Annotated in this window: 54 protein-coding genes; 23 read left to right on the forward strand and 31 right to left on the reverse strand. The window is 50.5% G+C overall.

The features are described from left to right. Positions 1–147: 147 nt before the first annotated feature. The 6 genes from AC23NW_RS15560 to AC23NW_RS15585 all read right to left on the reverse strand — a co-directional run bounded on the left by AC23NW_RS15560 (position 148) and on the right by AC23NW_RS15585 (position 1,743). Positions 148–333, reverse strand: a complete 186-nt coding sequence (locus AC23NW_RS15560) for a hypothetical protein (RefSeq protein WP_487450558.1) — start codon at positions 331–333, stop codon at positions 148–150. 1 nt (position 334) lies between these two features. Then, entirely contained in the window at positions 335–469 is a 135-nt protein-coding gene (locus AC23NW_RS15565; RefSeq protein ID WP_487450559.1) for a hypothetical protein, read from the reverse strand. Positions 470–649: 180 nt separating this feature from the next. Continuing rightward, complete coding sequence (locus AC23NW_RS15570) at positions 650–946, reverse strand: hypothetical protein (protein WP_487450560.1); 297 nt, start codon at positions 944–946, stop codon at positions 650–652. 14 nt (positions 947–960) lie between these two features. Next, positions 961–1,194, reverse strand: a complete 234-nt coding sequence (locus AC23NW_RS15575; protein WP_487450561.1) for a hypothetical protein — start codon at positions 1,192–1,194, stop codon at positions 961–963. 2 nt (positions 1,195–1,196) lie between these two features. Next, a complete protein-coding gene (locus AC23NW_RS15580; protein ID WP_487450562.1) occupies positions 1,197–1,415 on the reverse strand; it encodes a hypothetical protein in 219 nt (72 codons plus the stop codon). A gap of 4 nt (positions 1,416–1,419) precedes the next feature. After that, a complete protein-coding gene (locus AC23NW_RS15585; protein WP_487450563.1) occupies positions 1,420–1,743 on the reverse strand; it encodes a hypothetical protein in 324 nt (107 codons plus the stop codon). Positions 1,744–2,073: 330 nt separating this feature from the next. Here AC23NW_RS15585 and AC23NW_RS15590 point away from each other — a divergent pair, with 330 nt between their 5' ends. Continuing rightward, entirely contained in the window at positions 2,074–2,610 is a 537-nt protein-coding gene (locus AC23NW_RS15590) for a DUF4468 domain-containing protein (RefSeq protein ID WP_487450564.1), read from the forward strand. Positions 2,611–2,652: 42 nt separating this feature from the next. Here AC23NW_RS15590 and AC23NW_RS15595 read toward each other — a convergent pair whose 3' ends face one another. From AC23NW_RS15595 to AC23NW_RS15610, 4 genes are all read right to left on the reverse strand, one after another. Continuing rightward, entirely contained in the window at positions 2,653–2,931 is a 279-nt protein-coding gene (locus AC23NW_RS15595; RefSeq protein ID WP_487450565.1) for a hypothetical protein, read from the reverse strand. Positions 2,932–3,214: 283 nt separating this feature from the next. Then, a complete protein-coding gene (locus tag AC23NW_RS15600) occupies positions 3,215–3,949 on the reverse strand; it encodes a hypothetical protein (protein WP_487450566.1) in 735 nt (244 codons plus the stop codon). Then, a complete protein-coding gene (locus AC23NW_RS15605) occupies positions 3,921–4,718 on the reverse strand; it encodes a hypothetical protein (protein WP_487450567.1) in 798 nt (265 codons plus the stop codon). The genes AC23NW_RS15600 and AC23NW_RS15605 overlap by 29 nt, the downstream gene beginning before the upstream one ends. 147 nt (positions 4,719–4,865) lie before the next feature. After that, on the reverse strand, positions 4,866–5,144 hold the full coding sequence (locus tag AC23NW_RS15610; protein ID WP_487450568.1) for a hypothetical protein: 279 nt from the start codon (positions 5,142–5,144) through the stop codon (positions 4,866–4,868). A gap of 108 nt (positions 5,145–5,252) precedes the next feature. Here AC23NW_RS15610 and AC23NW_RS15615 point away from each other — a divergent pair, with 108 nt between their 5' ends. The 5 genes from AC23NW_RS15615 to AC23NW_RS15635 all read left to right on the forward strand — a co-directional run bounded on the left by AC23NW_RS15615 (position 5,253) and on the right by AC23NW_RS15635 (position 9,397). Next, positions 5,253–5,747 (forward strand): hypothetical protein, encoded by a 495-nt coding sequence (locus AC23NW_RS15615; RefSeq protein WP_487450569.1) that lies wholly within the window; start codon positions 5,253–5,255, stop codon positions 5,745–5,747. Between the two features lie 247 nt (positions 5,748–5,994). Further along, a complete protein-coding gene (locus tag AC23NW_RS15620) occupies positions 5,995–6,414 on the forward strand; it encodes a CBS domain-containing protein (RefSeq protein ID WP_293844023.1) in 420 nt (139 codons plus the stop codon). 156 nt (positions 6,415–6,570) lie between these two features. Beyond that, positions 6,571–7,509: a hypothetical protein gene (locus AC23NW_RS15625; RefSeq protein ID WP_487450570.1), complete on the forward strand. Its 939-nt coding sequence runs from the start codon at positions 6,571–6,573 to the stop codon at positions 7,507–7,509. A 147-nt stretch (positions 7,510–7,656) separates the two neighbouring features. After that, positions 7,657–8,214 (forward strand): RNA polymerase sigma factor, encoded by a 558-nt coding sequence (locus AC23NW_RS15630; protein WP_487450571.1) that lies wholly within the window; start codon positions 7,657–7,659, stop codon positions 8,212–8,214. An 88-nt stretch (positions 8,215–8,302) separates the two neighbouring features. Beyond that, complete coding sequence (locus AC23NW_RS15635) at positions 8,303–9,397, forward strand: SDR family NAD(P)-dependent oxidoreductase (protein ID WP_487450572.1); 1,095 nt, start codon at positions 8,303–8,305, stop codon at positions 9,395–9,397. A gap of 122 nt (positions 9,398–9,519) precedes the next feature. On the opposite strand, the gene AC23NW_RS15640 is transcribed toward AC23NW_RS15635, so the two are convergent. Then, entirely contained in the window at positions 9,520–9,819 is a 300-nt protein-coding gene (locus tag AC23NW_RS15640) for a DUF3817 domain-containing protein (protein ID WP_293844034.1), read from the reverse strand. A gap of 128 nt (positions 9,820–9,947) precedes the next feature. Here AC23NW_RS15640 and AC23NW_RS15645 point away from each other — a divergent pair, with 128 nt between their 5' ends. Further along, positions 9,948–10,808 carry a pirin family protein gene (locus AC23NW_RS15645; RefSeq protein WP_487450573.1) on the forward strand — a complete coding sequence of 287 codons (861 nt, stop codon included), beginning with the start codon at positions 9,948–9,950 and terminating at the stop codon, positions 10,806–10,808. Between the two features lie 148 nt (positions 10,809–10,956). Here the strand turns inward: AC23NW_RS15645 and AC23NW_RS15650 are convergent, their stop codons facing one another. Continuing rightward, positions 10,957–12,783 (reverse strand): M61 family metallopeptidase, encoded by a 1,827-nt coding sequence (locus AC23NW_RS15650; RefSeq protein ID WP_487450574.1) that lies wholly within the window; start codon positions 12,781–12,783, stop codon positions 10,957–10,959. A 121-nt stretch (positions 12,784–12,904) separates the two neighbouring features. Between AC23NW_RS15650 and AC23NW_RS15655 the strand changes: the two genes are divergently transcribed. Together AC23NW_RS15655 and AC23NW_RS15660 are read left to right on the forward strand one after the other, a co-directional pair. Continuing rightward, complete coding sequence (locus AC23NW_RS15655) at positions 12,905–13,657, forward strand: 5'-nucleotidase C-terminal domain-containing protein (RefSeq protein ID WP_487450575.1); 753 nt, start codon at positions 12,905–12,907, stop codon at positions 13,655–13,657. Continuing rightward, the gene (locus AC23NW_RS15660) at positions 13,635–14,552 is read left to right on the forward strand and encodes a bifunctional metallophosphatase/5'-nucleotidase (protein ID WP_487450576.1); all 918 of its coding nucleotides are present in this window, start codon (positions 13,635–13,637) and stop codon (positions 14,550–14,552) included. The genes AC23NW_RS15655 and AC23NW_RS15660 overlap by 23 nt, the downstream gene beginning before the upstream one ends. An 85-nt stretch (positions 14,553–14,637) precedes the next feature. Here AC23NW_RS15660 and AC23NW_RS15665 read toward each other — a convergent pair whose 3' ends face one another. The 4 genes from AC23NW_RS15665 to AC23NW_RS15680 form a co-directional block, all read right to left on the reverse strand. Further along, entirely contained in the window at positions 14,638–15,534 is an 897-nt protein-coding gene (locus AC23NW_RS15665) for a mechanosensitive ion channel family protein (protein WP_487450577.1), read from the reverse strand. A gap of 76 nt (positions 15,535–15,610) precedes the next feature. Beyond that, the gene (locus tag AC23NW_RS15670; RefSeq protein ID WP_487450578.1) at positions 15,611–15,811 is read right to left on the reverse strand and encodes a hypothetical protein; all 201 of its coding nucleotides are present in this window, start codon (positions 15,809–15,811) and stop codon (positions 15,611–15,613) included. Between the two features lie 6 nt (positions 15,812–15,817). Continuing rightward, positions 15,818–16,423: an RNA polymerase sigma factor gene (locus tag AC23NW_RS15675; protein WP_487450579.1), complete on the reverse strand. Its 606-nt coding sequence runs from the start codon at positions 16,421–16,423 to the stop codon at positions 15,818–15,820. 293 nt (positions 16,424–16,716) lie between these two features. After that, a complete protein-coding gene (locus AC23NW_RS15680; protein ID WP_487450580.1) occupies positions 16,717–17,523 on the reverse strand; it encodes a polysaccharide deacetylase family protein in 807 nt (268 codons plus the stop codon). 179 nt (positions 17,524–17,702) lie between these two features. On the opposite strand from AC23NW_RS15680, the gene AC23NW_RS15685 reads away from it, so the two are divergent. After that, a complete protein-coding gene (locus tag AC23NW_RS15685) occupies positions 17,703–19,139 on the forward strand; it encodes a glycoside hydrolase family 125 protein (RefSeq protein WP_487450581.1) in 1,437 nt (478 codons plus the stop codon). Positions 19,140–19,223: 84 nt separating this feature from the next. On the opposite strand, the gene AC23NW_RS15690 is transcribed toward AC23NW_RS15685, so the two are convergent. From AC23NW_RS15690 to AC23NW_RS15710, 5 genes are all read right to left on the reverse strand, one after another. Continuing rightward, positions 19,224–20,465, reverse strand: a complete 1,242-nt coding sequence (locus AC23NW_RS15690; protein ID WP_487450582.1) for an MFS transporter — start codon at positions 20,463–20,465, stop codon at positions 19,224–19,226. A gap of 102 nt (positions 20,466–20,567) precedes the next feature. After that, the gene (locus AC23NW_RS15695; protein WP_487450583.1) at positions 20,568–21,872 is read right to left on the reverse strand and encodes a Gfo/Idh/MocA family oxidoreductase; all 1,305 of its coding nucleotides are present in this window, start codon (positions 21,870–21,872) and stop codon (positions 20,568–20,570) included. Between the two features lie 92 nt (positions 21,873–21,964). Further along, entirely contained in the window at positions 21,965–22,735 is a 771-nt protein-coding gene (locus tag AC23NW_RS15700; RefSeq protein ID WP_487450584.1) for a 3-ketoacyl-ACP reductase, read from the reverse strand. Positions 22,736–22,741: 6 nt separating this feature from the next. Beyond that, positions 22,742–24,187: an oxidoreductase gene (locus AC23NW_RS15705; protein ID WP_487450585.1), complete on the reverse strand. Its 1,446-nt coding sequence runs from the start codon at positions 24,185–24,187 to the stop codon at positions 22,742–22,744. Further along, complete coding sequence (locus AC23NW_RS15710) at positions 24,184–25,572, reverse strand: glycosyl hydrolase (protein ID WP_487450586.1); 1,389 nt, start codon at positions 25,570–25,572, stop codon at positions 24,184–24,186. Before AC23NW_RS15710 ends, AC23NW_RS15705 begins: the two co-directional genes overlap by 4 nt. Positions 25,573–25,726: 154 nt before the next feature. Between AC23NW_RS15710 and AC23NW_RS15715 the strand changes: the two genes are divergently transcribed. Next, on the forward strand, positions 25,727–26,299 hold the full coding sequence (locus AC23NW_RS15715; protein ID WP_487450587.1) for a DUF2911 domain-containing protein: 573 nt from the start codon (positions 25,727–25,729) through the stop codon (positions 26,297–26,299). A gap of 96 nt (positions 26,300–26,395) precedes the next feature. On the opposite strand, the gene AC23NW_RS15720 is transcribed toward AC23NW_RS15715, so the two are convergent. From AC23NW_RS15720 to AC23NW_RS15735, 4 genes are all read right to left on the reverse strand, one after another. Then, positions 26,396–28,309, reverse strand: coding sequence for a YgiQ family radical SAM protein (locus AC23NW_RS15720; protein ID WP_487450588.1), 1,914 nt, complete (start codon positions 28,307–28,309; stop codon positions 26,396–26,398). Positions 28,310–28,486: 177 nt separating this feature from the next. Beyond that, positions 28,487–29,173 carry a pirin family protein gene (locus tag AC23NW_RS15725; RefSeq protein ID WP_487450589.1) on the reverse strand — a complete coding sequence of 229 codons (687 nt, stop codon included), beginning with the start codon at positions 29,171–29,173 and terminating at the stop codon, positions 28,487–28,489. Between the two features lie 11 nt (positions 29,174–29,184). Continuing rightward, the gene (locus tag AC23NW_RS15730) at positions 29,185–29,910 is read right to left on the reverse strand and encodes a dioxygenase family protein (protein ID WP_487450590.1); all 726 of its coding nucleotides are present in this window, start codon (positions 29,908–29,910) and stop codon (positions 29,185–29,187) included. Between the two features lie 111 nt (positions 29,911–30,021). Beyond that, entirely contained in the window at positions 30,022–30,969 is a 948-nt protein-coding gene (locus tag AC23NW_RS15735) for a formylglycine-generating enzyme family protein (RefSeq protein ID WP_487450591.1), read from the reverse strand. Between the two features lie 182 nt (positions 30,970–31,151). Here AC23NW_RS15735 and AC23NW_RS15740 point away from each other — a divergent pair, with 182 nt between their 5' ends. Then, entirely contained in the window at positions 31,152–32,819 is a 1,668-nt protein-coding gene (locus AC23NW_RS15740) for a DUF1800 domain-containing protein (RefSeq protein ID WP_487450592.1), read from the forward strand. A gap of 14 nt (positions 32,820–32,833) precedes the next feature. Next, a complete protein-coding gene (locus AC23NW_RS15745) occupies positions 32,834–34,339 on the forward strand; it encodes a DUF1501 domain-containing protein (RefSeq protein ID WP_487450593.1) in 1,506 nt (501 codons plus the stop codon). A 76-nt stretch (positions 34,340–34,415) separates the two neighbouring features. Here the strand turns inward: AC23NW_RS15745 and AC23NW_RS15750 are convergent, their stop codons facing one another. Together AC23NW_RS15750 and AC23NW_RS15755 are read right to left on the reverse strand one after the other, a co-directional pair. Further along, a complete protein-coding gene (locus AC23NW_RS15750; protein ID WP_293840113.1) occupies positions 34,416–34,601 on the reverse strand; it encodes a CsbD family protein in 186 nt (61 codons plus the stop codon). 340 nt (positions 34,602–34,941) lie between these two features. Then, complete coding sequence (locus AC23NW_RS15755) at positions 34,942–35,616, reverse strand: ABC transporter ATP-binding protein (RefSeq protein ID WP_293840116.1); 675 nt, start codon at positions 35,614–35,616, stop codon at positions 34,942–34,944. 147 nt (positions 35,617–35,763) lie between these two features. Between AC23NW_RS15755 and sucC the strand changes: the two genes are divergently transcribed. Then, complete coding sequence (gene sucC / locus AC23NW_RS15760; protein WP_487450594.1) at positions 35,764–36,981, forward strand: ADP-forming succinate--CoA ligase subunit beta; 1,218 nt, start codon at positions 35,764–35,766, stop codon at positions 36,979–36,981. A 181-nt stretch (positions 36,982–37,162) separates the two neighbouring features. Here the strand turns inward: sucC and AC23NW_RS15765 are convergent, their stop codons facing one another. Continuing rightward, on the reverse strand, positions 37,163–37,981 hold the full coding sequence (locus AC23NW_RS15765; protein ID WP_487450595.1) for a M48 family metallopeptidase: 819 nt from the start codon (positions 37,979–37,981) through the stop codon (positions 37,163–37,165). Positions 37,982–38,159: 178 nt separating this feature from the next. On the opposite strand from AC23NW_RS15765, the gene AC23NW_RS15770 reads away from it, so the two are divergent. The 8 genes from AC23NW_RS15770 (at position 38,160) to AC23NW_RS15805 (ending at position 44,876) form a co-directional block, all read left to right on the forward strand. After that, positions 38,160–38,771, forward strand: coding sequence for a fumarylacetoacetate hydrolase family protein (locus tag AC23NW_RS15770; RefSeq protein WP_487450596.1), 612 nt, complete (start codon positions 38,160–38,162; stop codon positions 38,769–38,771). A gap of 50 nt (positions 38,772–38,821) precedes the next feature. Further along, positions 38,822–40,885: a M23 family metallopeptidase gene (locus AC23NW_RS15775; protein WP_487450597.1), complete on the forward strand. Its 2,064-nt coding sequence runs from the start codon at positions 38,822–38,824 to the stop codon at positions 40,883–40,885. Between the two features lie 24 nt (positions 40,886–40,909). Further along, a complete protein-coding gene (gene bcp / locus AC23NW_RS15780; RefSeq protein ID WP_487450598.1) occupies positions 40,910–41,359 on the forward strand; it encodes a thioredoxin-dependent thiol peroxidase in 450 nt (149 codons plus the stop codon). Between the two features lie 48 nt (positions 41,360–41,407). Next, on the forward strand, positions 41,408–42,265 hold the full coding sequence (locus tag AC23NW_RS15785) for a transketolase (RefSeq protein ID WP_487450599.1): 858 nt from the start codon (positions 41,408–41,410) through the stop codon (positions 42,263–42,265). Positions 42,266–42,267: 2 nt separating this feature from the next. Further along, entirely contained in the window at positions 42,268–43,227 is a 960-nt protein-coding gene (locus AC23NW_RS15790) for a transketolase family protein (protein ID WP_487450600.1), read from the forward strand. 130 nt (positions 43,228–43,357) lie between these two features. Continuing rightward, positions 43,358–43,918, forward strand: coding sequence for an RNA polymerase sigma factor (locus AC23NW_RS15795; protein WP_071501616.1), 561 nt, complete (start codon positions 43,358–43,360; stop codon positions 43,916–43,918). Between the two features lie 38 nt (positions 43,919–43,956). Next, positions 43,957–44,439: a hypothetical protein gene (locus AC23NW_RS15800; RefSeq protein WP_293845708.1), complete on the forward strand. Its 483-nt coding sequence runs from the start codon at positions 43,957–43,959 to the stop codon at positions 44,437–44,439. Between the two features lie 20 nt (positions 44,440–44,459). Continuing rightward, positions 44,460–44,876 (forward strand): hypothetical protein, encoded by a 417-nt coding sequence (locus AC23NW_RS15805; RefSeq protein ID WP_293845711.1) that lies wholly within the window; start codon positions 44,460–44,462, stop codon positions 44,874–44,876. A gap of 54 nt (positions 44,877–44,930) precedes the next feature. On the opposite strand, the gene AC23NW_RS15810 is transcribed toward AC23NW_RS15805, so the two are convergent. From AC23NW_RS15810 to trpF, 3 genes are all read right to left on the reverse strand, one after another. Further along, entirely contained in the window at positions 44,931–45,920 is a 990-nt protein-coding gene (locus AC23NW_RS15810) for a toast rack family protein (protein WP_487450601.1), read from the reverse strand. 3 nt (positions 45,921–45,923) lie between these two features. Further along, positions 45,924–46,424 carry a PspC domain-containing protein gene (locus tag AC23NW_RS15815; RefSeq protein ID WP_487450602.1) on the reverse strand — a complete coding sequence of 167 codons (501 nt, stop codon included), beginning with the start codon at positions 46,422–46,424 and terminating at the stop codon, positions 45,924–45,926. 161 nt (positions 46,425–46,585) lie between these two features. Next, a complete protein-coding gene (trpF, locus tag AC23NW_RS15820; protein WP_487450603.1) occupies positions 46,586–47,209 on the reverse strand; it encodes a phosphoribosylanthranilate isomerase in 624 nt (207 codons plus the stop codon). 167 nt (positions 47,210–47,376) lie between these two features. On the opposite strand from trpF, the gene AC23NW_RS15825 reads away from it, so the two are divergent. Then, positions 47,377–47,865: a 7TMR-DISMED2 domain-containing protein gene (locus AC23NW_RS15825; RefSeq protein ID WP_487450604.1), complete on the forward strand. Its 489-nt coding sequence runs from the start codon at positions 47,377–47,379 to the stop codon at positions 47,863–47,865. Positions 47,866–47,906: the final 41 nt, after the last annotated feature.

The following is a 47,906-nucleotide window of genomic DNA, read 5'->3' on the forward strand; positions in this document are numbered from 1 at the left end:
CGACACTGTCTAAGATGTTGATTGTAACACGGCTTACACCTCCCGTGGTGTTTGCGAAACTCGCTTACGGGCTTATCGATACCACAAGCGGAACAGGTCTTTGATGTGGCGTTACTGTTATCCATATACGTTGGGTAAATCAGAGCGCTAAAGAATTAAATCGTTTCCTCCTCCTCCAAGCTTTCGCCACACGAGTATGATTCCGGTCAGCAGGACGGCAGCAAACAAACCGTCATTCGGGTTAACCGCTGGCAGCGGTAGCCAGGCAGATAGGGGGATGATCAGGCAGACGGTAACGACGATTACCAGTAAGATTATGGCTTTGGCTTTCATGTTACTGGTAGCGTTCGCGCTGGATTGCCTTGTACTCCCGGTTAAATTCGTAATCCTGTCGGGCCATGCGTTTTGCGGCTTTAATCTCCGCTTTCCGGGCCTGGCTGATTTTGCTGTATTTGGCGAGCATTTTCATTTTGATATAGGGATGATCGGAAAAAGATTTTAAACTCGTCAGCACTAAAATAAACGCTGTTTATGGCGCTGTTTTTAGTGCTGACTTGCAGACACAATTAACGCACACAGGGAGAAGACTAGATTTTACTGATAACCGTAAAAATGTAAGTCCAGAAAAGAGCGCTACAAAGGGCGAAGGCTAGGAGGCCAGCTCGCTTAACGTTACGGGGCAGGTGTCGCATAAGGCAGCCGTATTTTTGTCATGTGTTGTATCGGGTGCGATGTCGTACCAGCCGGGGCCGGATTGCGTGCCGCATTCTGTCGTGTGCGTTGCGATCAGCCAGCCATCGGGGATGCTCCGGGCAATGGCATAATGAAACGTTTCTGAGAATGCCCGGCGGAGGTTATACCCGAAAACCCTGTAAGCCTTACCGGCAATTCCGTAATCAGGTAAACCACAAATTCCGCTCCGTTCGGTGTTTATGTACACTCTCATAGGTCGGGAGTGTGTTAGTTCGTCCGGCCGGGGTTGCGGTGGCAGATTGTCCGCCACACAAAAGCCGGAATGCCTGTCGGGGTCTTGAGTTGTTCTCCCTTTTTGTTCCGGAGCGGCGTTAACAGAACCTGATACCAGTATTCCCAGGCGCGTTTGCCTCTGTCGTTGTGCTGAGGCCGGTTATTCTTCTTACCGGTGCCCTTTTTCCATCGGAGGGGAGACCGGCGGCTAATGGTAGTGTTTAACATGATTACTTTAGTTTGGGATCATAGCCGGGGTCAGTGCTGACCACCGATGTAAGTTTTAATCTGAGGTATTCGCCGTTCGATGCCCTGTAGTTGTTGAACCACGCGGCTATTTCGATCTTTTTGCCATCCTCAGTTACTACTTGCCCCTTAAAATCGGGGCTGTTGGGCTTCGTTTTTTCGACCGGATGAAGCGCCCCGGTGCCGGGTTTTATCTCTGCCATAGGTTTAAAAATTGGGGACTGGTTGAATCGACGGTGCCTCATCGAGCTTCTTTGCTTTTTCAGCCTCTTCGTCGCTAATCTTTACTGCTTCGTACCCTAGCAGGTAATAACTTACGTCAATCAGGCCAGCAATTAGCTTATCTGTTGTGACTTGTACGGGAGCGTCGTCAAAGAAAAAGTAAACACCTCCATTATTATCAGTTCCCCAGACACATATATCGTCTCCTACGTCTGTGCCTAGCAGTTCACTGGCCTTTTTTGCAAGCGCCCTGCCTAATTCACTGTCTGAAATTTCGCATTGTAATAATGCGGTGGCTTGAATCAGCATGGTATAAAGGTTTTGAGGTTAGTGTGGCCGCAGGGGTCGAACCTGTATCTCTGCTATCAGGGACTTTATCAAAACGGTTAATTAGTGTTTTCTCCTGACTCAGTGTATTACCCTTATACGAGCGCCACGGGCGGGGGTAGGGCTGGCTATTTCATAAAACCTCCTTTCGTTTCTAAAAAGATTACGATGTAAATATCACAACAAATGTTGTCAATAAAAAACATTTGAATCAAAATATTTTTACAAATGTATTGTTTTGGGTGCAAATGTTTTCGATGTTGCCGGTTTCCGCTATTGTGTATACTTTGGTACGATAAAATAAACACACTTATGAAGACACGATTATTTATTGTATTGCTCGCCATTTGCTGTTATAGCTGTACCTCAACAATGTATTACACGCCAAAGGTGAAAGATGGGAAGCTAGAGGGTATTTTGCCTTTGGTTGATGGCAAGGTTAGCTATGTGATTAGTCAGCGCATGGAGGGTAATAAAGAGCAGATTTTCCGGCAGGTAAGAAGATGGGGTGCTTTGCATGTGGAAAATCCTACCGGAGTGATAGCTATGGGGGATACAAAATTGTATGATTTTATAGGTTCTTATTATTTCCCCGGCGGACGCTATAAGGATAGTGACAGAAATATTTATTTTACCTCAAGCGTGAATAGTGCTGCTATTGTTGAGTGTAACGATAATGGGTATAGGCTGACACTTGGAAACTTCGTTTTAGGTGGAAAGGACCGGCCAATAGAGGGTGTTTTCGTAGGGACGAAAGCTGAGTATATTGGTAGATTAAAACAGCTTGAAGAGGATGTTTTTCGGGCGGTTGACTCTCTGGCAAAATTTGTAACAGATGGTTTGAAATGATTCAACAAAGCCCGGCATCGAACCGGGCTTTGTTGTTTAGGATTAATTGCTTTCAACGAAATGTATATCACGGATACTAGCCAACTCAATTGCGAGATATATTTGTTTTTCGCTGTCTTCTGGTTGGATTGTGAGCCAAAGGTAAATACCCTCCCTTTTTAGTGCTAGTACGGTAGCTGTTCGTGGTGGCCCGGTTGTTCTTGATATATCCATTGTTTCAAATGGTGGCATATTTGCATTGCATCCAAACAAAATCTTCTTGCCTATAAGTAGGTCAGAGAAAATCTGTTCGATGCTAATTGGGGTTATTTTATTTTGCATAGTTAGTTAATAATTACGGGCTAGATACCCATTGTCAATTAAAGTTACAAACTGTCTGTCGCATAAGCTCGGTCTCTGTACTTATTTCCGTATTCGTCGGAGCAAAAGACGGGCGGAAAGTTACCAGCGTCTAGTTCAGCGTATGAGCCATACCACCCCGAATTTTCATCCCAATTGAACGGCTTACCGCAGCAATCACAGAGATATTCGCATTGCTGGATTGTAAGCTTTGCGGGGGTGGTTGGCTTCTCTTCAAAGTCGATAGCGTATTGCATAATCCGTTCTATTCTTCGGGTTCTGATAGGTATTCGTTAGGCTCTATTTCAATACTGATGAGGTCTCCGATTAACCGGTTAAGGGCAATGTTTTTGGCCTGAATGCGGATGTACTGAACGGAATCAGGGGTACTGCCTCCGTTGGCCAGCGCGGCTATCAGTTCCCGAAACGGCTTTTTCTCGTTCCGGCTGAGGTTAGAAGCGCTGGCCCGCTCCGCTGCTTTTTTCGTTGCCTCCTGTATAGCCTCCTGCCAGATTTCTATTTTCTGATCATGGGTGAACGGGATAAGCTTCTTACCGTCTAGCCAGTCATACAAACCGTTACCGATGTCCTGGTATACCTTGCCCTCCTGTACTGTTTTGTAGGCACTTAGAAAAGTGTCGTACATGATCTGGAAAATCTCTGTCTCTGTGAGTTCCGGCTTTTCGTAGCTATCGGCGTGCTTTTGCTCAAGTGCCTGGCGGAACGAGACCGATTTGGTTTTGTACTGCCTGTATGCTTTCCAGACCCGGCCAAACTGTAACGGAGTAAGGGAGGGTATCAGCTCCTCTATTTCGGTTTCCCCCATTATAGCCAGTTCGTAGGCTAATTTGATTTCCTCCAAAGGGGTATTCGGGTATTTGTTAATAAGCCAGTTGGCCAGTACCAGGTACTCCGCTTTAACTTTTGCGGCGTTAGCCTCTGAGACGGAAACGCCCAACATCCGGCCGATTTCATTCAAGAGTAATGAAATTTGTTGCATCGTGGCTTTCGCTGGTGACAACTGGCCCGACTCCGTTAAGCTCATTAATTGCGTCGTCGTAGTTGAAAACGAAAGGCTTTTTGACTGTTGAGGCAGTGTTAGGGCGGTAGTTTGCTGAGGTTGCATTGGTTGGGGTGTTTTGGGTCAGGTTATCACGCAGCCAGTTCCGGCATGCCGCTTGCCAATCCTTCATTGGGTTCTTTCCGACTTTCCATCCTTTGGAGGTGTAGAAATCAAACATCCGTTCGGCCTGATCGGCTCCGGCCCCACGGCTGGCCATGTACGCGGTCACATCCGCAAGGGCCGGTAGTTTCATTTTACCGTTGACAGTTTTTACAGGCGGATAAGCAGGGGCGGGGGTAGGGGGTGGGGTTCCTGGGCTTGCGTCAGCAACTACCCCATTTTTTTTTGAATCAGACAAATCCGGTGTGTGTGTTTCGTGTGCGTCAGCACACACATAATTACTCTCCTCTTTATTTAATTTTTTATTTATATATAGTGGGGTGTCAAGTTTCTTTACAGGGTGCTGTAAAGTTTCTTGACAGGTATCTGTAAAGTTTTTTGACGGGGTGTCAAGTTTCTTTACAGGGTGTTGCCTGTCAAGTTTATTTACACCCTGTAAAGTTTCTTGACAGGTGGTTTTTGCGTCATACCAAACTACAGTTGTGCGGAGGTGGTCTAATTCGTTTCGCTCTACAATACCGGATTTTTCAAGTTTTTGGATAATGGTTATTACCGATTGCCTTGATAGGCTGGTTTCGTCTGCCATCTGGGCACGAGAGAGGGTACACCAACCTTGATAAGTATTCCTCGGGTTGCTGGCGGCAAAGAATATCAGTTCGGCAACGCAATAGTCATTGCAGCTAAGGCCGAATCGCTTCCTTACCGGATGGAGGATAGTAGTGTATTGCATGGGCTACTGTAACAAATGTTTGATACGAGAGGAGGTTATTACTTTTTTCTTGTGGCGTGTATCAAGTAGTTCAGTGATGGCATCCCAGATACGTTCGTTATAAAAATGGCCTGTTGCGACACCTCTTATATACTCCTGACTAAAGTTTAATCCCCAGTTTTTCAGGATTTCGGCTACCTCGGCGGTGTATCGCGTCCCTTCAAGTTTACCGTATAATAACTCGCAGTCACTTTTTGAGTACGAACCACTGAAATTTTGCCGTGAAAGATTGGCGTTTCTCATGTGTTTGTTTACGTTTGCAAAGCGTTTGTGGTACGTTTGTTTTGTTACGATAGCAAACTTATACAAACGTTGTGAAACTAACAACAATTGTAAGCAAACTTTGTAGATATGTTGAACCTAATTGAGGAAGCCCGAAAAGCGGCGGCGGCGATTGTCGAAAGAGACAAGCCCAAAAAGGTAGCTGAGATAATCGGTGTGTCTGACCAAGCTGTTAAGAATTCTATTAATGGCCGTAACAACCTTACCTTGACTATCTTCATGGGTCTGGTGGAGCATTATCCTGAGTTTAATCTGTCTGAACAATTCGGATGGTGTAAAGAGCCGAAAGAAAACGCGGTCGATCCGATTGAGTTAGTGAAACTAAATGAGGAGCTTAAATACCTCCGTGATAAGGTTGCATCCCTTGAGGAGGATAAAAAGAATTTAACTGCTGAGATGCAATTCAAAAATGAGCAGTTGAGGGCATTTTGGATGGGAGGTATGATGACTCCCGGGGGTGCCGGAAAAAAGTTAACAACGGGTAATCAAGCCACGACGAACGGAGGGGGAAAGATTATAGACCTTTATCCTTTCGAACGTCGGTTATCCGTTGGCCTGAAATAATCAGGCAGTGGCTCAAAAGGGCTGTTTTAGGGAGGAAAATCTACGTTTTTGTACTGTTGATACAAAATATGTGCTTAACTAACTGAAAATCAGCAATAGTTAAACTTGACATAAATCGGGCGAAAATTTAAGAAAATGATAATAACAGCTGAACCTGTTTGATGAGGAACAGCGTACGCAGTGAGGGACGTCATCAGATTCCGGACAGGCATTGCGGACCTTTGAACCAAACAAAACCGCTTAGCTTATGAAACGCAGAGAACCTGTATCAAATATCATGACCGGCCCGGTCCTGACTGTCAATGTCAACGACGACCTGCATCAGGTAATTGACCTCATCAACCATCATAAAATCCGGCACGTACCGGTGGTAAATGCCGGCGAAATCGTGGGCATGATCAGTCAGACTGACATTAACCGGCTGACGTTCAGTTCGCTGTTTGATGGTCAGGACGATGCCGATGAGGCAGTATTGCAGATGCTGACCATCGCGCAGGTAATGACCCATAAACCACGGACTATTCCGGCAACGATGACTATCCGTGAGGTAGCAGAGGTATTTACGCAGGAAGAGTTTCATGCCTTACCCGTCGTTAACGAAGATAATACGCTGACAGGCATCGTTACGACTACGGACGTTATCAATTATTTGCTCGATCAGTACTGAGCTGAGTCACTGATACTACTTTTCCGCCTGCCGTACAGACTTACCTGCTTTAAAAAGAGGCAGGTAAGTCTGTATTGAACGATAGTGAATCTCAACCTGAAAATTGATTTATTTGAACGAATAATTATATTTAATCGCGTTCTGCCTTCTTCATATATGCAGAATCAACCGGTCACCGTTCAGCGCATCAGCGATATCCTCATTACCGGCGCTTCCGGTGAGGTGACAGGCTTTAACCCGTCTTTATCCATTAGCGGATTGACGCAGGCAGACTGGAAAGCAATCTCAAAAAGTATGCGGCCGGTACTTTCGGAAGCGTTTATTCAGCAATTCGCCGCCCACCTCGACTGGAACCTGATTTCCCGTTATCAGCCGCTGCGCCCGGAATGGGTGGAGGCTAATAAATACCGGTTGAACTGGCACCTGCTCACTGTTTACCAGCGTATCCCAAAAGACTGGATGTGGGCATTCCGCGAGCACATTGACTGGGAAGTGGTGTCGAAAGGCGAAGAATACGGATATTACCTTAACGAAGCGTTCGTCGCAAAGTATAGCAACTACCTGCACTGGGGGCTGGTGTCGTCGCGGGTCGGGTTGCCCGAGCATACGATTGCCCGCTTCCGGAACCGTGTCGACTGGGAGGCAATCTGCCAGTTCCAGACACTATCGGAGAAATTTATGGCCCGTCATGCTAACCGTGTTGACTGGCGGACGGTGTCAATGCACCAGACCTTATCGGAGGCCTTTATCGGGCAATTTGCTGACCGTGTTGACTGGCGGGCGATTTCGATGCATCAGACCTTATCGGAGGCCTTTATTGAACAGTATGCCGACCGTGTTGACTGGAGCTGCATTTCGGCAGGACAGCAACTGTCCGAAGCCTTTATTACCCGTTTTGCCGATCGGGTCGACTGGCAGGAAATATCGTATTATCAGAAACTGTCAGCGGGATTTATTGAACAGTACGCCGCTCAGCTGAACTGGTACACGGTATCGGTCCGGCAACGGGTAACGCCGGTGCTGATTGCAGGCCATGAAGAAGCCATCCGCAAAGGGCGGACAGAGTATCATGCACGATACGGAATCTATCAATAAGTAAGCGTAATGGTTATTATTGGTTAAGGCTATCTGCGTTATCCTTTCAAAAAAGTTTACAATATGAGAATCTAAGGATTATAAGTTAACGTATATGGGGAAGAAGTAATTTGTACGACTCAACTGCAAACTCAACCCACAGGGCTCATGGAGCATTATTTACCCCATTCACTCACCGATGAAGATGTTGTAAAATTATATTGTCTGACCACAGACCCGCAGTATTACACCATACTCTATAACCGGTACGCCCGCAAGGTCTATCATAAATGCCTGGCAATTACCCGTGATGAAGAATTAGCCCGTGATTATACCCAGGACATCTTTCTGCGTCTGCTGACAAAACTTGAGAAGTACGAAGGCCGGTCTATGTTTTCAACGTGGCTCTATACGCTTACCCGTAATTACTGTGTTACCCAGATCCGGTCAGTACGAACGCGTCCGGAAGAACTGACGGCCGAGTATTACGGCTTACTGATTGTGGAAGATCAGGAAACCAACGATTACCGGTTAGGAGTATTACAGCAGGCAATAGCGACCCTCACCATGCAGGAAATCGAAATTTTGCGGATGAAATACTTTGATGATCTGGAAATGACGCAGATCAGTAAAGAGCTGCGGCTGAACGTGAGTGCGGTTAAAATGCGCCTGAAGCGTAGCCGTGATAAATTACGGATGCGGATGGAACGGTTGAGTACCTTCTAGTAAGTCACCGTAAAATTAAAGCAGAAACTTTGTGTAAACATCTGCACGGGTATTCCGTTGTTTTAGTGAAGACAAAACTTACAACGTTATGAATACTAGTGCAGGAAAAACCGCTCTGATTACGGGCGCATCCAGCGGAATCGGGCTGGAATTAGCTAAATTGTTTGCCAAAGACGGCTATAATCTGGTGTTAGTTGCCCGCAGCGACGATAAACTGCAACAATTGGCCGATGGCTTTAAGGATGATTACGGCATTGAAACGACGGTGATCGGGAAAGACCTTTCAGAAGAAGATGCGGCACAGGATGTATACAATCAGGTGCAGGATAAAGGGCTGACAATTAATGTCCTGGTTAACGATGCGGGGGTAGGTACCTATGGTAAGTTTGCCGGCGAAACCGACTGGGAGCGCGAAAAGGCATTGATTCACCTTAATGTACTGACTACAACCCAGATGACCAAGCTCTTCCTGAAAGACATGGTAGAGCGGAACGAAGGCAAAATCCTGAACCTCGCTTCACTGGTGTCGGTAACGCCGTTTCCGCTGATGGCGGTTTATGCGGCTACGAAAGCCTACGTCTATAACTTCACCCAGTCGCTGGTAAATGAGCTGAAAGATACGAAGGTGACGGTTACGGCGCTGTTGCCTAATGCAACCAATACTGATTTCTTCAATAAAGCCGGCGCAACCAACATCCGTGCAACAGATCAGGTCGATGATCCGGCTATGGTTGCCAAAGACGGCTACAAAGCACTGATGGCCGGCGAGAGCAAGGTAGTGCCGGGCGGACTGGTGAATAAAATGTATGAAGTGATGGCCTATGTAGCGCCTCAGGAAGCCGTTGCTGCCATGATGCGGTATAACAACGAGCCTAAGGCAGAGCCAAAAGAACAGCCGAAAGAAGAAAACGCAGAAAAATCGTCTAATTCATCGGCGTTGGCATGGGGCCTCGGTATTGCCGCTGTTGCTGTGGCTGGCGTGGCCCTGGCGGTGGCCTACAGCAATTCGGGCGTTGTTGACAAATGGCGCTACAAATACAAGCTTGGTAAGCTGAAATGGAAAGCAAACCGCAACTATAATAATGTGTCTGATGAAGCCGGTGATCTGGTATCAGAAGCCTCGAAAGTTGTCAGTAACGGCCTGGACAATCTCCGCCAGACTGTTGCCCGTGCAGTAAACTAAGTGATAAAGAGTCAATAAAAAATCCCTGTCAGTGTCACAGCACCGGCAGGGATTTTTTATTGATCATCGTCTAAGCCATCACCCGCACTTTCACTCTTTGACCGCGAAAGCGGGCCACTCTTTCACTCTTTATTAAAGAGCTTTACTTCTGCCCAGAACGTACCGAACGGAATAATAGACGCCAGCAGGGCAAGGATTGTTTTACGGGCACTCCAGCGGTATTCAATTTTGGCCTGAATAACCAGAAAGACATACCCGACAAACAGCAGGCCGTGCAGCATGCCGATAATCCGGTTTGGTTCGGGCATACCATAGCCGTACTTGAGCGGCATGCCGATCGCCAGCAGGGCAATAAAGGAGAGACCCTCCAGAAACGCCAGAATGCGTAACTGGCCGATGGTCGTTTTAATGAGATTTATCATGGAGAAGTACAAATAACCAATTGAACAAAACTACCGGCAAAGATACGGACAAAGTGAGTGCGCCGATACAAAAACAAGAGAACCCTTGGCCGGTAAGTTGCGTTAAAAAGGAAAATTGTACACAAACCATGGCACAACGCACTAGTCAACAACTCATACAACCACGGGCCCAGCGCATCGGTCCGCTCGTTATGCACCAGCCCTTACCGGCAGCCGGGATTCAGCAAATCGACCCGTTTCTGTTACTGCACCATCACGGCCCGCAGGAATTTCCGGCCAATAACAGCGGATTACCGTTTGGGCCACACCCACACCGTGGTTTTGAGACGGTTACGTTTATTTATGAAGGGGACGTACAGCACCGCGACAGCAGTGGTTTTTCAAGCACGATTGAACAGGGTGGCGTGCAGTGGATGACGACCGGCAGCGGGCTGGTACATTCTGAAAGCTCCTCGGCCCGTTTCCGGCAGCACGGTGGCCCCGTGGAGCTGATTCAGTTATGGACAAACCTGCCATCACGGCTGAAAATGGTAAAGCCCAATTACATCGGCTTACAGCAGGAGCAGATTCCGGTGGTTCCGGTTGCAGACGGCAAAGGCCGGCTGGCAGTTGTGTCGGGCACTTTCGCCGGAACCACGGGTCCCGTCAATCCGGTTTATGATGTTGAATTAGCTAACCTGACGCTGGAAGCCGGTGGCACTTACACACTGATTGTACCTGCCGAACGCAACGTATTGTTTTACCAGCTGAATGGCAAAAGCAGGGTAAACGGAACGGAGACAGAGGGACGCGGGCTGCTCGTATTTGCCAACGATGGCGACGAAATCGTCATTAACGCAAGTGAAACGACCCGTATTTTGCTGGGGTCAGCCATGCCGATTAACGAACCGGTGGTGTCGCACGGGCCGTTTGTGATGAACACATCTGACGAAATCCGGCAAGCCATATACGATTACCAAACCGGTAAAATGGGGGTTCTGGCTGAATAGTACGTTCAGGAATGCTTACCTCAAGCTGCTTCTTAAACTGATTATAAACCACATAGCCACATAGTAAAACAAAGATGTGTAATTCTTAGGTGCCCTATGTGCCTATGTGGTAAATCAATCGCTTATCGGGTTCAGCTTCTACTATGTTTCAGCGCTTTACCTGCGGGCCAACCCATTTCGTTCGGGCCGATACGTCGGCCGCTGAGGGGGAAATGTCTGTTTTCTCCGTTACCACCACTTCCTGATTCGGGTTTTCTTCGGTCAGGATCGTTGTCGTCTGGGCCTGGCCACGGTGCAGGTATTGAACGGTCAGCTTATCGCCCGGTTTTTGCTCAGCCAGCAGCTTCCGGAGCGCATCGGTCGTTGTTATGGGCTGGCTGTTAACGCTCAGAATCACATCGTCTACATCCAGTCCGGCTTTATAGAGAGGCGTATTTTTTACGGTATTAGCCGGAATGATCAGCCCTTTGTCGGTGTCCGTAAACCGCAGGTTGCCGATCCAGGCTTTGCCGGGCGCGGCCGGTTTGACGGTGTAGCCGAGCGGTTTCAGCAGTGGTGCATAGTCGACCGGTGCATGTCCGTTGATGTATTTTCCAAAAAAGGCAGCCGCATATTCTTTGTTAGTAACCGTCGCCAGTACCTCCTGCAACCCGTCAACCGTGTAAGGCACTTCCGGTTTTCCGAACCGTTTCCAGACCGCCTGCATGTAGTTGTCCAGCGTTTTGCCGAACCGCTGACGCAGGTCAAGATCAAGCGCAAGTGCAACGGCCGCGCCGTAGGTATAATAGGAGGTAAACATATTGACGTAATTGTTCCGGTCAATCGCTACGCCGGCATCAACAAACACGGCATGACGGCTGGCATCAATCGGAGTATATTGCGTAGCGCCTGGTGTCTGGGTCTTGGTAAATACCAGCCCCGAAATGGTACCGGCATATTCTTCCGGTGTGACAAAGCCGGCGCGGGCCATCAATAATTCGCCGTAATACTGCGTAAAGCCTTCCGCAAACCACAGCTCATTGCTCATATTGCTCTTCTCGAAATTGAACGGTTCCAGCGTTTTCGGCCGGATGCGTTCTACATTCCAGCAGTGGAAAAACTCGTGGGCAAACACGCCCAGGGTCCGGCTCTGGCCGTTGAAATTGGTGATTCCCGACGAGATCATGGTAGAATTGCGGTGCTCCATGCCATCGCCTTTGACGTACGGATTCAGGCTGGCAATAAAGGTATAGGTGCCGTAATCGTAGGTCGGGAACTCGCCGTAGACGGCACCGGCTTCGTCGACAATCCGGGCAATTTTATCGGCGTAGGCCGTTGCCACCGAATCCGGAACGGCGGCTTCGAGGGCCAGCCGGAACGTAATCGGCTGGCCGTCTGGGTTGGTCCGTTTCCATTCTTTAATGAACAGATCCCCGATTTTAGTCGGTGAATCCATGAAGTATTGCAAATTAGGCGCCGTAAATGTCAATGGCTCATTGGTAGCAATCAGCTGGGTAGCTACTTTGCCGGCATTCTCGGCCGGCAGGTCGAAATGGACCGTTACCGGTTTGGCATCATAGCCTTTGATCCACATAAACGTGGCCGGCATGTTCAGGTGGATGCTTTGCGGATCAATGCCCATGTATGTACCATCCGGATGGTTGCCGTAGATGGTATAGCTGACCCGCACAAATCCGGAATGTTTCGGTACTTCATACACATCACCGTCGATGCGGTTGATGGTCAGCGGCTGATTGTTCTGGTCAACGGCCTTGACGTTGTAGACGTTTTTGCCGAACTCATGGGTCGCATAACGTCCCGGCGACGACCGGCTCATCCGGAAGGTGGCCGGTTGTTTGGGGAGCTGTGCCACCGAAAGCGATATTTCGGCTTCGTGGTGTATGGCATTCGGAAAAGACAGGTCGTACCGGATTGTCTGGGCGTGTGCTGCCCCGAGAGCAAGTGCCGCGAGGGCAGATAAAAGATAGCGGTTCATGTAGGCGAAAGAAGCGTAATGTGGTCACAAGTTAATAGATCACCGGCAAATTGTTACTACAGACCGGCGATACGGGCCAGTATGTGGTATTTTCTGTAAATTTGAGCTCCAAATAACTCGTATGCGCATACAACAAACTACCGGAGCCTTGTTGCTGATGCTGGGACTGTTCGTGGGTTGTCACCGACCCTACCAGTTTACCGGTCAACAATACAAACGGCTGACCATTGACGAAAAAGCTGCCGCCGACAGTGGCACAGCGGCCTTGCTTCGCCCGTATAAGCAAAAGCTTGATCAGAGTATGAATGAGGTACTGACGGTAACGCCGGCAGCACTGGACAAGAAAAAGCCGGAAAGCGGGTTTACCAATATGCTGACCGATATGCTGCTGGAACGGGCGCAGCAGAAATACAATAAGCCGGTTGATGTGGCACACCTGAATTTTTCGGGCGTCCGGTCGGGCCTGCCAAAGGGAAACATTACGGTGGGCAACGTATTTGAGGTGATGCCGTTTGACAACCTGCTGGTGGTTGTGACGGTAAAAGGCAGCATGCTGATGCAGTTCCTGAACCACTTTGCCCAGCACGAAGATGTGCTGGTGGTTGGTGGTATCCGTGTGATTATGAAGGACAAAACGGTACAGTCGGTCACGTTTAATAATGGGCGGACGTTTGATCCGAACCAGACCTATACCATCGCTATGAGCGATTACGTAGCCAACGGCGGGAGCGATGCCTCGTTTCTAAGCAATGCCATTGCGCGGGATAATGTAAACTACCTTATCCGCGACGCCTTTATCGAAGCCATCCGGCAGCAAGGAAAATCAGGCCAACCGTTAAACCCGCAAACTGATGGACGCATTACAATCCAATAGACGATCATTTCTGAAACTGATGGGATCGGCTGCAGTGATCGGCAGTCTGACCCCTGATACGCTGCTGGCGGCTGGTAAAAAGGCTGCCACGCTGACTATTTTACATACCAACGATGTACACAGCCGTCTGGATCCGTTCCCGATGGATGGTAGCCGGAATGCCGGTAAAGGGGGCGTTGCACGCCGGGCCACGCTGATCCGGCAGATTCGCAGCGAGCAGAAAAATGTACTGTTATTTGATGCCGGTGATATTTTTCAGGGAACGCCGTATTTCAATCTCTACAAGGGCGAACCCGAAATTCTGGCCATGAACCAGCTGGGCTACGATGCCGGAACCATCGGGAACCACGACTTTGACGGGGGAATCGACAACATGAAAACCCAGTTCGGGAAGGCGAAATTTCCGTTCCTGATCGCCAATTACGATTTTAAAAATACGCCGATGGACGGGCAGACTCAGCCGCATAAAATCTTTACCGTCGATGGGGTGAAGGTTGGTGTGTTTGGGCTGGGTATCCAGCCGGACGGATTGATTCCGAAAAATCTGTACGGCGACATGAAATACCTCGATCCACTTGAGGTTGCTAATCAGACGGCCGGTGAGCTCAGGAAAAAGTGTGATTACGTAATCTGTCTGTCGCACCTTGGGTATAAGTACAACGAGGCTACAGTGTCGGATCATGTGCTGGCTGCCAAAACCCGGAACATTGACCTCATCATTGGCGGGCATACGCACACATTCCTGGAAGCGCCGGTGGCTGTCAATAACCTTGACGGGAAAGCAACGCTGATTAACCAGGTTGGTTTTGCCGGCATTTATCTGGGCCGGATCGACCTGTCGTTTGAGCAGGGCAAGGGCCACTCGGTGAAAGACGGTAAAGCGGTTTCGGTCTGAACGGCCCGACAACGATGAAAAGCAACGTCCCGGCCAATCTGGCCGGGACGTTTTCGTTTAGGGGTAACAGAAGGTAGCAGGTTAATCAAGGGTGGGAATCAACGCCATTAGGGTGTACGTCCGGATGTAGTATTTCATCGGCTTCCGGCTCGGCTGCACCCAGATATACGATGATTTTATTTTGCAGGGTTGACATCGGAATCCTGGTAATGTCTTTGCCGGTTTGCAGCAATATGGTTGATTGGTTGATGCTGGTAATGGTTCCTTCTATATCGTCAATCCGGATGCGCTGGCCAATCTCAAACTGCGACCGGCTGTAGATCGACGATAAGGTATTTACCATAATTTCTTTGGAGGACAGACCGTAGCCAAGCGCAAAGGCGAAGATAGCTCCGCCGATCAGGAGATTAAAGCTGGATTCGAGCAGGGTGGTGTTGATACCTGCCTGCGACAAGGCCGAAATAATGACTACCAGCAGCACAAAGGCAAAGACGACTGTGCCCAGGTTGCGCGCTGACGGGATGTTGAAAGAAGCGGCCAGCGTCGTGACGGCTTTCTTGAGGGCATCGGCCACCATAATCCCGATCTGCAGCATGATGGCGGCGGCAATCAGCCGCGGGATAAATGCCACCAGCGACTGAATCATTTTACTGATCGCTTCGACCCCCAGCGTTTCGGTGGATGCCGTAATGAAAATCAGCAGAATGAAATAATAAATGATTTTGGAAATAACTTCCGAGAGTTTGATCTCCGTTTGCAGCTGCCGGATGAACTGAACTTCATTGAGCCGTTCGCCCAGTTTATCGAGGCCAATTCGCGATAGAATCCGGAGGGCCAGCCGGCTGAATAACCGGGCCAGACCGAAACCAAGAATCAGTACTACGGCCGAACCAATGAGCCGGGGAAAAAAACCGAACACCGAATTGACAAAACTCATCACGGTGTTCATCATGATACCATAAATATCAGGAGAGGATTGCATAGTACAAGAAGTTAATACCTTCACAACCCCGGGAACCAGGTTGGAGGAAACCGAATATGTTGTGAAGGGACGGGTTTTACTGTGGTTTACGAGTCCCTGGTTTGCTGCCGGGAGTAAGAAGCTGATTCATTACTTCAGGGAAGCCGGCACTAAAGGTGTGTAACACACTCAGCACATTCCGGATGTCTTGTATATCTTGTTGCAGTGATTTCTGGATGAAAGCAGGGGCTTTTGCTTCAGCTTCAATAACTTTAAAGGGTTTCTCAATACGACTCATAAACGTTTAAAAAAATCGGAACGGTAGTTTAGCGGCCCAACGAGACAGAATCATCAGGGCCAAAGCTAACGTTTCCAAATAATATTTTCTAAGTTTTTTTCGGGCACGTGCTACACGCAGCGTTGCCGAGCCCTCACTTGTCTGCAAAATATTGCCGATTTCGCGGAAAGAAAACTCATCCTGATATCGCAGCATTAATACGCTTTGCTCATCGGGATCCATTTTTTTCATAGCTTTCCGCAGACCGCCCGGAGTCATATCTGAAAAATCATCGGTAAGCTCGTCCTGAGTCGGCAGCTCATCAGCCGTCGGGAAAAAATGCTGCTCTTTCTTCCGGAATCGTACCTGATCCAGACAATAATTATACGTCATACCGTATAGCCAGGTCGAAAAACGAGCCTGCTCGCTGTAGGTAGATATACGGGTAACAGCCTTAAAAAAAATGTCATGCGTAAAATCAGATGCCAGCACCGGATCCTTCAAAAACGATAGACACTTCCCGTATACCTGATCGCAATGCCTGGCATATAAGACCTCGAAGAACCGGTTATCTTGTGAAGAAATGTAGTGCCGCACCAGCTCTTCATCAGTTAGCGGTTTCAGGTTAAACATTGGAGGCAATGCGTTTAGGGTCGGGGTAGCAAGATACATATTGATACGGCTATATCTGTGTATGACTGACTGTTAGCAGCTAAACAATGAATTTTCGGTTACGAAGTGCAGAAAGACTTATATAACTAAAATCACCCTGCACCTGAATGTCAGTAGAGTCGGGACGGAGACCATCCGGCGCTACTGAACGTCATTCAGACGAAGGGTGAGTTACCAGGTAACGTCCTGCATTAACAAATCGAAATAAAAAAGTTTGTTGAATGCCGGAAATGTAGTCTTGTTGCCCTACGGTGTCATTTGGTCGATGTCCGGCGGGTTTGCTGAAACGTTTTAACTGACCTCGCTACGTCCAGAAACGAGGCCGTCCAGACCTCTTTTTCGTGTTGTTTCAGAAACTGAACCAGCTTTTTGTGCTCGGCTTCGTCAACGTTGAGGTTATGTTCACCACCCACCCCGTGAAAGAGAAATACCAGTACAGAGTTGGTCGCAATGGCCTGTTTCACCAGGTCAATCATCTGTTCGCCGGTCTGCCCGTTAATCACGTAGGCGTCTACATTCGTCAGGTCAATGTTTTCGGCTTTCTGCATGCGGCTGATCACGCCACGGGCCGCGACAAAATCGTTTTTGACAGGGTCATAATAGTTTTTACCTTCGACCATCCGATCGCCGCACGGGAAGGCAAACGTCCGGTCTTTTTGAGAGTCCATGACTTCCAGCAAGGTATTGGTCATACGAACTTCATCGAGAATCCGTGCCATGGTGTAGGTATTCAGGTCATGGGCAGGTTTCACCCACTCACGGCCGGGGCCACCGGCACACGGGTGAAAAAGGGTATGGTTGCCTAACTCATGTCCGTTGGCCGCTGCCCGTTTCCAGTCGGCGATACGGGCTTTCAGACCCGGAAAGTTGCCGGCGAGGTAAAAGGTGCCTTTGAGTCCGGCCGCATCAAGGGCCGGAATGGCTTTGTCGAGGTGTACCTGTAAGGCATCATCATACGTAAGGGCAACCGCACATTTCCGCCCATGCCAGTCGGGCAGATTCTGGGCAAATAAACCGGTTGTTGTGAACAGGGTCAGGAGCGTTAAGCGTATCGTTTTCACAGTGTCAGCATTGGTCTATGGAACGGGATTAAAGGTATGCATTTCGGCGCGGAAACCGAACCGTGTCGCCATTCCGGTCGCATTAGTTGTGAAAAAAGCCGTTTTTTGCGTATTTCCGGAAAATATAGCCTGCCGGTAACAATCGGGAGGTTTGCAAAGACGAGTAACAATCAGCATTTATGAATCGACGTAATTTTGTAAAACAGTCGGCGGTAGCGGGCATGGCCGTGATGGCCGGCGGTCCGGCACTGGCCTCGGCTGAACCGAATGCCTCTGCCTTTCCAGCTGTACGAACGCCCGCCGGTAAACGGAATTTTACCAGCAAGGCCGTTGAAGAAGCCATTGCCCGTGTACAAAAAACCGTAAAAGACCCTGAACTGGCGTGGCTGTTTGAAAACTGCTTTCCGAATACGCTGGATACCACTGTACAATACGCAGAAGACGGTGGCAAACCCAATACCTTCGTAATCACCGGTGATATTGACGCTATGTGGCTGCGTGACAGTACGGCACAGGTTTGGCCGTATCTGCCGATGACCAAACAGGACGAGCCGTTGCGGAAACTGATTGCGGGTGTAATCCGCCGGCAGGCGCAGTGTATCATCCTTGATCCGTATGCCAATGCCTTTTACCCGGACCCGAAGAAAGAAGGCGAGTGGAAAAAGGACGTAACGGCGATGAAACCCGGACTGCATGAACGGAAGTGGGAGCTTGATTCATTGTGTTACCCGATCCGGTTATCATACCACTACTGGAAAACGACGGGGGATACCTCACCGTTTGATGCCGAATGGGTAAAAGCGATGCAACTGGCCCTGAAAACCTGCCGTGAGCAGCAGCGGAAGACGAATCGGGGCCCCTACACTTTCGGACGCGAGACATCCTGGTCGACGGATACGGTGCCGGGCAATGGCTATGGTAATCCGACACGTCCGGTTGGCCTGATTCACAGTGTGTTCCGGCCGTCGGATGATGCTACGGTGTTTCCGTTTCTGGTGCCGTCGAACTGGTTTGCAGTGGTATCGTTCCGGCAGCTGGCCACGATGATCGAGACCCTGCATCCGGCTGTTCCGATTGCGGCCGATTGCCGCGCACTCGCCGATGAAGTAGAAAAGGCGTTAAAGCAGTATGCAGTATATAATCACCCGAAATACGGCAACATGTATGCCATGGAAGTAGACGGATACGGCAACCGCCTGTTACAGGACGACGCCAATGTTCCGAACCTGCTGGCCATGCCGTATCTGGGCGCTTGTACCGCGTCTGATCCGATCTATAAGAATACCCGCAAGTTTGTATTGAGTGCCGATAATCCGTATTTCTTTAACGGGAAGGCGGCGCAGGGCATCGGCAGCCCGCATACGCTGGTAGAAAATATCTGGCCGATGAGCCTGATTATGCGCGCCTTAACGTCGACCGACGATCAGGAGATTCTGGCGCAGCTGCGGATGCTGAAGAAAACGCATGCCGGTACTGGTTTCATGCACGAATCGTTCAATCAGGATGATCCGTCGAAATTTACGCGGAAGTGGTTTGCCTGGGCGAATACGCTGTTTGGTGAGCTGATTCTGAAAGTGGCCGCCGAACGGCCGCATTTGCTGGCGAAAGAGCTGTAAAGCAGTGGTGGCGCGACTCAAACAGGGCCGCCTGTCGGTCGGGGACGCCTAGTCGTGCCACCACTAGATAATACCACCACGTGCTTACTCTTCTACGTAATTCAATTCTTTCGTAAAGGTTTCTTCCATGAAGTAAAGGGCGATCAACGCCAGACATATCGTCAGGAACCCTACACCCAACGCGCTGCCTAAAACGCCGACCTGCCCTTTACCCCATACAAATAAGGTTGTCAGCGGAATAACGGCTCCGCGAACGAAGTTAGGTACAGTGGTTGCGACGGTGGCGCGGAGGTTGGTGCCGAACAGCTCGGCCGCAATGGTAACAAACAGCGCCCAGTATCCATTGGCCAGACCGAGTAGAAAACAGATGATATAGAATGTGTTAAGGTCTTTGACCGGCATTAGCAGGTAAACCAGTACAAAGCCGAAGGACAGCAGGATAAACCCTCTGATGACTTTTTTACGGCTTTTCAGAAACTGACTCAGCAGGCCGCTTGCCACATCGCCGCCAACCTGCCCGAGAAAGGCAATCATCACGGCTTTACCGGCAACCACCGGCTCTGTCAGGCCCATCGCCTGCCCGAATTCAGGGGAGAAGGTAATCAGAATGCCGACCACAAACCAGATCGGTAGCCCGACCAGAATGCATTGCAGGTATTTGAGCAGACGGGGTTTGCTGAAAAACAGCATCAGCAGGTCGCCGCGTTTTACCTGCCGGTCTTTAACGACTTCGAAAATGGCCGATTCCAGAATGTTTACACGCATCACAAGCAGCAACAGGCCCATGCCGCCGCCAACAAAATAGGAATTCCGCCAGGCGAACAGATCCGCCACAAAATAGGCCAGAATGGCGCCCAGAACGCCCATAGTGGCGACAATCGTTGTGCCATACCCGCGAATCTGACGGGGCAGCACTTCGGTAACGAGCGTAATACCTGCCCCCAGCTCCCCGGCCAGCCCGACGCCGGCGATGAACCGCAGAACCGCGTATTGAGACAGGGACGTGACCAGTCCGTTGCCGATATTGGCCAGCGAATAAATCAGAATAGAGCCGAAAAGAACGGATAGCCGTCCGCGCTTATCCCCCAGCACGCCCCAGAAAATACCGCCGATCAGCAGGCCGGCCATCTGCATGTTGAGCAGGTAAATGCCCTCGGGCAGGAGCCGGTCCGTCCCGACGCCAAGGTCTTTCAGGCTGGGTACCCTGACGACGCTGAACAGAAAAAGATCATACATGTCGACGAGGTAGCCAAGGGCGGCTACCAGCACCGGCAGACTGAGTAGCTGGCTGGTTGATTTTTTGGGAAGAACGGGTTCCTGAACCATGAACGGTACTATTAATAGGTTGGGTTGTCAGAAAATGTGGTGGTACAACCGGCTGGTCGATTAATAATCAGCTGACCGTAGGAAGTACCACCACGGAAAAGACTATACTTGTTGCGGCACCAGATACGGCGCGCGGTATTTGCGGGTAAGCATGCCGTTTGCTTCGGCATCCCCGATAAATTGCTCTTTTTTCGGATCGAACTTCAGCGTCCGGCCGAGGCGGTAGGAGATATTGCCCAGGTGCGCAATGCCGGATGCCAGGTGGGCCGTTTCGACCGGGCCGTTGAGCTTCGACTTATCCCGTGCCCGGACGGCTTCAATAAAGTTAAGGTAGTGATCACCACCGGCTTTGTTGGCCGGTCCGGGGGTACGTTCCTTGCCAAGGTACGTTTTGTAATCGTTGTACCCGTTAATGACCATGTAGCCTTTATCGCCGTAGAAAATATTACCGATTTCGATGCCGTCTTCCTTATTGGTCATCCACGGACGGACTTCAAACTGAATCACTTTACCTTCTTTCGGGTACTTGTAAACGGACGTCAGCGTTTCCGGCGTTTCCTTGCAGTCGTTCCACAGGAATTTGCCGCCCGACGAAGTGATTTCTTCCGGTAAGCCGACATCTAAGCCCCACATACACAGGTCCGTTTCGTGGATGCCCTGGTTGCCGATATCGCCGTTGCCGTAGTCCCAGAACCAGTGCCAGTTATAGTGTACGTAGTTTTTGCTGAAGGCTTTGGTCTGTGCCGGTCCCTGCCACATGTCCCAGTTCAGTCCCTCCGGAACGGGCGAGTTGCCCTGGTTACCGATATCCGGACGCCATTTGAACACCAGACCGCGGGCCATGTAGACTTTACCGATCAGCCCGTCGCGGAGGTGTTTAATCGCCTCCTGGATAGCCACCGAACTGCGGAGCTGAACGCCGTGCTGCACGATGCGGTTGTACTTCGTGGCGGCTTCGACCAGTTTGCGGCCTTCGTAGAGGTTATGCGCCCCCGGTTTTTCGACGTACACATCCTTGCCGGCCTGACACGCCCAGATAGCTGCCAGCGCATGCCAGTGGTTGGGCGTTGCAATGCTGACCGCATCTATGTTCTTGTCTTCGTACACACGGCGCAGGTCCTGCTCGGTATGCACTTTGCGGTTATACGTCTTTTCAAAGTCGGCAGCGCGCTCGGCGGCAACCACCTTATCGACATCGCACAGGGTAACGACTTCGACATCTTTGAGCCGTGAAAAACCGGAAATATGGTCTTTTCCGCGGCCATTAACGCCGATAACGGCAACCCTGATACGGTCATTGGCCCCGAAGGCATGGGACGGAATAATCGTCGGCATTCCCATAACGGCCAGGGAGCCCGTGGCCGCGGTTTTAAGGAAGTCACGGCGCGATTCAAGCGTACTCTTCATACGTGAATTAAGGTTTAGGAGTAAATTGTCACGTAGTCAAAAGCAAAAGACAATCAGGAACTAACGTGTATTTGTAACCTGATTTATGAAAATTATAACCGTGACGTGGTTAGTCCGCCATCGACCATGATGACCTGTCCGGTTGAGTAGGGGAAGTCGCCCTTTGCCAGCGCCGATACGGCCCTGCCGACGTCATCCGGAAGTCCCCACCGTTTTTGCAGGCAGAGGCCGTCTTCAATCAGCTTATCGTATTTGCCCGTTACACCGGCTGTCATATCGGTCCGGATGATGCCCGGCCGTACTTCGTAAACCGGAATATCAAACTCGCCGAGCCGCACCGCAAAGAGCTGCGTCGCCATGCTGACGCCGGCCTTCGCCACGCAATATTCCCCGCGGTTGACCGAGGCTACCGTTGCCGAAATGGACGAAACGTTGATGATACACCCCCAAAAGGAGGCATCTGCGTCTTTCTGGGCAATAAGCCAGTTGGCTACGGCCTGGGTCAGGAAATAAGGCCCTTGCAGGTTAGTGGCTACCACGTAGGCAAAACTTTCTTCGGTGGCGTCCAGAATGTCGCGGCGCTCTTTCGGCGCTACCCCGGCATTGTTTACCAGCACATTCAGACGGCCGAAATGCGCATTAATCGTTGCCAGGATGCCGGCCCGGGCGTCGGCCGAGGCAATGTCGCCCTGGCAATAGAGCACATCAGCACCAAGGGCACGCAGTTCAGCAAGGGGCTCCTGCACGGCGTCTTCCGGACGTACTCCGTTGATGGCCAGATCGAAACCTGCACCGGCGAGATGCCGGGCAATGCCCAGCCCGATTCCCCGGCTGCCGCCGGTAATTAAAGCGATTGGTTTCATGAGGTACTACAGGCTGTCTTTAACCGCTTTAAGCTGTTCGGCTTCCGGACTTTTCTTATACAGCGGATCGAGCGGGTAACAACCCGAAATGATGCCGTTGCGCGGAGCCGTGGTACAGTCCGAAAACGTCCGGCAAATCAGGTTCCGGGTCAGGGTTTTGCCTTCGACCATGTCGGCAGGCATGGTCGGGTAGGAGAGCACCATCCGCCCGAAACCGATGCTGTCGGCCATGCCGTGGTTAAGTACATATTGCGCCACGTTCGGCAACCACTCCTGTAAATACGAGTAGCCGGAGCCAATGATTGTCAGGTCAGGAAACGCCTGTTTGAGCGCATGGGTTACGTCGATCTGCCGTTTCACCCCGATCAGCGGGTCTTCCGGCGGCAGGTAGCCATCAGAAGGCGGGAACAGGGCCGGACGCATCAGATGCGGGTTGTAGTAAGGGCTGCCGCCCGTAATGCAAACAAGCTCAATGTCAAGCGATTGAAGCAGCGACAGAAACGCCTTGGCTTCGGTCAGGTCGAGACCGAGGCCGTTATCCTGACCGCCAAACGCATATGGATAGGTTTCGGCCGGTTCGGGAATGCCCTGACCGTCGGTTCCTTTTTTAAACGGCAAAAAGTCAAAGGCGCTGAGCCGTACCCCGATGCCCAGACCTGGCGCGGCTTCGCGGATACCAGCCACAATGCTGCGGAGGTACCGCGTACGGTTTTCAAACGACCCGCCATAGCGGCCTTCCCGGTCAACAGCGCTCAGAAATTCATGGCCCAGATACCCGTGGCAGTGCTTAACGTCCACGAAATCATAGCCCGCCTGTTGAGCCAGCACCGCTGCGTCGATGTATTGCCGGATAATGCCGTCGATGTCGTCGTCGGTGAGGGTCGGGTGCTCCTGTGTCATCCCGAACTTGCTGTTCAGAAACGGGTGACTGTACAGAATCTTCGGCTCAAACTGCTTGTGGCTGTGTGGTTTACAGAACCGCCCCGAGTGGGTCAGCTGCAGGCCGATCAGCAGGTCGTTGGTAGTATCGAATTTAGCCGCATGTTCGGTCAGGAGCAGCTGCCGGAGCGCCACAAACTCGTCGTAGGTATCCTTGTTCAGCACCAGCTGATTGGGGTTGGCCTTCCCGGAATGGCATACAGCAACCGCCTCGCAGCCAAACAGCAGTTTGGCCCCGCTGACGGCAAACTTGCGCCAGCGATTGCGGGTATAATCAGTCGGCCGGCCGTCAAGGGTGCCATCCCAGCCTTCCATCGGCAGAATACACAGGCTGTTACCGATCGTTTTGCCCGATTTCAGATGAATCGGTTTCCGGAACGGACTGTCAGCGGCCGGCAATAAAGTATCATCAAAAGGCAGGTCGATCTGGTTGGTTTGCAGGTAGTTCCGGAGATCGCCGGCCGTTTTCAGTTGCGCCATGCGCGGAAAGCGGGGTTTGTATTTTTCGCTCATCGTGGCAAGCAGTTAAAAAACGTATAGTACGGTTGGATTGAATCAGCAAGTCGCTGCACGTAAAGCGCCAGTTCGCGTATGTGATAGTCGCCCCACATACTCGACTCCCCATACGGGATCGGACTGCCGGCCGGAACGTAATCCCAGCCATTGGGACGGTGATAAATTGAGTGCAACAACAGGCCCTGATGGGTTGGGTCGGTACTCAGGTACGGCTCGTCGAGCAGGGTGTTCAGCACGGTAAGGCCGGCCTGTGTATACCGTTGTCCGGCCTCCTGATCACCTTTGGCCGTGAGGTAGTTGCCGAGCCGGAGTAATCCCTGAGCGCCGATAGCTGCCGCCGAACTGTCAACGGGTTCATAGGCATTGAACGGATCGGCGGGGCGGTCAAGGTAATCGCCGAGCAGGTGCAGGAACGGTGCTCCGGTATCCCAGTACGGTACCCCGTCTGTTGGTGTATATTCGATATAGAAATCGCAGGTCGCTTTGGCAGCTTTCAGCATATAAGCCTCAACCGCCGTGCGGCCGCCAAACGGTTCGAGTTCGCTGTCGGGCAGGGTGGCGAGGTATTCGAGCTGCTCGGGGAACCCGCACATCGCCCAGGCAAGGCCGCGTGTCCAGGTCGAAAAGCCGGTATAGCCCTGCTGCGAATTCGGGCAGCGGAAGTTGCCGTCTTTGGTGTTAAAAACGCTTTCGTGAGCCGTTCGGCCCCAAAGGTCGTAGCTATCGCGGCCTTCACCGTAAAAAACGGAGTAGTCGGCGGTGGCTTTGATGTGCTGCAAGGCCCGGTCAAGGAGATTAATGCGGGCGTCGTTCTCCGCCTGAAACACATGCCCGAGGCTATGGCTTACGACCAGTGCCCGGCAAGAGCGGATGGTATCGACAAACAGCGAATGTGGCCCGTTGAACGAGTGAATGAAACCACCGTTTTTGATGGTTGTCCAGCGGCTCGCCTGCACGGCACCGGATATTTTCAGGGCCAGCTCGTAAAAATTCTGCTCCCAGTCCTGCTGCGGGATCCTGCCTTCGCGCATGAGCCGGAGCAGGTTGCCATAGGTACTGACGTTGTTAAAGCCGTGGTCATGCACGCCGATATGACTGACGTGCGGGGCCATTGCCTGCACGGTTTGCCGGCGGCCCTGTTCCAGAAAATAGCTGTCGCCGGTAGCATCGAACTGTAAAATAGACGAGCCGTACTGAAAGCCCTGCGTCCATTCGGTCCAGCCGCGGGTCGTATATTTACCGGCAGCCGTGAACACAGGTGAGCCCTTTGCGGTATCGTATTCGGCGTCGATCAGGCGGATTTTTTGGGCCGAAAGCTCCCAGAACCGGGTCAGTTTCGAGGTCAGGTCTGCGGGGGTAAGGTGGTCGTTAATCTGAATCATCGTTCGCGGATAAGAGAAGCGAAGAAATAGGTTGTTGTTGGGTTTATCCTCTAAAGAGTGTCTGGCTGCCTAATTACTGCCTTTTCTCCAATCCGAAGCCAATTTGCCATGTTGAAATGGTATCTTGCCGCTAAACTTAGTAACCTCAAAAAACATGAAACACATTATCCTTGCTTTGGGGCTGGTGCTTGGTGCCTTGCCCGCTGCGATGGCACAAACGTTCAGAGGTGTTGACAAAACACCGATGGATATGGCCTACTATCCGGACGATTATGCACACGACCGGAAATTTGCACCCGCTAAAATCGGAACGGACAAGGCGATGGTACGGGTGGTCTATAGCCGGCCTGCCAAAAACAACCGTGAGGTGATGGGGAAACTGGTGCCTTATGGTAAAGTCTGGCGGATGGGTGCCAATGAAGCGCCGGAAATCAAATTTTATCAGGATGTAACGCTGGGGGATAAGAAAATCCCGGCGGGCAGTTATGCCTTACTGGCCATTCCGGGTGAGCAGGAGTGGACCATCATCATCAGCTCGGACGTGGATCAGTGGGGAGCTTACAGCTACAATCAGGCGCTGGATGTAGCGCGCATAACAGTGCCGGTACAGAAAACCGAAACACCGGTAGAAAACTTCTCGATTCAGTTTGTGAAGAAAGATGCCAAAAATGCGGTCATGAACATCGGCTGGGACACAACAGTGATTCCGGTGCCGGTGGGGCTATAAAAATAGTGGCGCTAAAACAAAAGTGGTGGCACGTACGTAGGACGTCCCCGTCCAGTCGTGCCACCACTAAGTTAACCGGCGATACTAATCTCCGGCTTATTTCTTTTTCTTACCGGCAAATGGTCTGCGGTATTTCGCCTTGGCTGGCTGACTGCTGCCACTGCCACCACCCTGCTTCTGTGCGCCGAGGAGCTGCTCGGCAAGATCGGGCCGGTTGAGCTTGTTCAGCCGGTTACGGATCCAATCCTTAAATTCCGGTTTATACCAGAAGAAATACCGGTTCTGTGCCTGTTTCTCGTCACGGGTTTTGGCCGTTTTGACCGGCTTGAGCGTATACGGGTGGACGCCCGAATAATAGATTACCTCCGCGACGGTCATCGGTGTCGGCGTAAAGTCCTGCACCTGTTCCAGCTGGAAACCCATGTCTTTGGTTTCGGCCGCCAGATTGGCCATATCCTGTTCTTCACAGCCGGGGTGCGACGAAATGAAGTACGGAATCAGCGGCTGTTTCAGGTTATGCTTGTCCGAAATCTTGTCGTATTTTTTCTTAAAGAGCTTGAAGTATTTAAACGACGGCTTCCGCATAATCCGGAGCGTGTCGTCGGACGTATGCTCAGGCGCTACCTTTAACCGGCCGGATACGTGGCGGGTAATCAGCTGCTCCATGTACTCGTCGTGGTTGCCGTCTTCGTTATTTTTATTGAAATCATCGACAAGCAGATCATACCGGACTCCGGAACCCACAAACGCCTTTTTGATGGCCGGATTGGCATCAACCTTGCGGTAAAGCTGCGTCAGCGGCTTGTGCGACGTATCGAGGTTGGAGCAGATAACCGGGTGAATACAGCTCGGGCTCTGGCAACGGGCGCAAATCGACTCGTCCTTGCCCTTCATCTTATACATGTTGGCCGACGGACCACCCAGGTCGGAGATATAGCCCTTAAATTCCGGGTGTTTTGTGATCTCGTCCACTTCCTTCAGGATCGATTCTTCGCTGCGGGACGCAATAAACTTACCCTGGTGCGCCGAGATGGTGCAGAAACTACAACCACCGAAGCAGCCACGGTGCATGTTCAGCGAGAACTTGATCATTTCGTAGGCCGGAATGGCACCCCGTTTTTTGTATTTCGGGTGCGGCATACGCGTATACGGCATATCGAACGACTTGTCGATTTCGGTTTCATCCATCGTCTTGAACGGCGGATTGATAACGAGAATCTGATCACCAACCCGCTGCGTAATGCGGTTGGCCTGCCATTTATTCGACTCTACCTCAACGATTTTGAAGTTGGCCGCATATTTAATTTTATCAACCAGACATTCTTCGTGGCTCGTCAGTTCAACCGTATTCCAGTTGTTGTACTCGCGCAGTTCCGAAGGACCGTCGTGCATGAAGGCGACCTGATTGATGTTACGCATCGATCCGAACGGAACGCCTTTGCGGGTCAGTTTCAGGATTTCGCGCAGGGGTTGTTCGCCCATACCATATACCAACATGTCGGCCCCTGAATCTGCCAGAATTGACGGCATCAGCCGGTCCTGCCAGTAATCATAGTGTGTCACGCGGCGCAGCGATGCCTCGATGCCACCCAGTAAAACCGGTACATCCGGATACAGCTCTTTCAGTATTTTGGTGTACACGATGGTGGCGTAATCGGGCCGGAAACCAGCCTCACCGCCAGGTGTATAAGAATCATTCGAACGGCGGCGCTTATTGGCGGTGTAGTGATTCACCATCGAATCCATACAACCGGCTGTAACCCCGAAAAAATACTTCGGGCGGCCGAATTTTTTAAAGTCGCGCAGGTCATCCTGCCAGTTTGGCTGCGCAATAATGGCCACGCGGAAGCCTTCGCTCTCCATGATCCGGCCGATCACGGCAGTGCCAAAGGCCGGGTGGTCAACATATGCATCCCCGGACACCAACACAATATCCACTTCGTCCCAGCCTCGTTTTTCGACTTCTTTCATCGTTAGAGGCAACCAGTCTGTAAGGGGTCTTTCGATCATGGAGAATAAGAAAATTACTATTTATAAAGAGTCAAAATTACAAAATAGTTCAATTGAAATTTTCAGTAGTAGTAAAACCCCAAGGTATAAGTAAGGCTGTAGCACAAAAAAAGCTTCCGGGAAGTTCTAAACTTCCCGGAAGCTTAAGGATGGATACCGGATACTGATGAATAAAGATCAGGCAGGATCAATGAAAAGAATCAGCGCATTGTTGGATAAGGCTTCAAATTCGATTTCGCCTGCTCCCCGCAACGACATGCTGTCGCGGGCATGCAGGAGCCGGTTCTGTACTTCAAAGGCGCCTTCTACGACAAATGCAAACAGCTCTTTTTCGGGGTCCGAGGCGCGCAGGCTGTCTTCCTGACGGCCGCCATACTGACCGACAAACACGCGCATATCCGTACCGCCAACCGAAAACAGCTGGTTGGTTACTGCCAGATCGAAGGCTATAACCGAGATTCCGGGGCTGAACCGTTCGGCTGGCCGGGCGGTGAGCCAGATGTGCAGGTAATTAATCAGCTCCGTATCGTACGGATTGGTAATGGAATACGACGAATGGGCGGGTAAGGATAATACAAGCGCTTCGCCGGCAACCGCATAGCTGGTATCTGCCACCGGACTACTGACTTCAACGCCACCGACGAGGGGAAGGATCAGAACGAACATAGCCTCATCAACCTGCATGGTCAGCTGACGGCCGGCTGCCAGCGTATCGTCATTCACGACGCAGAGCCGGCCAAACGGAGCTCGTCCCTCAGCCTGATAAGGTCCGAAGTTAAATGTATGGAAACTGCGGAAGCCGTCCGTTTCGGCAATACCCCGCTGATCGGCTAAATACAATTGTCCCTGAACGTCGGTAAGCATCGGAAACGTGGTTAGGCGCTGACAACAATCGTGTGTGTAAGTACGTAGCCGGCCGAAACGCTGCCGGTTACAGTCGCCAGTTCGGTCGTGAAACCGTCGCTGAAAACATTGTCCCGCTCGTTGGTCGTATCCTGCGTACCACGGGTATAATAAGTAGTGGCCGTTGTATATACGGTATCACACACATCTTTCGGGAAGGCAATCTGCGTAACGAGCAGCGACTTGCCGGTTGAGTCGTAAATGTGTACGTGAATGTGCGGTGCCCGGCCCGAGTACCATCCCGGAAAGATGGACGTAAAACCTACCAGACCATTGGCATCGGTTGTCTGACGCCCACGCAGAAAGTGAACCGACGTAAAGTTGGCCGACTGCATACCCGTGCCGCCATATTCTGAGTAATAGCCATCCCTGTCGCAGTGCCAGATGTCGACCAGGGCACCTTTCAGAGCGGCGCAGCTGCTGTTTTTGTTCTGGATCGTAATTTTTATGGTAAACGGTACACCCGTCCGGTCTGACCGTATATCGGTCAGTACCAGCGATGACGGGGTTTTAGTCGGAAAAGGACCTTCTGTTTCAGAAGGGGTAGCCGTGCAGCTTCCGGTGGTAGTGCCCGTTGATGTTCCGGTGCCCGATGTTGAGGCGGCGTCTACTTCCGTCTTCGTACAGCCTGTCAATGGCATAATCATGCTGATGCCGAGTGCTGTAAATCCCTTTTTCAAAAAGTCTTTGCGGTTCATGTGATTAGTCAGGCGATTGATTGTATATGCCTAATACGCAAAACAGACTCCCGGCATTGCAGAAGGACGAAGGTTATCGGTAAACAGAGGTTTTTTGCCGGTAAACACCTGTCAGATGTCTTTCACACAGCGGAAACCAAGGTGCATCAGGGAGGTTTCCGGGGTACTGCCCGAGCGTCCCGAAACCCGGTAGCCGTGGCACCAAGAAGGCTCGCAGAGGTAGGAGCCGCCGCGCTGGGCACGCTCGGTTTCCGGCCCGATCTTAGGCTCAGCACGGTTCAGCAGGTCCTGATACGAAACTTTCCAGTTGTCACACCATTCCCAGACATTTCCCGAGAGGTCGGACAGCCCGAGCGGAGATTTACCGAAATGCCCGACGGGGGAGGCATGATGAAACCCGTCCGTCACCTGATCGAAATTCGGAAAGGTGCCGTTCCAGGTATTGGCCATGGCTTTACCGCCGGGTGCCAGCTCGTCGCCGAAGGGGTAAAGGGTACGGTCGTTGCGGCCGTTGCGGGCGGCATGTTCCCACTCAATTTCATGGGGCAGTCGTTTGCCGGCCCATTTCGCATACGCTGTGGCATCGTTCCAGGAGACCTGGGTAACCGGCAGATTATCGGCCGCCTTTCCGGCTTTCGGGCCGTAGGGGAACTCCCAGTTTGCGCCTGGTACCAGTGTCCATTCCTTTGTAGAATCACTCAGCACACCGGCATCGCCGAATTGCTGCGCCTGTGTTTTGTAGCCGGTTGCCTTGATAAATTTCCGGAACTCACCAACCGTCACTTCGTGCTGATCGATCATAAAAGGCTTTACCAAGGCCCAGAACGTTGGCTTTTCCTGGTCCAGCCCGTCTTCAGAGCCCATCTGAACATAGCCGCCCGGTACATACACCATCCCGTCCGGCAGTTGTTTGGGCGGACTGGCAGCCGGAGCAGTAAGGTCAGCCGGTTTTTCAGAAAGGACGGTAATGGTTGGTGAAAGTGAAAAAGACGTCTGATCGGAAGATTGGCAGGACCAGCAAATCAGGCCGGTAAAAAGCAGGGAAACTATTTTTTTCATGTATGCCAAAAGGACAAAAGCGCGTCGGGTAAAGAAAGCTCTAATTTACCGATGGTTATAATGTGGTAAATTGGAGGATGAAAATTACCTAAATTTCTTTAACTTGCTATACCATTTCACTGCCTTGATTCGATTTGCTGATCGAATACTTCCGTAACGAAACATTTATTTTTCACTGATAAATGCCCTATCTGGACACGTATACGCAACCGCTTACGGCAAAGACGGCTGCCCATTTGTTGCGCCGGGCAACATTCGGACCCACACAAACAGAAATTACCGGATTTACCGGCAAAACGGCTGCCCAGGCGGTACAGCTTCTGATTCAGAATGCGAATGTATCCCCGTTACCGCCCATTGATCTGGACAGTACAAAGGCTACGGCAGGCCAGACATACCTCGAAAAGGCCTTTAACGGAGACCGGAATTTTGATTTCGGGACCTATATTAAATGGTGGTGGTACGGGATTATGGCTGATCAGTCGAATAAGCCGGCCTTGCTGGAAAAGCTGACTCTTTTCTGGCAGAATCACTTCGTAACGACCCGTGAGGTGGTCGATGACTACCGCTTTGTCTGGCGCTATTTTCAGCTGCTGCGGACCAACGCACTCGGTAATTTCCGGACACTGGTGACGGGCATCAGCAAAGATCCTGCCATGCTGCGTTTTCTGAACGGAAATGAAAACGAAAAAGGTAAACCCAACGAAAACTATGCCCGTGAATTACAGGAGTTATTTACCGTCGGTGCGTTCGATTTCGCGGGTAATAAAAACTATACCGAAGACGATGTAAAGGCAGCTGCCCGTGCCCTGACCGGCTGGAAATACACCAACTACTGGGTAAACGGCTCAACTACTTTTGATACGACGTTCACGGCGACTAAGCACGACACGGACGCCAAGGTTTTTTCGGCAAAATATAACAGTACTACCATTCCGGCCCGGACAACGGCACCGGCGGGGTTTGCCAATACGGGTGAAGCCGACCTGAGCGATCTGATTACGATGCTGCTCAATCATCCCGAAACGCCGAAATTTATCTGCCGTAAACTCTACCGCTGGTATGTAAATCCGAATGTAACACAGGAGATTGAAACCAACGTGATTGTGCCGCTGGCGCAGTTTTTTGCCGGCTCGTCGAATAACTATGCCATTCAGCCGGTGATTGTAAAACTGCTGACCAGCCAGATTTTCTTCGATACGGCAAATATCGGTGCGATCATTAAATCGCCGCTTGAGCTGGTTATTGGCTCGCTGAAGTTTTTTGATCAGCCTGTGCCGCCGATGGCTACAAATTACGCTGCTTACAAAAAGCTGTTCGGCGATTTTGCCCACTGGCGGATGCGGGATATGCAGATGGATGTCATTGACCAGCCGACGGTATTCGGGTACGAGCCTTATTATCAGACAGGTTACTCCAGAATCTGGATGAATACCACCACCATTGCCCTCCGAAGCGATTTTACCGATGCCTTTATCTGGCGGTGGCTGGTTGTCGATGCCAATTATTACGGGACGGGTGTACCGTACAAAATGGGTATTGATGTACTGGCGTGGGCAACATCGCTGCAAACTAATTTCTCCGACGTTACCGGAACTCCGTCCATTACCTGCGTTGATGTGCTGGAGGCATTTGCAAAAAACATGTTTGCCACCGATCTGTTTCAGTCGCAGAAGGATTTTCTGATTGATACGATTATGATGCAGGGAATTCCGCGCACGTCCTGGATCAACGAATGGAATAACTACCGGACGACGCCGACCAACACGAACCGCAAAAACGCGGTTACCTATCGTCTTCAAAATCTGATGAAGTACATGCTCCGGATGGCGGAGTACCAGCTTTGCTAACCCAATCAACTATCATGAACCGTAGAGATTTTTTTAAAGCGAGTTCGGCTTGTGTGTTGCCGGTAATGATTGACGGGTTCGGGATGAAGGCGCTGGCCCGGGATTCTGTGCTTGTACAGTCGCTGTTGCAGACAACGGCCGCCAACACTGACCGTGTACTGGTGATTATTTACCTGAACGGAGGGAACGATGGCCTGAATATGGTCCTGCCGCTCGATCAGTACTCCGCGTATAATACCCTCCGCAGCAACATTGCCATACCCCAGGCCAGTGCCCTGGCGCTGACCGGAAATGATACTACAGGTCTGCATCCGGCGATGACCGGCCTGCAAAGCCTGTATAATGACGGAAAACTGTCGATTGTCCATTCGGTATCGTATCCGAATCCCGACCAGTCGCATTACCGCGCGACGGACATCTGGATGACAGCCGTAGACAGTACCCAGACCGCTGATACCGGCTGGGCGGGTCGTTACCTCGAAGACCGTTATCCGAGCTATCCGACCGGTTACCCGAATACCGATATGGAAGATCCGCTGGCAATTCAGATCGGGTATCTCACCTCAACCGCACTGCTGGGCAGTCAGGGTTCAATGGGAATTGCTATCAGTAATCCGGATAGTTTTTACCAGCTGGTAGGAGCAGGCGGCGCTACATCGCCGGGGGACTTGCCGTGTTGTGATGCCGGCGAACTAATTTCGTTTATCCGTCAGCAGCAGGCATTGTCAGTTGGCTATGCCGGCGAAATCAAGAAAGCCGCCGATGCCGGAAAAAATTTGGCTACTTACCCGACGTCCGGTGTTAACTCACTGGCTGATCAGCTGAAAATTGTGTCGCGCCTGATTCACGGCGGGCTGAAAACGAAAATCTATTTTGTCTCGCTGGGCGGGTTTGATACGCATTCCGGGCAAGTCGATACAACGGATAATACAAAGGGTGCCCACGCCACGCTCCTGGGAAAACTATCGGACGGGATTGCCCTCTTTCAGCAGGATCTGAAACTACAGGGTATCGAAGATAAGGTGATCGGGATGACGTTTTCTGAGTTTGGCCGCCGCGCCAACTCGAACAACTCAAAAGGAACGGACCACGGTGTGGCTGCGCCGATGTTTGTTTTTGGGTCCGGTGTAAAACACAGCACCATTGGTACCAACCCGAACCTGTCTGATTTGTCGGGAACGGGGACAAACAAGGAAATTAAAATGCAGATCGATTTCCGGCGGGTTTACAACGACATTCTGAACGATTGGTTCGGGGCGGGGCAGAGCAAAACCGATACCTTGCTGTTCCGGAATTTCCCGACGGTCTCGTTGTTTTCGAATATGGTTGAATCGGTTGCCTCAGGCGACTGGACCGATAAAAATACGTGGACGGTCGGGCGGATGCCGTTCCCGAATGAATTCGTCCGGATTTGTCCGGGGCATACCGTAACGATTGGCCAATCGGTTACGCTGCGTAATCTGAAGCTGGACGGAAAACTGAAATTTGCCGGTAATTACAAGGTAAAACTTACCGGATAAACCGCTGATGTCCGAATGCAAAACACCCCGGCAGGTTTTCCTGCCGGGGTGTTTTGCGTATAATCAGTACGGATTGTTACAAATCAGCAACTGCTTTTCTGATTTCGTCTTTTGTCTTGCCGGTTTTTTGCTGTACCCGACCCCACATTTCGTCTTCTTTACCTTCTTCGTATGTCAGATCGTCGTCTGTCAGGTCACCGTATGCTTGTTTGATTTTGCCTTTGAGCTCGTTCCACGCTCCTTTGATTGTTGTCTCGTTCATGACGTTGATAGTTTAATGATTTATGTGTCTGCCGTGGCAGCTTACACCATATAGACTTATTCAGAGACGGAATGTTCAGAAAAGATGAGGGAACGGCCCAAAACGGGTAAAATGGCCTGATAAGAAGTACCTGAGGTATATAAAACAAAAAAGCCAAGCGAGACACTCTCTTGGCTTTCTGATTTACTCAACGTTATGAAAAACTTTTCTTTTCGACGCAATAATAAAACGAAAGTAACAAATAATTGTTTCCCGTTCGTTAAATTTTTTTCAACAATTTTATAAGTGTCTGATAAGCAGTGTAATGTATTTTATCAAAAAGATAAAAAGTAATAATCTGCTATGTATTTTTTGTGTCACCTATTTGGCCGTCGCGTATCGTAAGTGTTCTGTCTGCCAGATCGGCCAATTGCTGGTTGTGTGTAACGATAACAAATGTTTGCCCGAATTGATCCCTCAGATTAAAAAAGAGTTGATGTAGTTCCTGCGCGTTGTGGGAGTCGAGGTTTCCGCTGGGTTCATCGGCAAAAACAATGTCCGGCTGGTTGATCAGGGCACGGGCGACGGCGGTCCGCTGCTGCTCTCCGCCCGACATCTGAGAGGGAAAGTGATCGATCCGGTCTTTCAGCCCCAGCGATTGCAGCAGTTCGGCGGCACGTTTACGGACGCCGGCTTCGGGTTTACCGGAAATAAAGCCCGGCAAACATACATTTTCAAGGGCCGTAAATTCAGGTAACAGATTATGAGACTGAAAAATAAAGCCAATCCGTTCGTTGCGGAAGCGGGCCAGTTCGCGGTCATTCAATGTAAAGGCCGACTCGCCCGCCAGCACCAGCTCTCCGCTGTCGGGCCGGTCGAGGGTGCCCAGAATATGGAGTAATGTACTTTTACCAGCCCCCGAAGCGCCGACAATGGAGACTACCTCGCCCGACTGAATGGAGAGGTTGATACCCTTTAAAACGGGAAGATTGCCATAGGTACGACGCAGATCGGTTGCCTGAAGGAGTGTTTGCATAAAGTGTACGTTTTGTCGTTTATTTCGCCCGGTTTCGGATAGATTGACGCGGTTAAATGAAAACTGTGCTCTATAAACTGATAACTCAACAAAATTATTGGCTAACTTGCTGCGCGAACGCAAAACTACTGTTTTCCTTTATTTGTCATGAATATACACGAGTACCAGGGTAAAGAAATACTGAAGCGCTACGGCGTCCGGATTCAGGAAGGTATCGTTGCCGAATCGCCGGAAAAGGCAGTTGAGGCAGCTAAACAAATCATGGCCCAGACGAACTCTAAATTTGTAGTCGTCAAATCACAGATTCATGCTGGTGGCCGCGGTAAGGGTAAGGTCCAGGGTTCAGAGCAGCGTGGTGTTGCGCTGGCGAAATCAGTGGAAGATGTACGTACCATTGCAACCAACCTGATTGGTAACGTGCTGGTAACGCATCAGACTGGCCCTGAAGGCAAAAAAGTAAATAAGGTACTGGTTGCTCAGGACGTATTCTATCCGGGTGATTCAGAGCCGAAAGAATTGTACATGGGTATCCTGCTCGACCGTGCTAAAGCCTGCAACGTGATCATGGCCAGCACCGAAGGGGGTATGGATATTGAAGAAGTGGCTGAACATAGTCCGGAAAAAATCATCAAAGAATGGATTAATCCAGCCGTTGGCTTACAACCGTTCCAGGCCCGTAAAATTGCGTTCGCCCTTGGCCTGACGGGTGAAGCCTTCAAAGAAATGGTAAAATTCGTTACATCCTTATATAAGGCGTACATTGATTCAGACGCATCGATGTTTGAAATCAACCCGGTGCTGAAAACATCGGATAACAAAATCCTGGCGGTTGATGCGAAAGTAAACCTTGACGATAACGCCTTGTACCGTCATCCGGACCTTGCTAACCTGCGCGATATCTCGGAAGAGGATCCGCTCGAAGTTGAAGCATCGGCCAATGACCTGAACTACGTAAAACTGGACGGTAACGTCGGATGTATGGTAAACGGTGCCGGTCTGGCAATGGCTACCATGGACATCATCAAACTGTCAGGCGGTGAGCCGGCCAACTTCCTGGACGTAGGGGGTGGAGCTAACGCGAAAACGGTAGAAGCCGGTTTCCGTATCATCCTGAAAGATCCGAACGTAAAAGCAATCCTGATCAACATCTTCGGTGGTATCGTTCGTTGCGACCGTGTGGCGACCGGTGTTGTAGAAGCATACAAAGCAATCGGTGATATCCCGATTCCGATCATCGTTCGTCTGCAAGGTACGAACGCCGAAGAAGGTGCACGGATCATCGACGAGTCAGGTCTGAAGGTTTACTCTGCTGTTCAGCTGAAAGAAGCCGCTGAAAAAGTAAAGCAGGTTCTGTCTGCGATGTAATCGCGACCTGATGCATACATTAAAAAGGCCCGGGAGCAGCTGCTCCCGGGCCTTTCTTTTATTGACAGGATTACGTGATTTACGTGTTTCTTGCTGCTTTCGCTCACATAACCCAGTCCTGATAACGTATTGACAGGCTTAGCTGGCTGAATCCTGTTCATCCTGTAATCCTGTCAATACGTTATCGCTTGTAATACTTCATTGCTTCCGGCATCAGCTTTTTTATATCGCTGATCCGGCGCTCATCAGACGGGTGCGTTGACAGGAATTCCGGTGGCTTCTGGCCGGAACCGGCTTTTGCCATGCGGGTCCAGAACCCTACCGCTTCATTCGGGTCATAACCCGCCATAGCCATGAAAATCAGCCCGAGGTGATCGGCTTCTGATTCCTGCTTCCGGCTATGAGGCAGCTCGCGGAGCACCTGATAGCCTACTGGTAGAGCCACACCCGCCGCTTGTAAAAGCAGGGCATTCGTTTGCGTTCTCTGAGTCTGTGACATGGTACCTAAAACAAGCTGTCCGCCCTGAATCAGACCATTTGCAACCAACCCCTCACTCATGCGCTCATTCCCGTGCTCAGCAATCGCATGTGAAATCTCATGGCCCATGACCGTTGCCACACCCGCTTCGCCCTGACAATACGGCAGGATACCGGTATAGAAAGCTACCTTACCGCCAGGCATGCACCACGCATTTACCTGCGGACTTTGAATCAGGTTGAACTCCCATTGATAGCCTTCAAGCCGGCTGCCTAAGTTGTTCGTATTCATGTAGTTTTCCATAGCCGCACGCAGACGGCTACCGACTCGTTTGATCATTTCGGCTTGGGAACCATTATTGACAACGGTACTCGTATCCAGTACTTCCTTATAGTTAGTAAACGACATGGGTAACAGCTGAGAATTCGGAACGAAAGCTAACTGATTTCTGCCGGTCAACGGGACCTTCTGGCAACCGATGGCGATTGAAAAAAGTAAAACGCCCAAAAGTATTTTCTTCATTGTAGTAAACGATTTATAGTATCAGACGGCAAAACTGTCAAATATGTACCTTTTTTACCGGGTGATTGTTCATTTTTTTTATTGTCGGATTCGGCCACACCGTCATTAGTCCGTAGATTTGCGGCTTTAAAACGGATCGTTTAACCGGTTACAGAACCCTTCTGTACGTCTCTGATTCATGAAAATCATCGCTGTCGGCCGCAACTACGCTGAACATATTAAAGAGCTCAACAACGAGCAGCCCGAAGATCCCGTCATCTTTACCAAGCCCGAAACGGCTATTCTGCGCAATAATGACGCCTTCTATTATCCGGATTTTTCATCGGATGTACATCATGAAGTAGAGATTCTGGTTAAGATCAGCCGGACCGGTAAAAATATTGACGAAAAATTCGCCCATAAGTATTACGACGAAATCGGGGTCGGAATTGACTTCACGGCCCGTGACGTGCAGAGTAAACTGAAGGCAAAAGGCTTGCCGTGGGATCTGGCCAAGGGCTTTAATGGCTCGGCCCCGATTTCGGGGTTTGTGCCCAAAAGTCAGTTTGCCGATTTACAGAATGTCGGTTTCCGGCTCGATGTGAACGGTGAAACACGGCAGCAGGGCAATACCAGCATGATGCTGTATAAAATTGACTACCTGATCGCGTTTGTATCGCGTTACTTCCTGTTGCAGCAGGGCGATATCATCTTTACCGGTACGCCGAAAGGGGTAAGCGGCGTGCAGCCCGGTGACCGGCTGACAGCGTATCTGGAAGACCAGGTAATGCTGGATTTTGAGGTAAAATAAGGATTTAGTACGCCTGTCCACGGGCAATTACAGCATTTTAACGATTTGGAATGAGTATTCGACGGTTTGGGAAAAGCACTTTATTAGCTGGTTTTTTATCGCTTGGCGTCATTGGTGGTGTGTTTGGGCAACTGAAACGGGAGATAAAAAAAACAACCCTCACCTCGGAGAATGGAACCAGTTATCTGGGGCCGGGCTACTTTATGTTCCCGATTCAGCCGGGACAGGAAAACTCCCTGTCGGGTGGTCTGGGTGATTTGCGGGCCAATCACTTTCACGCCGGTCTCGACATCCGTACCGGCGGGCGGGAAGGCCTGAATGTATACGCCGCTGCCGATGGCTACATCTCCCGGATTGCCGTATTTACGGGGGGCTATGGTAATGTCATTTTTATCAAACACCCGAACGGCCTGACCACCGTGTATGGTCACCTGAAAGAGCTGAAGGATACGCTGGGTGTATACCTGCGAGAGCAGCAGTACCGCAAACAGACGTTCGAGATTGACCTGCGGCCTGCTCCGAATCAGTTTCCGGTTAAAAAAGGAGATATTGTAGCGCTGTCGGGTAATACGGGCGGTTCCGGCGGTCCGCACCTGCATTTTGAGGTACGGGACCCGAAAGATAACCTGATTAACCCGCTGCTGTATGATTTCAAGGAACTGAAAGATAGCCAGTCGCCGGTGATTGAGCGGATTGCCCTGAAAACGCTGACGACCAGTTCACGCATTAACGGGGAATACCAGCGTGTTAATCTGGCGCCGGTTCGCCGTTCCGACGGCACATACGGGATAAACCAGCCGATTACAGCCTCGGGTCTGGTCGGCATGGAAATTCTCGGCTATGACCGTACGGGCGGCTCGCCGTATAAAAACGGACTGAACTGTATCGAAATCAAGCTGGATGGCAAAGAGGTGTTTGCGTACAACATGGATACGTTTCCCAATGAGCTGACCCGCCTGATGAACATCCACGAAAACTATGAGGTGGAGCAGTTATTCGGGTTGCGCTACCACCGCTGTTATGTGGCTGATGGCAACACGTTGCCTATCTACCGGACCGATGGCCGGCGCGGGCGTTTACCACTGTTTGACGGTCAGCCGCATGAGGTGGAAGTAACCCTGTTTGATGTCTATCAGAACCCGACGGTACTGCGGTTTACGCTCCAGCCCGAACCGGCAACGGTTGTGCAGGCAACGTCGGTGGTGCCGGGCAGTGCGGCAGAAGCGGCTACGATTACAGTAGACGAAAGTGTATTGAAGCTGGCCGTACGGAACTTCCGGACGCCTGACGTACCGGTAGCGCTGTTATTTCACGGCTCGAAAATAGATGAATTACCGGTAAGTTATATCCGTCAGAACCAGGGCATTTACCTGATTGATCTGAACAAACATATGCCGGATTCAATTCAGGTGGGGCGTGGGGTGGTTGCCACCAATTTCCGGAAACGAATACTGCCGGGCCGCCCGCAGGAATATGAAGGGGACGGAGTTAAGCTGAATTTTGACAGTAAAACGCTGTTTGACACCCTTTACCTGACAACGAGGCAGTTGCCGAACGGTATGCTGGAAATTAACCAGCCAACGATTCCGGTCAACGACTACCTGACGGTTACCTGGACGCCGGCGTATCCGGTTGCCGTAGATACGTCCCGTACGCGGGTTTATATGGTCAGTGGAGGGCGGAGCCGGTATGTAGGCGGTACCTGGAAAAACGGCCGGATTGAGTTCAGAACACGGGAGCTGGGGCGTTTTCAGTTGCAGACCGACGTGAATCCGCCGTCAATTAATGTACTGTCGGCTTCGGCAAACGGCATTTCGGCCCGTATCAGCGATGACCGCTCCGGTATCGGAACGTTCCGGGCGCTGGTCAACGGGGAATGGGTGCTGATGCAGTATGACTACAAACGGGCACTGATCTGGTCGGACAAACTGTATCCGGACGAAGAATTTCCGGATGACGCTGAAGTGATCATTGAGGTTAGAGACCGGTCTGGTAATGTCTCTACCAGCCGGACGATCATCAGCAAGCCCAAACCGAAAGCAAAAGTCAAAGCAAAATCAACGGCTAAGAAAAAAGCGGCTCCGAAAGGAAAATCCAAAAAGCGCCGCCGGTAAAAACAGGACTCAAACCAGTTGACTATGAGTTTACAAGTTGGTGATATGGCGCCGGATTTTACGGCAAATGATCAGAACGGAAATGCAGTCCGTCTGTCAGATTACCGGGGGAAAAAGGTTGTCCTCTATTTTTACCCCAAAGATGATACCCCCGGCTGTACGGCACAGGCCTGTAGCCTGCGGGATAATTACAGTGCGCTTCAGACGGCTGGTTATGAGGTCATTGGCGTAAGTGTTGACGGCGAGAAAGCCCATCAGAAATTCATCAGCAAATACGAGCTTCCCTTTACGTTAATTTCCGACACCGATCAGAAAGTGGTGGAGGCGTATGGCGTATGGAAAGAAAAATCGATGTATGGCCGCACGTACATGGGAACTGTACGGACTACGTTTGTCATTGATGAAGGTGGTGTGATTGCGGAAATCATCGGAAAGGTTGATACAAAAAAACACGCAGAACAAATTTTAACGTAAGTTGACAACCTCTTTTGAGGCCACTGTAAGGCTTGCAAACCTAAAACTATGGAAATCCAACAACTCGAACAGATTGCTACACAGGTTCGGCGCGACATCGTTCGGATGGTTCATGCCGTAAATTCAGGCCATCCCGGCGGATCACTGGGCTGTACTGATTTTCTGGTAGCACTTTATTTTGATGTAATGCGTCTGAAAGAAGACGGGCAGGGCACGGTTATTTTTGACATGGACGCAAAAGGCGAAGACGTTTTCTTCCTGTCTAACGGCCATATTTCACCGTTGTTTTACTCGGTACTGGCTCGTCGGGGTTATTTTCCGGTTACTGAACTGGCTACGTTCCGGAAGCTGGACAGCCGTTTGCAGGGTCACCCGACAACGGCCGAGCACCTGCCGGGCATCCGGATTGCATCAGGTTCACTGGGTCAGGGTCTGTCAGTCGCCTGTGGTGCTGCCCTGGCCAAGCGTCTGAACGGCGATGACTCGCACGTATATGTCCTGATGGGAGATGGTGAGCAGCAGGAAGGTCAGGTTTGGGAGGGTGCTACCTTTGCCCCACACCACAAACTGGGTAACCTGACGGCAGTTATTGACCTGAACGGTCAGCAGATCGATGGTCCGACCAGTCTGGTCATGAACAACCGCGATCTGGGCGAAAAATACAAGGCATTCGGCTGGAACGTGGAGCACATGGAAGGCAACAACATGGCCGACGTAGTAGCGAAACTGAAAGCATCGCGCAAGGATGCCGATGTACCAACCCTGATTCTGATGCATACCGAAATGGGCTATGGCATCGACTACATGATGGGCAGTCACAAATGGCATGGTGTTGCGCCGAACGATGAGCAGCTTGCCGTTGCCTTGAATCAATTACCACAAACTGTCGGACAGGAGGATTATTAATTATGAAAAAATACACGTTTACCGAAAAGAAAGATACTCGTTCAGGCTTTGGCGCAGGGATTCTGGAGCTGGGCCGGACAAACCCGGATGTTGTGGCGATGACTGCCGACCTAGCGGGCTCCCTCAAACTGGAAGGCTTTATCAAAGAATTTCCGGAGCGCTATGTGCAGTGCGGTATTGCCGAAGCAAACATGATCGGGGTGGCTGCCGGTCTGACCATTGGCGGTAAAATTCCGTTTGCGACAACGTTTGCCAACTTTGCCACCGGCCGCGTATATGATCAAATCCGGCAGTCTGTTTGTTACTCTAACAAAAATGTTAAAATTTGTGCATCACACGCCGGTTTGACATTGGGTGAAGACGGAGCAACGCACCAGATTCTGGAAGACCTCGGTATGATGAAAATGTTGCCCAACATGACGGTCATCAACCCGTGCGATTTCAACCAGACCAAGGCCGCTACCATCGCCATTGCGGAGCATGAAGGTCCGGTATATCTGCGTTTCGGCCGTCCGGTTGTACCGATTTTTACCCCGGCTGATCAGAAATTCGAAATCGGTAAGGCCGTTATCCTGAACGAAGGTCCGGACGTGTCGATTTTTGCAACCGGTCACCTGGTTTGGGAAGCTATTCTGGCGGGTGAGAAGCTGGCTGAGGAAGGAATTGAAGCTGATATCATCAATATTCATACGATTAAACCGTTAGATGAAGAGGCAATTCTGGCTTCGGTGAAGAAAACAGGATGTGCCGTTTCGGCGGAAGAACACATGCTGAACGGTGGTCTGGGCGACAGCGTTGCCCAGGTGCTGGCCCGTAATTATCCGGCACCGCTGGAAATGATCGGCGTGCATGATACCTTCGGCGAAAGCGGTACTCCGGCCCAGCTGATGGAAAAATATGGCCTGACTGCCGACAAAATTGTTGAGGCTGTTAAGAAAGCCATGCAGCGCAAAGCCGCGTAACGTAGAGATGCAACATCTTGCGTCTCCTCTTCCGGAGGTTTCGGGAATACCTGAGGCAACGAGACGTAAAATAGTTTGATGAACTGACGTAGACTAGAGACGCAATAGCTTGCGTCTCTACTGATATAAAATGACTGACCAGGAACTCCTCGAAAAATACCGTGACCCGGCAAGCCGGAATTATGCCTTTAATTTGCTGGTGCGTAAGTATCAGCAGAAAATTTATTGGCATATTCGTAAAATGGTTATCGACCATGACGATGCGGATGATCTGGTGCAGGAAACATTTATCAAAGTGTGGTCGAGTCTGGAACACTTTCGGGGTGATAGTCAGTTATATACCTGGATTTACCGCATTGCTACGAACGAGTGCCTCAACTTTCTGAATAAAAAACGGCGTAAGTTTTTTCTCCCTATCGGTGATGTGGAAGGAGAGCTGCTGGAAAAACTGGAAGAAAATTCAGACTTTGTAACCTCAGGAGGGGATGTCAGTGGTGAGGAAATACAGTTGAAACTACAGAAAGCCTTGTTGAAATTGCCGGATAAGCAACGGCTGGTATTTAATATGAAGTACTTCGATGACATGAAGTACGAAGAAATTTCGGAAATTACGGGTACGTCGGTGGGGGCACTCAAAGCGTCTTACCATTTAGCGGTGAAAAAAATTGAAGAATTTCTTAACGGCGAGTAAACCTTATCCATTGAGCCCTGTCAAATAAGCAAATGGCTATGAATGAGAAGAAATACATATCGCTGGACGAGCTGAAGGCTGGGCATCCGCTCAGACAGCACCCCTTTGAAAGCAATGCTTCCAGCGTGCCGGAGGGGTATTTTGACACGCTGCCTTCTCGCGTTCAGGCTCGGGTTGCCAAAAAACAACACGGTTTTTCCGTCAGTTGGTCATGGCAACGTTCGGTTGCATCAATGGCAGGAGCGGGTTTAGTGGCGGCTTTGGTTTGGATAACCTGGCCCGCCCGGCAGGAAGCGCTCGATAATGAATCCCTGAGCGGGGTTAGCAATGAGGCAATTCTGAGTTACCTGGACGAAGAAGGTGTGACAGTAGATGATCTGTTAGACAATGCTGTCCGACAACCGGCAGTTAGTAGTGACTCAACGTTGTTCCGATATCTGGACGTTCGGCCGGAAGATGTTCGGCAACACCTTGACAAACACGAATTGTACGACCCACAAACAATGGAATTTGGTTCTTGAAACACACAGTAATGATTACCATGCGACGACTTATAGGCTTTTGTTTAGTTTGGTTGCTGTTATCTGGCGGGGTAGCACTGGCGCAAGGAGGAGGAGGGAGACAGCAAATTGAAAGTGCCAAGATTGGTTTGATTACCAACCGGCTTAACCTGACCGCTGACCAGGCACCTGGCTTCTGGGCGATTTATAACGAATACGACGATAAACGGTCGGATATTCGCCGGAAAATCCGCCAGCTGAATGGTGGCCAGAACCTGACAGACGAAAAAGCACTCAGCAACATCAAGGAAATTAACGAACTCAAACAGCAGCTGGCAAACCTGGACGAAGACTATTCGAAAAAGTTTCTGAAGGTGATTTCGCCCAAGCAGCTGAATGAACTGTACAACACCGAACGGACGTTCAGTAAAATGCTCCTCGAGCAGTTAAAAAATTAACACTAACCCATACATGAAGAAGCCCGCTCAATGGTTGTTGAGCGGGCTTTGCTATTAGTAGCGTTCGACTTTAAACCGGGAAATCCCGCCGTCGAACCGGATGTTTATTTTCTTCGTTGCCTTATCATACTCCGGACTTAGATAGACGCCGTTGCCGGTGTTCTGGAAGTCTTCGAGTTCGTTGATATTCAGCGCACCATCCTTTTCAATCCGGCAACCGACCTGAGCCGGGACCCGGATGACAACAGAGGCTACACCGGCACTTACTTTAACATCGGTCTGCGCCGCTTTGTCGCCGAGTTTCAGGTCTACGTCGGCTGCACCGGCATCGACCGATACCTGCCTTACCTGAAACGCACTCAGGTCGAAGTCGCCTTCACCGGCACCCATGTCGATATCAATGTCCCAGACCGGATTCGGGTTCAGCCTGATGTCAACCTTATTTTTCAGCTCCCCGTCCTTAATCTTTACATTACCTTCGTTAGGGGTCAGAACGATTGTCGGCGTGCGGGTTGTCGGGTCGCGCTCAACTTCCATTTTATAGACGCCGAATGTCTGTTTTGTTTCCGCCTTAATAAGGTCCGTTGAGGTTTCGCCGATCACGAAATGACCGGCACCGCCTTCGAATTTGAGTTTGGCTTCCCGCGTATCAGCCGACATGCTTTCGACAAACACGTTTTCCTGCACTTTGCCATCGTCAGACCGGAAGGTATCGTTTTCATCTTCTTCGGCTTCGCGGTCATCCTCGTCGTCGTCATACTTATCGTCGCCGAGATGATATTCATACCGGCCAAAATCGCGGTCGCGGTTCAGGAAACTGAACAGAGCGACCGGAGCAATGATACCGAGCAACAGCGTCGTAATAATGACCAGCTGGCTGTTTCGTCGCTCCAGAATCAGGTTCACACCTGCCAGAATCAGTAACAGAGGCCAGAAATCTTTCAGGTAGTCCCAGTCAATGGTCAGCCAGCCCATATTCCGGCCGAGGAACAGCAGACCAAAGACCACAAAGAAACAGCCCCAGAAAAGTCCTTTCGTCTTCATGGTTTATAGCGTACCGCCCGGGTTCGACGGTGAGTTATAGTCGGTCGGATTGTTGTAATTCGTCGGATTATTGTACGTGTTATTGTCATAAGGCGGCTTAATCCGGTCTTTAAAGATCAGCCAGACACCGATGGCAATCAGGATCAGCGGCCACAGGTCACCAAAATCAATGTTGAACCAGCGGTCTAATAAAAACAGGACACCCAGAATGATGAGAACTACCCCACCAATGATACTACCTTGCGGTTTTTGATTTGATGCGTACATAGAAAAAGAAGGATTAGCGTAAAGAGTTGACTGAGAATAAGCGGTTCCGGATAAACGCTCCGGCAATGCTATCCACAAGATAATGTAAATAATCGCAGCCGGACAATGTGGCAGAAAAATTCCGATAACAAATAATGCGCGGACTAAAGCAACATCGAGATTGAAATAATGTGACAGACCAGCACATACGCCGCCGATTTTTGCCTCATCGGGAAAGCGTTCTAAGCGTCGTTCCATTGTTCATCAGTAGTTGATTGATGATGTAAACCTAGCCGGTAGCGGCCGGAACGGCAATGGAAGATGGAAGAGTGGAAGCTTGATTTGATGAATAGAGGGTTTTGCCTGATAATAGGTAATACATACTACCGTGTTTTGCCAAGAAAACCCTCAACAGAAGCTTATTCGTCGGTTTCGAGTACTTCAAGTATATCCATCAGCTCACCGAATTCCTTATTACCGGGGCGTTCTTCATCGCCGCCCTGCAGGGCAATACCCTGAACCGGCAGCGTTGACAGCAGCGCATCGACTGAGCTGGCTGTGAACCCGGCGCCGAGTAATACAGGGTGCCGGTTAGCCAGCTGGTTGATTTTTGCTGAAAGGTCACTGTCCAGATGCAGGGCAGCACGGCTTTCCAGCAACAGAAAATCAGCACCGGCTACCGGCGTAGATGCCAGGGCTTCGAGCTGTTCGAGCGAAAGCAAGGATAAATCGAGCGCCAGAATAACCGGTTTGTCAAACGTAGAAACATACGGTAAGAGAGCGCTCTCGGTAATTTGTAAAACGTCGGGCTGATATTGATCGAGCAGTTGTTCCAGTTGGGTCAGATCGGTCGAGGTCGTTTCGCCGACAATCCGGACACCGGCTACCCACGAACGGATTTCGGCTAATTTTTTCGGATCAACGTATTCGGGCGATTGCTCGTCCATAGAGAAGCCAAGCATATCTACGCCCATACCGGCGCAATAGCGGGCATCACTCAGGTTTGTAACGTTACTGATTTTGACGATGGTTTTCAGAGCCATTGTAAACAGAAGAAGAACAGAGCACCGTCGTCTTTGCAACGGGTTGCTGTCCGGTGAAGTAAAATACAAAAGTAATGGACTGCTCATAATTAGTTGCCGCACGTTAGGTAAGCCGGTGTTTTTTTTCCGGAGTTCACTATTTTGCCTTACCCAAACGCAGACCGCCTATGTCCCGGTTATTCAGTGTTGTCCTGTGCCTGCTTGTTGCTTTTGCCGCACCGGCACAAAAGAAGTTTATATATAAATCGGCGAAGGATTTACAGGCACTTGAACCGGCGGCCTACTATTATATCGACTCCGCCAAAAACATGACATTTTCCCGGATTCGTGAGCTACCCGACAGTATCTTCCGGTTAAATACCAAAAGCTTTCTCAATTTTGGGAATACTGACTATCCACTCTGGCTGCGGATTGATATCAAAAACGAGTCCGGCGAGGAGTTATATCTGCTTCAGCAGTTGCATGATGTCCGGATGCTGGACGTCTATGCGATTGACGGGAAAAATAACCGGAGATCCTGGTTCACGGGGGCAATGCGACCGTTCGGCACTAATTTTCTGGAACGGAATCAAACTGTTTTTGATTTAGGGAAATCGCCTGAAAGAGTCTATATGCGGGTGCAGGGCTTTCTCATAAAACCCTATGCATGGTCATAAATTCGATTAGTGAGTTAAAATCATCCGCAAACTGATCGATT

Source organism: Arsenicibacter sp. R0_47 (assembly GCF_057652235.1).

Coding starts and splice junctions, on each gene's coding strand:
- AC23NW_RS15690 (WP_487450582.1), bottom strand. CDS start 20,465: ATGGTTCAGGAACCCGTTCTTCCCAAAAAATCAACCAGCCAGCTACTC.
- AC23NW_RS15565 (WP_487450559.1), bottom strand. CDS start 469: ATGAAAATGCTCGCCAAATACAGCAAAATCAGCCAGGCCCGGAAAGCG.
- bcp (WP_487450598.1), top strand. CDS start 40,910: ATGAGTTTACAAGTTGGTGATATGGCGCCGGATTTTACGGCAAATGAT.
- AC23NW_RS15725 (WP_487450589.1), bottom strand. CDS start 29,173: ATGCTTACCGACGTTCAGGGACAATTGTATTTAGCCGATCAGCGGGGT.
- AC23NW_RS15590 (WP_487450564.1), top strand. CDS start 2,074: ATGAAGACACGATTATTTATTGTATTGCTCGCCATTTGCTGTTATAGC.
- AC23NW_RS15775 (WP_487450597.1), top strand. CDS start 38,822: ATGAGTATTCGACGGTTTGGGAAAAGCACTTTATTAGCTGGTTTTTTA.
- AC23NW_RS15800 (WP_293845708.1), top strand. CDS start 43,957: ATGAATGAGAAGAAATACATATCGCTGGACGAGCTGAAGGCTGGGCAT.
- AC23NW_RS15770 (WP_487450596.1), top strand. CDS start 38,160: ATGAAAATCATCGCTGTCGGCCGCAACTACGCTGAACATATTAAAGAG.
- AC23NW_RS15815 (WP_487450602.1), bottom strand. CDS start 46,424: ATGGAACGACGCTTAGAACGCTTTCCCGATGAGGCAAAAATCGGCGGC.
- AC23NW_RS15585 (WP_487450563.1), bottom strand. CDS start 1,743: ATGCTGATTCAAGCCACCGCATTATTACAATGCGAAATTTCAGACAGT.
- AC23NW_RS15670 (WP_487450578.1), bottom strand. CDS start 15,811: ATGAGTCGTATTGAGAAACCCTTTAAAGTTATTGAAGCTGAAGCAAAA.
- AC23NW_RS15595 (WP_487450565.1), bottom strand. CDS start 2,931: ATGCAAAATAAAATAACCCCAATTAGCATCGAACAGATTTTCTCTGAC.
- AC23NW_RS15740 (WP_487450592.1), top strand. CDS start 31,152: ATGCCCTATCTGGACACGTATACGCAACCGCTTACGGCAAAGACGGCT.
- AC23NW_RS15795 (WP_071501616.1), top strand. CDS start 43,358: ATGACTGACCAGGAACTCCTCGAAAAATACCGTGACCCGGCAAGCCGG.
- AC23NW_RS15615 (WP_487450569.1), top strand. CDS start 5,253: ATGTTGAACCTAATTGAGGAAGCCCGAAAAGCGGCGGCGGCGATTGTC.
- AC23NW_RS15640 (WP_293844034.1), bottom strand. CDS start 9,819: ATGATAAATCTCATTAAAACGACCATCGGCCAGTTACGCATTCTGGCG.
- AC23NW_RS15790 (WP_487450600.1), top strand. CDS start 42,268: ATGAAAAAATACACGTTTACCGAAAAGAAAGATACTCGTTCAGGCTTT.
- AC23NW_RS15710 (WP_487450586.1), bottom strand. CDS start 25,572: ATGATTCAGATTAACGACCACCTTACCCCCGCAGACCTGACCTCGAAA.
- AC23NW_RS15745 (WP_487450593.1), top strand. CDS start 32,834: ATGAACCGTAGAGATTTTTTTAAAGCGAGTTCGGCTTGTGTGTTGCCG.
- sucC (WP_487450594.1), top strand. CDS start 35,764: ATGAATATACACGAGTACCAGGGTAAAGAAATACTGAAGCGCTACGGC.
- AC23NW_RS15630 (WP_487450571.1), top strand. CDS start 7,657: ATGGAGCATTATTTACCCCATTCACTCACCGATGAAGATGTTGTAAAA.
- AC23NW_RS15685 (WP_487450581.1), top strand. CDS start 17,703: ATGAATCGACGTAATTTTGTAAAACAGTCGGCGGTAGCGGGCATGGCC.
- AC23NW_RS15570 (WP_487450560.1), bottom strand. CDS start 946: ATGAGAGTGTACATAAACACCGAACGGAGCGGAATTTGTGGTTTACCT.
- AC23NW_RS15825 (WP_487450604.1), top strand. CDS start 47,377: ATGTCCCGGTTATTCAGTGTTGTCCTGTGCCTGCTTGTTGCTTTTGCC.
- AC23NW_RS15645 (WP_487450573.1), top strand. CDS start 9,948: ATGGCACAACGCACTAGTCAACAACTCATACAACCACGGGCCCAGCGC.
- AC23NW_RS15810 (WP_487450601.1), bottom strand. CDS start 45,920: ATGAAGACGAAAGGACTTTTCTGGGGCTGTTTCTTTGTGGTCTTTGGT.
- AC23NW_RS15610 (WP_487450568.1), bottom strand. CDS start 5,144: ATGAGAAACGCCAATCTTTCACGGCAAAATTTCAGTGGTTCGTACTCA.
- AC23NW_RS15755 (WP_293840116.1), bottom strand. CDS start 35,616: ATGCAAACACTCCTTCAGGCAACCGATCTGCGTCGTACCTATGGCAAT.
- AC23NW_RS15785 (WP_487450599.1), top strand. CDS start 41,408: ATGGAAATCCAACAACTCGAACAGATTGCTACACAGGTTCGGCGCGAC.
- AC23NW_RS15635 (WP_487450572.1), top strand. CDS start 8,303: ATGAATACTAGTGCAGGAAAAACCGCTCTGATTACGGGCGCATCCAGC.
- AC23NW_RS15620 (WP_293844023.1), top strand. CDS start 5,995: ATGAAACGCAGAGAACCTGTATCAAATATCATGACCGGCCCGGTCCTG.
- AC23NW_RS15765 (WP_487450595.1), bottom strand. CDS start 37,981: ATGAAGAAAATACTTTTGGGCGTTTTACTTTTTTCAATCGCCATCGGT.
- AC23NW_RS15660 (WP_487450576.1), top strand. CDS start 13,635: ATGGACGCATTACAATCCAATAGACGATCATTTCTGAAACTGATGGGA.
- AC23NW_RS15805 (WP_293845711.1), top strand. CDS start 44,460: ATGCGACGACTTATAGGCTTTTGTTTAGTTTGGTTGCTGTTATCTGGC.
- AC23NW_RS15705 (WP_487450585.1), bottom strand. CDS start 24,187: ATGAGCGAAAAATACAAACCCCGCTTTCCGCGCATGGCGCAACTGAAA.
- trpF (WP_487450603.1), bottom strand. CDS start 47,209: ATGGCTCTGAAAACCATCGTCAAAATCAGTAACGTTACAAACCTGAGT.
- AC23NW_RS15695 (WP_487450583.1), bottom strand. CDS start 21,872: ATGAAGAGTACGCTTGAATCGCGCCGTGACTTCCTTAAAACCGCGGCC.
- AC23NW_RS15735 (WP_487450591.1), bottom strand. CDS start 30,969: ATGAAAAAAATAGTTTCCCTGCTTTTTACCGGCCTGATTTGCTGGTCC.
- AC23NW_RS15750 (WP_293840113.1), bottom strand. CDS start 34,601: ATGAACGAGACAACAATCAAAGGAGCGTGGAACGAGCTCAAAGGCAAA.
- AC23NW_RS15655 (WP_487450575.1), top strand. CDS start 12,905: ATGCGCATACAACAAACTACCGGAGCCTTGTTGCTGATGCTGGGACTG.
- AC23NW_RS15665 (WP_487450577.1), bottom strand. CDS start 15,534: ATGCAATCCTCTCCTGATATTTATGGTATCATGATGAACACCGTGATG.
- AC23NW_RS15625 (WP_487450570.1), top strand. CDS start 6,571: ATGCAGAATCAACCGGTCACCGTTCAGCGCATCAGCGATATCCTCATT.
- AC23NW_RS15575 (WP_487450561.1), bottom strand. CDS start 1,194: ATGTTAAACACTACCATTAGCCGCCGGTCTCCCCTCCGATGGAAAAAG.
- AC23NW_RS15605 (WP_487450567.1), bottom strand. CDS start 4,718: ATGGCAGACGAAACCAGCCTATCAAGGCAATCGGTAATAACCATTATC.
- AC23NW_RS15675 (WP_487450579.1), bottom strand. CDS start 16,423: ATGTTTAACCTGAAACCGCTAACTGATGAAGAGCTGGTGCGGCACTAC.
- AC23NW_RS15580 (WP_487450562.1), bottom strand. CDS start 1,415: ATGGCAGAGATAAAACCCGGCACCGGGGCGCTTCATCCGGTCGAAAAA.
- AC23NW_RS15560 (WP_487450558.1), bottom strand. CDS start 333: ATGAAAGCCAAAGCCATAATCTTACTGGTAATCGTCGTTACCGTCTGC.
- AC23NW_RS15600 (WP_487450566.1), bottom strand. CDS start 3,949: ATGCAACAAATTTCATTACTCTTGAATGAAATCGGCCGGATGTTGGGC.
- AC23NW_RS15715 (WP_487450587.1), top strand. CDS start 25,727: ATGAAACACATTATCCTTGCTTTGGGGCTGGTGCTTGGTGCCTTGCCC.
- AC23NW_RS15700 (WP_487450584.1), bottom strand. CDS start 22,735: ATGAAACCAATCGCTTTAATTACCGGCGGCAGCCGGGGAATCGGGCTG.
- AC23NW_RS15730 (WP_487450590.1), bottom strand. CDS start 29,910: ATGAACCGCAAAGACTTTTTGAAAAAGGGATTTACAGCACTCGGCATC.
- AC23NW_RS15650 (WP_487450574.1), bottom strand. CDS start 12,783: ATGAACCGCTATCTTTTATCTGCCCTCGCGGCACTTGCTCTCGGGGCA.
- AC23NW_RS15720 (WP_487450588.1), bottom strand. CDS start 28,309: ATGATCGAAAGACCCCTTACAGACTGGTTGCCTCTAACGATGAAAGAA.